Here is a 56,206-nt window from a genome sequence, read left to right on the forward strand (position 1 = left end):
ATGCCGATGCCGGACATCGCGCCGTACAGGGACAACGCGGCGTCGCGCATCTTCCGACTGTCGAACGTCGTCGCGATCAGCGCCAGCGCGTTGGGTGCAACGAGCGCGGCGCCGATCCCCTGAGCCACTCTGGCAGCGATGAGCACGGCCGTGGTCTGGCCCAGACCTCCGGCGAGCGAGGCCAGCACGAACACTGCCAGTCCGAGTTGGAGCGTGCGCCGGCGTCCCCAGAGGTCCCCGATGCGCCCGCCGAGGAGCAGGAGCGAGCCGAACGCGAGGATGTAGCCGTTGATCACCCACGGCAGATGCACCGGATGCACATCGAGTTCGCGCTGGATGCTCGGCAGGGCGATATTCACGATCGAGTCGTCAAGCACCAGCATCAGCTGCGCTGTCGCGATCACCAGCAGGGGCACGAGGCTGGATGCTGCTTTCGTCGACGACATCCGTCACTCTCCTTCTCGGGTGTGAGACGCAGTCTCCACATCGGGGATACCCTCGTGGGGTATATTGTCAAGAGTACCAGATACCCCAGGAGGGTATACCGCTCGACAAGCAGAGGAACAGGATGCACTCCCACAACGACGAAGCCCGCTTCATGGCCGACATCAAAGAAGCAGCTCCGGAGATGGTCTCGGCCTTCTTCGCGTTCGACAAGGCGGTGTTCAGCAAGAACGTCGGCAAGCTCGACCTGGTCACCCGCGAGCTCATCGCTGTGGGCGTCGCGGTGACGACCCAGTGCGCGTTCTGCATCGAAGACCACGCCAAGCGAGCCGTCAAGGCCGGAGCATCCAAGGCCGACGTCGCCGAAGCGGTCATGGTCGCGACTGCACTGCGGGCGGGCGGTGGCGTGACGCACGGCTGGAAGGCGATGAATAGTCTCGCCGAGGACGAGTAGCCTGCGGCGCGGCTCGAGAACTCTGAGTTGACGTCAGGAGAAGAGCTGACGGAGGTCGTCAAGATCGCCGGAGTCGACCACCTTCTGGACGGCATCGACGGTTTCCTGGTCCGTGAACATGCCCTCGAGCGTGTCGTTCCAAATCGCCCGCACTGTGTCCACATCCCGGGCGTCAACCGCCGCACCCGCGGGCTCGACTGCTTGCTCGTACGGAATCTGCTGGAACCCAGCGGGTGCGTCAATGGGACCGTGGTAGCGCGTTTCGTCTCGCCTTCGGCTCGCTCAACGACCGGGCTGATCCGACTCTGCCCCGGTTCGACGCGTTTCGTCTCGCTTCGCTCGCTCAACGACCGGAGGAGGCGATCAGACGTTGAAGCGGAACTCCACCACGTCGCCGTCCTGCATGACGTAGTCCTTGCCCTCCAGGCGCGCCTTGCCGCGGGCGCGGGCCTCGGCCACGGATCCCGCGGCGACCAGGTCGTCGAACGAGATCACCTCGGCCTTGATGAAGCCCTTCTCGAAGTCGGTGTGGATGACACCGGCGGCCTGCGGGGCCTTCCAGCCCTTGCCGATGGTCCACGCGCGGGCCTCCTTCGGCCCCGCCGTGAGGTAGGTCTGGAGGCCGAGGGTGTCGAAGCCGATGCGGGCGAGCTGGTCGAGGCCGGACTCCTCCTGACCGGTGGAGGCGAGCAGCTCGGCGGCATCCTCCGGGTCGAGGTCGATGAGCTCCGACTCGATCTTCGCGTCGAGGAAGATCGCCTTCGCCGGCGCGACCAGCGCCTCCAGTTCGGCCTTGCGAGCGGCATCCGTCAGCACCGACTCGTCGACGTTGAAGACGAAGATCACCGGCTTCGCGGTGAGCAGGCCGAGCTCCTTGATGGGCGCGAGGTCGATCCCGCTGACCGACAGCAGCTGCCCGCGCTCCAGCGCGTCCTGCGCGGCCTTCGCGGTCTCAAGCACGACGGGGTCGGTCTTCTTGCCACGCACCTCTTTCTCGATGCGGACGATCGCCTTCTCGAGGGTCTGCAGGTCGGCGAGCATCAGCTCGGCGTTGATCGTCTCCAGGTCGCCCTGCGGGTTGATCGCGCCTTCGACGTGCACCACGTCGTCGTCGGCGAAGCCACGGACCACCTGCGCGATGGCATCCGCCTCACGGATGTTGGCGAGGAACTGGTTGCCCAGCCCCTCCCCCTCGCTCGCGCCACGCACGATGCCGGCGATGTCGACGAACGACACCGTGGCCGGCAGGATGCGCTCGCTGTGGAAGATATCGGCGAGGGTGTTCAGCCGCGCGTCGGGCAGGTTCACCACGCCCACGTTCGGCTCGATGGTGGCGAACGGGTAGTTCGCCGCGAGCACGTCGTTCTTGGTGAGCGCGTTGAAAAGGGTGGACTTGCCGACGTTGGGCAGGCCGACGATGCCGATAGTGAGAGCCACGGGTCACGAGTCTACCGGCGGGACGTTGCACCCCGCCCCCGCAGATCGATGGGCCTGGCCGACCGACGCCCCCGAGCGCATACTGAAGCCGTGAACGACTGCTGCGCATCGCACACGCCGGGCGGATACGACCGCGAGTTCGGCGATCGGTTCGCCCGACGGCTCGCGCGCGGTTATCGCCGCCGAGGTCTCACGGAGACGGCGCTTCACATCGTGGACTTCGCGTCGCACGCGGGACTCGAAGGGACGTCGGTCCTGGAGATCGGAGGCGGAATCGGGGACATCCAGCTCGAGCTCGTCAAGCGGGGCGCCTCGAAGGCGACCAACCTCGAGCTGTCCACCGGTTACGAGAGCGAGGCGCGGCGACTGCTGGACGAGGCAGGCCTCGGCGAACGCGTCGAGCGGCTGCTCGGCGTCGACCTGGCCGTCTCGCCCGACGCCGTCGAGCCCGCCGATCTCGTCGTGCTCAACCGCGTGGTCTGCTGCTACCCCGACTACGCACGGCTGCTGAGCGCCGCGGCGAGCCGCGCCCGCCACGCGGTCGTTTTCAGCTTCCCGCCCAGAAACTGGTTCACCCGCGCGGGGACCGCCGCCGTCAACCTGTGGTGTCGCCTCCGACGGAGTGAGTACCGCGGATTCGTCCACTCCCCGGATGCCATGGTCGCGGTGCTGGAGCGCCATGGATTCGCGCCGCGCTATCGGCACACCGGTCGCTTTTGGAGCGTCGTCGGCGCCGTTCGCGCGTGACGCGGCAGTCTCACCCGACGCGCACCGCGCGGTAGGCGGCCGTCACGTACGGCATGTCGATCGTGCCCTCGCCGAGGCCCAGCTCGTCGAACAGCCGGTCCATCTCGCGGGCGATCCGCTCCTTCTCGTCCTGCGGCGCCGTGATCACGTAGCTGCGGCTGCCTGCCATGTCGTGCAACTGCGCTCTGGTCATCGGCCGCCGCCACTCCCACCGCCGCTCCTCCGGGATGCCGAACGGCGCGGTCACCACCGGACCGTCCCCTGCCACCATCTCCTCGGCCGGGCTGCCGTGCATGATCGCGGTGAGGCCGCGCACCCAGTCGACGCGTTCGTCGCACACGTTCCAGATCAGCCCCAGCACGCCACCGGGGCGCACCACCCTGCCGATCTCGGACAAGGCGGCGGCCGGGTCCACCCAGTGCCACGCCTGACCCAGCACCACGGCGTCGACCGACGCGTCCGGCAGCGGCAGTCGCTCCGCCGTGCCCTGCAGCGTCCGCACACCCGGCGACGTCGCCGTCAGCCGCTCCAGCATCCCGGCATCCGGGTCGACCGCGACGAGCTCCACGTCGGTGACCTCTGCGACGGCACGGGTGAGCTTGCCGGTGCCCGCGCCCACGTCGGCGACGCTCCGCACCGGAGCCCCCGGCTCCAGCATCCAGCCGACCGCTTCGCGGGGGTAGTCGGGGCGCCCCGACTCGTACCGGTGCCCCTCCGCACCGAATGACGTCGCTCGTTCATCAGCCATATCGCCACCCTACGGCGCGCCTCAGCCCCGCGCCGGGCGACGCCCGCGAGGGTGGTGGCGTGCCCCTGGACTTCACCGCGATCGACTTCGAGACGGCGAACTCCAGCCCCGCATCCGCCTGCTCCGTGGGGCTCGTGCGGGTGCGCGGCGGTGAGATCGTCGCGCAGACCGGGTGGCTGATCCGTCCACCGGCCGGCCACGACGATTTCAACGAGTGGAACGTGAAGATCCACGGCATCCGCCGGCAGGACGTCGCCACCGCGCTCACCTGGGCGCAGCAGATCGACCGGCTGTGCGCGTTCGCCGGGGCGGACGTGCTCGTCGCCCACAACGCCGGCTTCGACCTGAACGTGCTGCGGCGCGCCTGCGAGGCGACCGGCCTGGCCGCTCCCCCGTACCGTTCGCTGTGCTCGCTCGCGGTCGCGCGAAAGACCTACCAGCTGGACTCGTACCGACTCCCGAAGGCGGCCGAGGCAGCCGGTTTCGGGGCGTTCCCGCATCACGACGCACTCGCCGACGCGCGCGCCTGCGCGCACATCGTGATCGACGCCGCCCGCCGTGCCGGTGCGACCGACATCGACGACCTCGCCGAGGCGCTGGGTGTCGCGCTCGGCGGGCCCGCGCTGGCGGACGCGGAACGCGCGGTGGCGTGACACGACCCGCGACGGGGAGAATGGTCCGGTGACCAACGGACTGAGCCTCGAGGTCATCGAGGGCACCTTCGACCTGGCCCGGCAGGGCCGCACCGGACCGCTCGGCGAGATGATCGACGCCGGCGTGCCGATCGACGTGCGCAACCCGCGCGGCGACACGCTGCTGATCGTGGCGACCTACGCCGAGCAGGTCGAGACCGTCGCCGATCTCGTGCGCCGCGGCGCCGACCTGGATGCTGTGAACGCGAACGGCCAGACCGCCGTGGCGTGCGCGGTGTTCCGACGCAACGAGGAACTGCTGCGGCTGCTCCTGGACGCCGGTGCCGATCAGGATGCCGGCGCGCACACCGCCAAGCAGATCGCCGATCAGTTCGGCCTCCGCGCCATGCGTGCCGTGCTCGACTCGTACTGATCCGCCGGCTTCGCGGCGGGCGGATGCCGGAATGTCGGAGGCCCCCGGCAGGATGAGGGCATGACACCCACCACCGCTGTGATCGCGCTCGTCGCCCTGATCGTCGGCGCCCTGATCGGCTGGCTCGCCGCCCGCGCCCGCGACGGCGCCGCGCTGGCCAGGGCGACCGCCGAGGCGGACGCGCTGCGCGAGGACAGGGACCGCCAGTACGACCTGTATCGTGACGCGGTCGAGCACGCCCGCGCCGAGCAGCGCGCTCAGGCCGAGCGTGCCAGCAGCGAGAACTCCGTGCTGACGGCGCTGGCGCCCGTGCGCGAGACGCTGGAGCGGATGCAGCGCACCGTGTCGACGCTGGAGCAGGACCGGCACGCCCAGTACGGGGCGCTCAGCGAGCAGCTGCGCCGCGCCCAGGAGTCCGACGAGGCGCTGCGTGCCATGACGGAGTCGCTGGCCGGTGCCCTGCGCTCGACCGCCACGCGGGGCGTGTGGGGTGAGACGCAGCTGCGGCGTGTGGTGGAGGCCGCCGGGCTCACCCGTCACGTCGACTTCGACCTGCAGACCACGATCACGTCCGACCGCGGTCAGGGCCGGCCCGACATGGTGATCCGGCTCCCCGGTGGAGCGTCCATCGCGGTGGACGCCAAGGTGCCTCTGGACGCGTACCTCGCGGCGAGCGCTCTGGGCGCGAACGCCGACGACGGCCAGCGCAAGCCCCTCATGCAGCAGCATGTCAAGGCGGTGCGCGCGCACGTGGACGCGCTGGCGAAGAAGGCGTACTGGGGCGGGCTCGACGCCGGTCCCGAGTTCGTCATCTGCTTCCTGCCCAGCGAGTCACTGCTGGCGTCGGCGATCGACGAGGACCCCACCCTGCTCGACCACGCGTTCGGCAAGCGCGTCGCCCTCGCGTCGCCGGTGAACCTGTGGGCGGTGCTGAAGACCGTCGCCTACACCTGGACCCAGCAGGAGGTGTCCGCCGAGGCCCGCGAACTGCTGCAGCTCGGCACGCAGTTGTACGAGCGCCTCGGCGTGCTGTCCGGCCATGCCGAGGATCTCCGCCGTGCACTGGAGCGCACCGTCGACAGCTACAACCGCTTCGCGGGCTCGCTGGAGAGCCGCGTGCTGGTGACCGCACGCCGCTTCCCCGGGATCGACGCGTCCACGCTGGACGCCAGTCCTCAGCCGATCACCACGCAGACGCGCCGGTTCACGGCATCCGAACTGCTGCCGCTCGAAGAGGACAGCACGGCACGGGCCGAACTCGCGACCGACGTGTCGGCCGATCTCGGCGAGTTGCGTGAGCGGCTCTCCGAGCGGATGCCGTCGCCGCCGCGCTCCGGGACGCCGCGCGCGGAGGCGCCTGCCAGCTCGACGACGCGGGAGGACTGATCGGCGCTCAGGCGCCGCCGGGCACCCAGGAGAGCAGTGCGATCACCACGGCCGAGGTCGCCAGGAACGCGCCGATCATCCACCACGAGCTGATTTCGTGGCCCTCGTCCCGACGGACGCGGAACAGCACATCGGTGCGGCGTGAGGGGTCGATGATGATCTTGGTCGAACCCGTGGGCGTCTTGGTGGCCTGAGCGGCTGCGGCCGCGGCCTGGGCCTCGGTGACCCGCACGATGCGCCCCGTCTTGGTGGTGACGTGCTGCACACGGCCAGGCTGGCCGGACTGCTCCGAGGGTGACGTCATCGCGGGCTCTCCTGTTTTCTGACGCTGCCGACGCACGTCGGGCGCGCCGGATCGCTCTCATTCTGCCAGGCCGTTCTGGGAAACGCGCCAGCGACGGGCGCGCCCACGCGACCGCCCCGTCAGGACACCCGGCTCGACTCAGCGGGTCAGAGCCACTTGGAGACGAGGTGCTCCGACGCGATACGCCGCAGCGTGCCGGACGCTCCTCGCAGCACCACGCTCTCGGTGTACAGATAGCCGGCCTCGCGGCGCACGCCGGCGACCAGCTGGCCGTCCGTGACCCCCGTCGCGACGAACAGGGTGTTGTTGCCCTTGACCAGGTCGTCCGCCTCGTAGACCTTGTCCATGTCGAGTCCCGCGTCGATGCCGCGCTGCCGCTCCTCGTCGTCACGCGGCCACAGCCGGCCCTGGATGTGCCCGCCGAGCGCCTTGATGGCGCACGCCGTCACGATGCCTTCAGGGCTGCCACCGATGCCGACGCACATGTCGGTGCGCGCACCGTGACGCGCGGCATTGATGCCGCCCGCGACGTCGCCGTCGCTCATCAGACGCGTGCCCGCTCCCGCCTCCCGAATCTCCTGGATCAGCTGTTCGTGCCGGGGCCGGTTCAGCACCGAGACGACGATCTCCTCGACCGGCTTCTCCATCGCCGCGGCCAGTCGGCGGATGTTCTCGCCGATGGGCAGGCGGATGTCCACGACGCCCACGCCGGCGGGGCCCGTGACGAGCTTGTCCATGTAGAACACGCTCGAGGCGTCGAGCATGGTGCCACGGTCGGAGACCGCGATCACCGATAGAGCGTTCTGACGTCCGGCGGCCGTCAACGACGTGCCGTCGATGGGGTCCACCGCGATGTCGCACTCCGGACCACTGCCGGTACCGACCTCCTCGCCGTTGAACAGCATCGGGGCGTTGTCCTTCTCGCCCTCGCCGATCACGACCCGCCCCTGGAACTGCACCGTGCCGAGGAAGGCGCGCATCGCGTCGACGGCCGCGCCGTCCGCCGCCTCCTTGTCACCTCGTCCGATGAACGGAACCGCCCGGATCGCGGCCGCCTCCGTGGCGCGCACGAGTTCGAGTGCGAGGTTGCGGTCGGGACGAAGCGGGCTGAGATCGGCTGTGAGGCTCACCATGGCGTCAGCCTAACGACCCGCCGGTCGGAATTCTCGGTATTTCGGCCAGCGCCGGATGAAGGAATGGCATTTCTTTCGTCATGCGAAGAGGTGCGGCGTCGGCCCGACGAAACGACACCGAGCGGCGCCGCATCCCGCTACTAAAGTGAGCACTGACCCCCGCACCTCTATCGCAGGAGAATCAATGCCCGTCGCCACTCCGGAACAGTACGCCGACATGCTCGACCGCGCGAAGGCCGGCGGCTTCGCGTACCCGGCTTTCAACGTCTCCAGCTCGCAGACCATCAACGCCGTGCTGCAGGGGCTCACCGAGGCCGGCTCCGACGGCATCATCCAGGTCACCACCGGCGGCGCCGACTACTTCGCCGGTCACACCGTCAAGGCGCGCGCCACCGGCGCCCTCGCCTTCGCCCGTTACGTGCACGAGGTGGCCAAGTCCTACCCGATCACCGTCGCGGTGCACACCGACCACTGCCCGAAGGACGCGCTCGAGGGCTTCGTCGAGCCGCTCATCGCAGCCAGCGAGGAAGAGGTCAAGGCGGGCCGCAACCCGATCTTCCAGTCCCACATGTGGGACGGCTCGGCCGTGCCGCTGGACGAGAACATCGAGATCGCGAAGTCACTGCTGCCCCGCATGAAGGCCATCAACGCGATCCTCGAGGTCGAGATCGGCGTCGTCGGCGGCGAGGAGGACGGCGTCAAGCACGAGGGCTCCAATGAGGCGCTGTACACCACGTTCGCGGACGTCGACCAGGCCGTGCAGGCCCTCGGTCTCGGCGAGAACGGCCGCTACATCGCGGCGCTCACCTTCGGCAACGTGCACGGCGTGTACAAGCCGGGCAACGTCAAGCTGCGCCCGGAGCTGCTCGGCGAGATCCAGGAGCAGGTGGCCGCGAAGTACGGCACCGGCCCCAAGCCGCTCGACCTGGTCTTCCACGGCGGCTCCGGCTCCACCGACGAGGAGATCGCCCTCGCGGTCGCCAACGGCGTCATCAAGATGAACATCGACACCGACACGCAGTACGCGTACACGCGTGCCATCGCCGACTACATGTTCAAGAACTACGACGGCGTGCTGAAGGTCGACGGCGAGGTCGGCAACAAGAAGCAGTACGACCCCCGCGCATGGGGCAAGATCGCCGAATCGGCGATGGCCGCCCGCGTGGTCGAGTCGACCCGTCAGCTGGGCTCGTACGGCCAGTCCAAGAGCTGACACCCGCGTAGGCGCCGGGAGCCTGAGCTCGTCGAAGGGTCCCACCGCACCGACAGGATGCCCCGGACCGTCCAGGTCCGGGGCATCCTGTCTTCCGCTCCGTCCGCCGGCGGGGTACGTGGCACACTTACCGCATGCCGCTGCAGCCCACCGATCCCCGCCAGGCGAGACGCCTGTCCGAGACGCTCAACGAGTTCCAGCAGGCGGAGGGGCACCCGCAGTTCCGGGTGGACGTCGAGCGCATCCGCTTCTCTCCCTTCTACTCCCGGCTGTCCGCGGTGACGCAGGTGATCTCGCAGGCCGGTGCAGGGCTGGCCGTGCACAACCGCCTCACCCACTCTGTGAAGGTCGCCGCGGTGGCGCGGGCCATCGCCACCCACCTGTCCACTCGCACCGACGATGCGAACCGGATCGTCACCGAACTCGGCGGCGCCCACCCCGTCGTGGTGCAGGCCGCCGCCGCAGCGCACGATCTCGGGCATCCACCGTTCGGTCACCTCGGTGAGCAGACCCTGGACCGCCTCGCCCGCACACGATTCGGGCTCACCGAGGGGTTCGAGGGCAATGCCCAGACGTACCGCATTCTCACTCGCCTCGACGAGCACGACCGGCCGGGCGTGGGACTGAACCTCACCGCCGCGGTGCGCGCAGCGGTCCTGAAGTATCCGTGGCGCCGCGGCTCCGGCGGACTGCGCCGCGGAGGCGCGAGCAAGTTCAACTTCTACGCGATCGACGAGGGGGACGCTCAGCAGGCGCTGGCGGCCTATCCGCTCATCGAGCCGGGCCAGCAGACCGTCGAGTGCTCCATCATGGACATCGCCGACGACATCGCGTACTCGCTCCACGACCTCGACGACTTCTACCGGGCGGGGCTGCTCAACCCCGCGACGCTGTCGGCCGAGTTCCGCACCTGGCGCCGTGAGCTCGCCCAGCTGCGCGCCGCCGACGAGGAGTTCCTCGCCGCCGACACCCGCTCCCCTGGCCATTCCCTCGAGCTGCTGTGGCGCCGCCTGCGCAGCAAGGACAGCTGGATCGCCGACCCCGACGCGTTCAGCGAAGCCGTCGCGAAGGTGTCGTCCGAAGTGATCGACGGGCTGGTCGCGGAGCCCTTCGACGGCTCGCTCGCCAGTGAACGCGCCCTCGCGCGCTTCACCACGGCGTGGATCGCGCGGCTGCAGTCGTCGATCGAGGTGCACCGGCGTCCCGACATCCGCTCGGGCCATGTCAGCCTCAATCGGCAGGCGTGGCACGAGGTCGCGGTGCTGAAGTTCCTGCACGAGCGGTTCATCCTCGAACGTCCCGACCTCGCGGTGTATCAGCGCGGGCAGGCCAGCGTGCTCGAGCGGCTCGTCGACGGGTTCATCGCCTGGCTGGACGACCCGCGGGACGCCCGGCGGGCACCGCGACGGCTCATCGACCTCGTCGAGCTGGCCACCGACGACTACCACCGACTCCGGAAGGACGCTCCCGAGCTGATCTCGCGCGATGCGCAGGCCGCGGGTGACCGCGGCGAGACGCCCACCGCGGTCGATCCCGACGCGCTCGGTCGCGGGCGCGGGGTCATCGACTACGTCGCCTCACTCACCGACGCGCAGGCGATCTCGCTCGACGCCCTGCTCGCCGGCCGGACCGAGCGGCTGTGGGATGCCGGGCAGGGATTGTGAGGGGAGCAGCGGTGATGCGCCAACAGCCCGCTCTGCGCTGACGGAGCGGATGCCGTTCAGCGCCGCCGCATCCGCGCCGCCCAGATCAAGAGGTCGATGACCGCGTCGATCACCACGAACACGCCGAGGCCGCGTGCCAGCGGCGAGCGTGCACGGCTCAGCGCCAGTCCTGCGGTGAGCTCCGCGGTGCTCACCGCCGCCCCGAGCAGTGGGCGCTCGCGCAGCGCCCGTGCCAGCCGCGGCAAGGGGCGCTCCCGCATCGGCAGCGGCGTGGTCTCGCTGATGCCGCCTACGACGAGGTCGCCGAGCACGCCCGGCCATCCGCGCGGAGAGAAGCGGCGTGTCCCGGCATCCGCCCCTGCGCTCGTTCCCTCCGGCTCCTCCCGCAGCGCCCGTGCGACGAGCGCTTCCGGCACGCCGAAGGCGGCGAGGAACGCGGCGAGCCGCTCGCTCTCGCCGACCACGCCGCCCACGGCCTCCGGCATGCCGGCGCGATGCGCGGCATCCATGTCGACGGCCGCGACAGCGGCGATCTCGCGCAACTCTTCGCGCGCTCCGTCGGCATCCGCGAGCATGCGCCGGTACACGTCGGCGCTGGCGCGGTCGGTGATGCTGTCGAGGTCGAGCACGGGCCGGGTGACCCGTTCCGCGTTGGGCCAGAACATGCCGGTACGTCCACCCGCGGTGACCTCCACCCAGGCGTCACCCTGCTCGGGAAGGTTCAGCTCGATGACGGCGCCGTCGGCGGCCCGGCCCGTCACGACAGCGTGCGGCTCGCTCGTGCGGTACAGGTAGGCCGACCAGGTGCCGTGCTCGACGTACGCCACCTCGGTGCCGAGCAGCTGCGCGGTGATCCGCGCCGCCCACGGCCCGCGGCGGGAGAACTCGATCACCCGCACCGACTGCCCGGGCAGCGGCTCGTCGTCGAAGTCGTCCTCATCGGCGGCATCGCCGAACCCGTCGAGGTCGTCGGTGGGCATGGCCTCGCCGTCGAGTTCCTCGAAGGCCTCACCGAAGGCGTCGTCGAGTTCGGCGTCGATGGCGTCGAGCGGGTCGTCGAAGCTGTGCATGTCCAGGTGCAGACCCTGGGCGGCGAACAGCTCGCGCAGGTGCTCCACCGGCAGGTCGAAGCGCAACCGGTCGCCGTCGCCGAGCGCGACCGCATGGCCGCTCTCTGTGACCGGGATGAGCACCGACGGCTGGTCGCCGACTCGGACGGCCGCGAGCACGCGCTGCTCACGGAGGATGTCGGCGGCGGCCTGCTCCGCGTCACCGCCGGCGGCGGCGTGAACGGCGGCGTACTGGACGTGGAAGGCGATCTCGTGTGCGGGCACGAGTCGAGGCTACCCGGCCGGAGGGTTCACCAGCCCCTGGGTGAACGCCGGGTCACCGAACATGGGCACGGCCACGCACGCCGAGACCAGCAGCATGGTCACCACGAAACCGAGGAGCGGCACCCACCAGCTGGAGCGTCCGCGGTTCAGCCGGCGGAACGCCAACCACACCGTTCCGGCGTACCCGGCCATCAGCGCGACGGCCGCCACGATGCCCCAGACGCGCGCGGCGGCGAAGTTGGTGAACTCGCCGTCCATCCCCAACAGCTCCAGGGTACGGTTCAGCGTGGTGCCCAGGTCGGTGTAGCCGCCGATCGAGGTGAGCACGTTGACGAGCCCGAAACCGAGGAGGGCGAACGTGATCACCCGGTCCACCCGGTTCACCGATCGACGGGCGGGCGCCGCCTGAGCCCGCGGCGCGGCGGGCGGCGGGACGGATGCCGGGGCGGGCTGGTGCCCGAGAGGCGGCAGGCCGGCACGGGCACGCTGCTCCTCGGGGGTGGCGTATTCGCCGTACTGGGGGCGGTCAGCGCTCATCCCGCCATGCTAGCCGCGGCGTCGAGGTGCACCTCGCAGCTTGACACGGCCTCGAGGGCGTGGGCCGCTGCGCCGTCACCGCCCGCTGTCGCGTCGCGGCCGCAGCGGCCTCGCCCTCAGTCGATGGTGCCGATCACGGCGCCCTGCGCGACCTCCGTCTCCTCGGGCACCAGGACCGTCAGCACCCCTGACGCCTCGGCGTGCAGCTCCATGTCCACCTTGTCCATGGCCACCTCGGCGATGAGGTCGTCGGCCTGCACCTGCTCCCCCGTCGTGGCGAACCACGTCACGATGACGCCGGTCGCGTCCACATCGCTCGACATCTCCGGGAAGCGCACCTCGCTCACGAGGCCATCGCCTCTCGTACCGCCGCCTCGATGCGTGCCGGTGTCGGCAGCACGGCGTACTCCAGCTCGCGGGCGTACGGGATCGGGACGTCGGGCACGGCGACCCGCGACACGTGCCGCAGGGCGGACGGGCTGCGCTCGACGACCGACGCGATCACCTCTCCGCTGACGCCGAACGACTGGTAGTCCTCGTCTACGACGACGAGGCGCCCGGTCTTGGACGCCGAGGCGACGATCGCGTCTCGATCCAGCGGGACGAGGCTGCGTAGATCCACCACCTCGACGCTGATCCCCTCGTCGGCGAGCTTCTCGGCGACGTCCAGGCTGTGATGAACGCTGAGCGAGAGCGTCACGATCGTGACGTCCGTGCCCTCTCTCGCGATGCGCGCCTTGCCGATCGGGACCTCGTACGGCTCCTGCGGCACCGCCCCGATCGAGCGCGGGTTCTTCTTCATCCAGCCCAGCCCCATGACGCCCTTGTGGAACAGGTACACGACCGGGTCGTCGGAGCGGATCGCTGCGGTCATCAGACCCTTCGCGTCGTACGGGTTCGACGGGACGACGACCTTCATGCCGGGCAGGTGCGCGAACGTGGCCCACAGGTTCTGCGAGTGCTGGGCGCCGTCGGAGTAGCCGCCGCCGGTGGCGGTCATCAGCACCATCGGGACGCGCACCTTGCCGCCGGACTCGTAATGGATCTTCGCCATGTGGTTGTAGATCTGGTCCATGCAGACGCCGAAGAAGTCGACGAACATCAGCTCGACGACCGGCCGCATCCCCTCCACGGCGGCACCGATCCCAAGGCCGATGAACGCCGTCTCCGAGATCGGGGTGTCCAGCACCCTGCTCGGCCCGAACTGGTCGAGCAACCCGGTCGTGGCCGAGAAGATACCGCCGTAGGCGCCGACGTCCTCCCCCATGACGAACACGCTCTCATCGGCCTGCATCTGCTGCGCGATGGCCTCGGAGATCGCCTTGGCGGTGGACAGCTTGCGTCGTCCGGCATCCGGTTCCACGGCGAGGGCGGATGCCGGTGTCTCGATGGTCGTGCTCATGCTCGTGCTCCTTCGGCGAAGACGAACGCGAGTGCGTCCGCGGGATCGGGTGTGGGTGAGGCCTTGGCGAACGCGATCGCCTCCTCGACGCGGTGGGACGCGTCGATCTCGATCGCGGACACGTCGCCCTCGGTGAGGACGCCGGTCTGCAGCAACCGGTCGCGGTAGGTGGGGATGGGGTCGCGCCCCGGCACCCCCTCGAGGTCGGAGCGGTACCCCTGCGCGTCGCCCTCGAAGTGCCCCCACAACCGCAGCGTGTGCACCTCGATGAGGCTCGGGCCGTCACCAGCCCTCGCTCGGCCGACGGCCTCGCCCACCGCTTCCCAGACGCCCTCGACGGAGTTGTCCTCGACGCGCACGCCCGGCATCCCGTAGCTGGCCGCGCGCTCGGCGTTGGACGCGATCGCGGTGGACGCCGAGCGGGACACCGAGATGCCCCAGTCGTTGTCCTCGACGACGAACACCACCGGGAGCTTCCACAGGGCAGCGAGGTTCAGCGATTCGTGGAAGGCGCCCTGGTTGGCGGCGCCCTCACCGGTGACGGCGACCGCGACTCGGTCGGTGCCGGCCCGCTGGAACGCGAACGCCTGCCCGAGGGCGGGCGGAAGGCCTTCCGCGATGATGCCGGAGCACGAGAAGTGCGTGGCGGGGTCGAACAGGTGCATGTGCCCGCCACGCCCGCGCCCCAGTCCGGTCTCCCGCCCGAAGATCTCGGCGGTCATCGCGTTCAGGTCGATGCCGTGCGCGATCGCGACGTGGTGCGGTCGGTGCGTGGCGGTCAGTGCGTCGTCGGCGGTGAGGTGCGCGCCGATCCCGGCGGCCACCGGCTCCTGCCCTGCGGACAGGTGCATCTCGCCTGGGACGAGCCCGGCACCGATGTCGAAGCCGGGCGACTTGTCGGCGTGGTACTCGCGCAGGATCGCCTCTTCATAGGTGCGGATCAGCACCATCGTGGTGAACAGATCGAGTCTGTCCTGGTTCGTCAGCGTGGGTCGATCGACCATGATCTCCTCCTCGAGCGGGAGCCTCACCGTCGAGGCTCCGGATGGTGATCCCACGGTAGGAAGGGTCGAAGACACCGACGAGAGCAGCTTTTTCACATCCTGAAGCCTGTTCAGATGGTGAAATCGCCGCCGCGAGCCGGGGCGTCGAAGAGGTCAGACCGGGAATTGCCCGAAGCGCTCCGCGCCGAGCTGCAGGGAGAGCCGTCCGGCGACGCCGCGCAGCTTGCGCACCACCTCGGGCACGTCGACGTCGCGGTGCTCGGTGGGGACCGACACCGCCAGGGACGCGGTCACCCCCGGTGCGCTCACCGGCACGGCGATGCAGGTGTGGCCGATCGCGTACTCCTCGCGCTCCAGCATCCAGTCGCCGGCGCGCTCCAGCTGGCCGAGCAGCGCGCGGCGATCGCGGATCGTGTGCGGGGTGAGCTCGCCGAGCGGATGCCGGGACAGGTAGTCCAGCCGCTCCTCGGCCGGAAGCTCTGCGAGGATCTGCTTGCCGAGGGCCGTGGCATGCGCGCTCTCATGCAAGCCGACCCACAACTCCACCCGGGGGCTGCGGCGCCCGTCGACGATGTCGACGAGGTGCACCTCGCCGTCGGAGTAACGGGAGAGGTAGGCGGTGACGCCGGTCTGGTCGGTGACCGTGTTGAGGGCGTCACGAACCCGGGCGAGGAACACCCCGCGACTGCCGCTGGTCGCCGCGAAGCCGGGGAACCGCGGACCGAGCACGACGCCGTCCGGCTCGTGTGCCAGGTACCCCTCGTGCACCAGGGTGCGGACGAGGTTGTACGCGGTCCCCGTCGTCAGGCCGGATGCCGTCGCGAGCGCCTTCACGGGCATGGGCCGGGAGGAATTGGCGACGATGTCGACCAGCGAAAGGGCGCGCTGAACGGAGCCGATCAGGGTCTGCTCGCGCTCGGGGGTCGTCATCGATCACCTCTCGGGCAGGATCTTAGTCCTGCCCGGCGATCGTCGTCAGCGCGAGGCGCGGCCGCCGAGGGCGCGCTCGTCGCGTTGCCCGGTGGCATCCTGGCGCAGCTCCTTCGGCAGGGAGAACATCAGGTCCTCCTCCGCGGTGCGCACCTCTTCGACGTCGCGGTAGCCGGCACCGCTGAGGGCCTCGAGCACCTCGCGCACCAGCACCTCGGGCACCGACGCGCCGCTGGTGACGCCGACGGTGCGGACGCCGTCGAGCCACTCCTGCTGCACCTCGTCGGCGTAGTCCACCCGGTACGCCGCCTTCGCGCCGTACTCCAGCGCCACCTCGACGAGGCGCACGCTGTTGGACGAGTTCGCGGAGCCGACCACGATGACCAGGTCGGCCTGCGCGGCGACCTTCTTGATCGCCACCTGACGGTTCTGGGTGGCATAGCAGATGTCGTCGGACGGCGGGTTGTGCAACTCGGGGAACCGCGTGCGCAGCCGGTTGACCGTCTCCATCGTCTCGTCGACCGACAGCGTGGTCTGCGACAGCCAGACCACCTTCGAGGGGTCGCGCACCTGGACGGTGTCGGCCTCTTCCGGCGAGTTCACGATCGTGACGTGGTCGGGCGCCTCCCCCGCTGTGCCCTCGACCTCCTCATGACCCTCGTGACCGATGAGCAGGATCTCGAAGTCGTCGCGGGCGAAGCGCACCGCCTCGCGGTGCACCTTGGTGACCAGCGGGCAGGTGGCGTCGATGGCGTGCAGGCCGCGGTCGGAGGCGGCGTTCACCACCGCGGGCGAGACGCCGTGCGCACTGAACACGACGTGCGCGCCTTCCGGCACTTCGTCGACCTCGTCGACGAAGATCGCCCCCTTGCCCTCGAGCTCGGTGACGACGTGGATGTTGTGCACGATCTGCTTGCGCACGTACACGGGCGCGCCATAGCGCTCCAGCGCCTTCTCCACGGCGACCACGGCGCGGTCGACGCCGGCGCAGTATCCCCGCGGCGCGGCGAGCAGCACGCGCTTCGCGCCGTCCACCGGCAGATCGCGCAGGGGCTCGGTTCTGCGGGCGCGGGGAAGCCGCGGAACGGGCAGCGAAACGGCGGTCGGAGTCACCCTTCGAGTCTATCGGCGGCCCGATGACAGAGCGCTGGGAGCGGTGAGCCCCATATGCAAGCGCTTCCCGAGTGACATCCGCTCCACATCCGCTCCCAGGCACTAGTCGAGCGACCTTTCTGCAAGCGCTTGCATCGGGTCGGTGACCCTTGCTAACGTGCAGCTGACCCTCCCCCCGCTGTCGGCACGCCGTCGTGCCCGATCCCTGGAGTCGAAGATGACCAAGAGTCCGCTGCTGCGGCGCCTGCTCGCCACCGCCTCACTCGGGGCGCTCGCCGCCACGGCCCTCGTCGCCTCGCCGCTGACCGCGACGCCGGCCGCCGCGGAGACCCGCACTTTCGCCCTCGTCGGCGATCTGCAGTCCGAGCTCGGCTGCCCCGGCGACTGGCAGCCCGACTGCGCGGACACCGATCTGGCCGCCACGGAGACGGCCGGACTGTACGCCGCCGAGTTCACGGTCCCGGCCGGATCCTGGCAGTACAAGGTCGCGGTCGACGACGGCTGGGACGAGTCGTACGGCCTCGACGGCGGCAGGGACAACATCCCGCTCGTTCTGGAGGGCCCGAGCCGGGTGAAGGTCGTGTTCGACGACACCACGCATCGCGTGGGGCTCGAGCTGCTCAGCATCCGCGGCGGATACGACGACGCGACCGACGCCGGCCTCGTCGCCGCACCGGTCAGGCAGCCCGGCGCCGGCAATGTCTTCTACTTCGTGATGACCGACCGGTTCGCGAACGGCGACACCGCCAACGACCGGGGCGGTCTCGAGGGCGACCGCCTCGTCACCGGGTTCGACCCCACCGACAAGGGCTTCTACCAGGGCGGCGACATCCAGGGGCTCCGCGACCGGCTGGACTACATCGCCGGGCTCGGGACGACGGCGATCTGGCTCACGCCCAGCTTCCTGAACCGCCCGGTGCAGGGCACCGGCGACAGCGCCAGCGCGGGATATCACGGCTACTGGGTCACCGACTTCACCCGGATCGACCCGCACCTCGGCACCAACGAAGAGCTCGCGGCGCTCATCGACGAGGCGCACGCCAAGGGCATGAAGGTGTACTTCGACATCATCACCAACCACACCGCCGACGTCGTGGACTACGCCGAGAAGACCTACTCCTACGTGCCGCAGTCCGAGAAGCCGTACCGGGACGCGGACGGCAACACGTTCGACCCGGCCGAGCACGCCGGCACCGACTCGTTCCCCACCCTCGACCCCGCCACGAGCTTCCCCTACACGCCGGTGATCGCCGAGCAGGATGCCGACCTGAAGGTCCCGGCCTGGCTGAACGACCCGACGATGTACCACAACCGCGGCAACTCGACCTGGTCGGGCGAATCCGTCACCTACGGCGACTTCGACGGCCTGGACGACATCATGACCGAGCATCCGCAGGTCGTCGACGGCTTCGCCGACGTCTACCAGGCGTGGGTGGATCTGGGCATCGACGGCTTCCGCATCGACACCGTGAAGCACGTGAACTTCGAGTTCTGGGAGGAGTGGACCGCCCGGCTGAGCACGCACGCCGAGTCGCGCGGCCGCGACGACTTCTTCATGTTCGGCGAGGTGTACGACGCCGACCCTGTGAAGCTGTCCCCGTACGTCCGCCGCACCGACATGGACTCGGTGCTGGACTTCACCTTCCAGGCGCAGGCGACCGGCTTCGCGGCCGGCAACTCGGCCAAGGGCCTGTCGTCGTTGTTCGCCGGCGACGACTACTACACGACGCCCGACTCGTCCGCGAGCGCGCTGCCGACGTTCCTGGGCAACCACGACATGGGCCGCATCGGCTCGTTCCTCGCCTCCACCGACGCTCCCGTCCAGCGTGACGAACTGGCGCACGAGCTGATGTTCCTCACCCGCGGGCAGCCGGTGGTCTACTACGGCGACGAGCAGGGCTTCGCCGGCCTCGGCGGAGACAAGAGCGCCCGCCAGACCCTGTTCGCGAGCCAGGTCGACGAGTACACCTCCCAGCCGCTCGTCGACGGCACCACCGCCGGCAGCGTCGACCGCTACGGCACCGACGCCGCCCTCTATCAGCACATCTCGGCGCTCGCGGAGTTGCGCCGCGCCCACCCCGCCCTCGCGGAGGGTGCACAGATCGAACGTCACGCCGACAGCGGCGCCGGCGTCTACGCGTTCAGCCGCGTCGACCGCGACGAGAAGATCGAGCATCTGGTCGCGGTGAACAACACGGCCGCCGCGAAGACGGTCACGATCCCGACCCTGACCGCCGGCGGACGATTCAGCCCGCTGTACGGCACCGACGCCGCCGTCACGGCGGCCGCAGACGCCTCCGTGTCCCTGACCGTGCCGGCCCTCGGCGCCGTGGTGCTGCGCGCCGACCGCGCCGTCACCGCCCCGGCACAGCCGGAGATCACCGTCTCCGCGCCCGCCGCGGGTGCAGGCGACAACGGGGTGTCGGCGGTCACGGCATCCGTCCCCGACGCCTGGTCGGAGACGACGTTCTCCTGGCGAGTGGCGGGTGGCGAATGGCATCCCCTGGGCACCGCGGAGGACACCACCCCGCGCGTCTTCCACGACACCGCCGGGCTCGCGCCGGGCACGCTCGTCGAGTACCGCGCCGTGAGCGTCGACGCGGCGGGGACCCGCGTCGCGGCATCCGGATATGCCAGCGTCGGAAACGCCGTCAACCTCGTCGAGGAGGAGGAGCCGGAGCAGCCGATCGACCTGGTCACGGTGCCGGGCACCCACAACGCCGAGATGGGCTGTGCGGGAGACTGGACGCCCGGCTGCGAGCAGGCGAAGCTCACCCTCGGCACCGGCGGCGTGTACACCGGCACATTCGACCTGCCGGCCGGCGACTACGAGTACAAGGTGGCGCTGAACGGCTCGTGGACGGTGAACTACGGCGCGGGCGGCGTGCAGGACGGCCCCAACGTGCCGTACCACCATGCCGGCGGACCGATCACCTTCTACTGGGATTCCCGGTCGCACCAGATGACGTCCACGGCCGAGGGGCCCATCGTGACGGTCCCCGGCTCCTTCCAGTCGGAGGCCGGCTGCCCGGGAGACTGGGCGCCGGAGTGCCTGGCGACGCTCATGTTCGACGGCGATCGCGACGGCATGTACGAGTACTCCACCGCGCAGCTCCCGACCGGCGCATACGAGGCGAAGGTGGCGCACGGCCTCGGCTGGAGCGAGAACTACGGCGTCGACGGCGTGCCCGGCGGGGCGAACTACCGGTTCAGCGCCACGGACGGCAAGACGGTCACGTTCCGCTACACCCTGGCCACGCACGTGCTGGAGATCCTCGTCGACGACCCGCCGCTGCCCGGCACGGGCGAACTGCGCGCGCACTGGATCGACGCCACCACCATCGCCTGGCCGCGCGCGCTGCTCGGCACCGACGCCGCCGCCACGCTGACCTGGACGCTGGAGAATTCCGCCGACGCCGGTCTGGAGATCGCCGACGGGAACGTGACCGGTGGGGACGACCCCGTGACGCTGACGCTGTCCCCCGACGGGCTCACCGAGGCGCAGCTCACCCGCTTCCCCGCGCTCGGCGGCGACCGCTACCTCGCCCTCACCCTCGGCGAGAAGGACAGGAGCGCACTGGGCAGGTTGCTCACCGGGCAGTTGGCCGTGGCGCAGCGGGATGCCGGCGGCGAGCTCACCGCGTATACCGGGGTGCAGGTCCCAGGCGTGCTCGACGACCTGTACGCGGCCGCGGCCGCGGATGCCGACCTGGGCGTGACCTGGGCGGGCAAGCGCCCCACGTTCGCACTGTGGGCGCCGACCGCTCAGACCGCGGCTCTGCAGGTGTTCGCCGGCGACGGCGACCCGGTCGTGCTCCCGGCATCCGTCGACCCGGCGTCGGGTGTCTGGACCGTCGCCAAGCCGAAGATCGGCGACGCCCCGGTGACGCAGGGCGCCGAGTACCGCTGGCTGGTCGACGTGTACGCGCCCACCACCGGGCGGATCGAGAGCAACTCGGTCACCGACCCCTACTCCGTCGCGCTCACCGTGAACTCCGAGCGCTCCGTCGCGATCGACCTCGATGATCGGAAGTGGCAGCCACGCATCTGGCGCGACACCGACGCGCCGGTGATCGCGCGGGACGTCGACCGGGCTATCTACGAGCTGCACGTACGCGACTTCTCGATCGGTGACGCCACCGTCGCCGCCGAGGAGCGCGGCACCTACCGCGCGTTCACGCGCGACTCCGCGGGCACTGCGCAGCTGCGTGAGCTGGCCGACGCCGGCATCAACACCGTGCACCTGCTGCCGACGTTCGACATCGCCACGATCGAGGAGCGCCGCGACCAGCAGGCGGTGCCCGACTGCGACCTGGCGTCGTTCGCCGGGGATTCCGCCGAGCAGCAGGAGTGCGTCGCGGCGACGGCCTCCGCGGACGGGTTCAACTGGGGCTACGACCCGTACCACTACCAGGCGCCGGAGGGCTCGTACGCCGTCGACCCGGACGGCGGCGCGCGCGTGCGCGAGTTCCGCGAGATGGTCGGCGCGCTGCACGCCACCGGCCTGCAGGTGGTGCTCGACCAGGTGTACAACCACACCGCCGAGTCTGGTCAGGGCGAGCGCAGCGTGCTGGACCGACTCGTGCCCGGCTACTACCACCGGCTCAGCCCGACCGGCACGGTGGAGACCTCCACCTGCTGCCAGAACGTCGCGACCGAGCACGCCATGGCCGAGAAGCTGATGGTCGACTCCGTCGTGCTGTGGGCGTCCCAGTACCACGTCGACGGGTTCCGGTTCGACCTGATGGGGCACCACTCGAAGCAGAACATGCTGGCCGTCCGTGCTGCGCTCGACGAGCTCACCCTGAAGAAGCACGGCGTGGACGGCAGGGCGATCCACCTGTACGGCGAGGGCTGGAACTTCGGCGAGGTGGCCGGCAACGCGCTGTTCGAGCAGGCCGCACAGGGTCAGCTCGGCGGCACCGGCATCGGGACGTTCAGCGACCGGCTGCGCGACGCCGTGCACGGCGGCAGTCCGGTGAACGCCTCCTCCACGTTCGTGCAGGGCTTCGGCACGGGCCTCGGCACCGACCCGAACGGGCGGGAGGGCACGGCGTCGCAGGAGGAGCAGCTGCGCGACCTTGCGCACCAGACCGACCTGGTCAAGCTGGGTCTGGCCGGGAACCTGCGTCACTACGAGCTGGAGACCGCCGACGGCACCGTCGCGCGCGGCGACGAGATCGACTACCGGGGTGCACCGGCCGGCTACGCCGATGAGCCCGAGGAGATCATCACCTACGTCGACGCGCACGACAACCAGACGCTGTACGACCTGGCCGTGATGAAACTGCCGCAGGACACCCCGATGGACGACCGGGTCCGGATGAACACGCTGCAGCTCGCCACCGTCGCGTTCAGCCAGACGCCCGCGTTCTGGCACGCCGGCACCGAGCTGCTGCGCTCGAAGTCGCTCGACCGCAACAGCTACGACTCCGGCGACTGGTTCAACCGGATCGACTGGACCGGGAAGGAGTCGACCTTCGGGTCGGGTCTGCCGCCGGCGGCCGACAACGAGGCCAAGTGGCCGGTGATGGCGCCGCTGCTGGCCGACCCGGCGCTGAAGCCCGGACCGGACGACATCGCCGCCGCGGAGGGCGCCGCGCTCGACCTGTTGCGGGCGCGGTCCGGCATCCGGCTGCTGCGCCTGGGTGACGCCGCGGCGATCACACAGAAGGTCTCCTTCCCGGGCAGCGGTCCCGGCGCCACCCCCGGCCTGATCACCATGCTGATCGACGACACGAAGGGCGCCGAGGCGGACGCCATGCTGGACGCGGCGCTGGTGGTGTTCAACGCCTCCCCCGAGGCCGTCAGCCAGCAGGTCGAGGGTCTCGCGGGGCGCGCGTTCACGCTCAACGAGGTGCAGGCGGACGGTGCGGATGCCGTCGCCGCGACCGCCACGTGGGATGCCGCGTCCGGCACGGTGACGATCCCCGCGCGCACCGCCGTGGTGTTCGTGCAGCAGCAGGGCGCGGGCGTGCCGTAGGCCCCGGTCGCGTCCGCCCCGCGCGTTATCCTGTAGCCGCCCCCTTCCCGACCGAAGGGGGCGGCGCCGCGTCCGCGCCACCCGACCGACAGGATCCGATGACCGTCTTCGAAGCCGCCGCCGTTCCCGGCGAGCCGCCGCCCGCGGACTCGGTCGCCCCTCGGGACTCCCGGCCGGACGCGCCGACCTCGATCGCCCGCCTGAACGCGACGATCCGCGACTTCATCACGCAGTGGGGCACCGTGTGGGTCGAGGGCGAGATCACGTCCTGGAACCTGCGGGCGGGGAACGTGTTCGCGCGGCTGAAGGACACCCGCTCCGATGCGCAGATCTCGATCCGGGTGTGGTCGAGCGTACGGCCGCGGATCCCCGCCGACCTCGCGGTCGGCGATCACGTGGTCGCGGCGGTGAAGGCGGACTACTTCGTCAAGGGCGGCGACTTCAGCTTCATCGTCTCGGCGATGAAGCACGTCGGGCTCGGCGACCAGCTGGAGCGTCTGGAGCGCCTGCGCGCGCAGCTGCGCCAGGAGGGCCTGTTCGATCCGCGCCGCAAGAAGGCGCTGCCGTTCCTGCCGCACTGCATCGGGCTGATCACCGGGGAGCGGTCGGACGCCGAGAAGGACGTGCACCGCAACGCCGAGTTGCGCTGGCCGCAGGTGCGCTTCCGCACCGAGTACGCCGCCGTGCAGGGCGACCGGTGCGTGCCCGAGACGCTCGCCGCCCTCAAGCGGCTGGATGCCGACCCCGAGGTCGACGTGATCATCATCGCCCGTGGCGGCGGCGACCCGCAGACCCTGCTGGGCTTCAGCGACGAGCGGCTGGTGCGCGCCGTGGCGGCCGCCTCCACTCCGGTGGTCAGCGCCATCGGGCACGAGAACGACCACCCGCTCCTCGACGACGTGGCCGACCTGCGTGCGTCGACTCCGACCGATGCCGCCAAGCGCGTCGTGCCGGATGTCGGCGAGCAGCGCGCGCTCATCGCGCAGTTGCGCTCGCGCGCCACCACCAGAGTGCGCCAGCGCGTTGCGCACGACATCGCCCAGCTGGAGCAGCTGCGCTCGCGGCCCGTGTTGCGCTCCCCCGACCCGATCATCGAGGGGCGGGCGCAGGAGGTGTGGCTGCTCGCGTCGCGCGGCCGGGAGACGGTGACCAGGCGCGTGGACGCCGCCCAGCGCACGACCGCCGAACTGCGCGCCTCGCTGCGGGCGCTGTCCCCGGCCGCCACGCTGGCCCGCGGGTACGCGATCGCGCATCTGGACGGCGGCGTGATCCTCCGCGACGCCGCCGACGCCCCGACCGGCGCGGCACTGACCATCACGGTCGACCGGGGCTCGCTGCGCGCCCGATCCGAGGGCGAGATCCCCGAAGACGCCTGACCCCGCCTCCCCGCGTCCCGGCATCCTTCCCCCATCCTTCCCGGCATCCATCCCCCTTTCCCGGCTTTGGGGCGGATTCTCGCGTTTGGGGCGGGTTTCTCCCGCCCCAAACGCGGAATCCCGCCCCAAACGGCTCGGTGAGGGCGCCGATCCGGCGGGCGATAGGATGGAGGGCGTGACCGCGCCCAACGACACCCCCGTCGAAACGCTGTCGTTCGAGGCGGCGCGCGATGAGCTGGTCCGCGTGGTCGCCGAGCTCGAACAGGGCGCCCCGACCCTCGAGCAGTCCCTCGCCCTCTGGGAACGCGGCGAGGCGCTCGCCGCCCGCTGCGAGGAATGGCTGCTCGGCGCGAAGCGCCGACTGGATGCCGCCCGCGATGCGGCATCCGCTCCTGGCGAGGACGACCGATGAGCAAGGCGCCGCGGATCGTCGCCGAACTGGGCCGTCCGGAGACCCCGGCGGAGGCCGCCGCCCGCAAGGCCGAGTCGAGCCGGATCTATCGTTCCAGCCAGACCTTCCGCAACCTGATCGCGGCGCTCATCGTGACCGTCGCCGTCGTCGCGGTGATCGTGTTCGCGGTCCCGCGTGGTGAGCCCGCTCCCCGCCCGGCGATCGATGTGGCCGCGGTCGCCGCAGACGTGTCGTCCACCGTGCAGCGGCCGGTCATCGTGCCGGATGTCCGGGACGGCTGGCGCGTGAACGCCGCCGAGTTGGAGAGTTCCGCCCCTGCAGTGTGGAACGTGACCCTGGCTCCCACCGGCGAGCGCGAGCGCGGCTTCATCCGCATCGCGCAAGCGTTCGGCGCCGACGTGTCGTGGGCACCGCAGCGCCTCAGCGGCATGGCGCCCACCGGCTCCACGGAGATCGCGGGCCGTGACTGGGACGTCTACGACCTCGGCGCCCGGGGCACCGCGAACGTGAGCTACGCGCTGGGCATCCAGGCCGGCCCCGACTATGTGCTGCTGTACGGCTCCCTCTCGGCCGACTCCACCGCGGAGTTCGCCGAGTCCCTGTCCCCCCAGATCACCGACCTCGAGGAGGCCGAATGACCGCGACGCTCACCCCCGCCCAGGCCTGGCAGGAGATGCTCGACGGCAACCGCCGGTTCGTCGCCGGGGAGCCGCTGCATCCCCATCAGGACGTGCAGAAGCGGCACGAGCTCGCGGCAGGGCAGGCCCCGATGGCGACGCTGCTCGGCTGCGCGGACTCGCGTCTGGCCGCTGAGATCATCTTCGACAAGGGGCTCGGCGACCTGTTCGTGGTCCGCAATGCCGGCCAGGTCGTCGCACCCGACGTGATCGGCAGCCTCGAGTACGCGGTTGAGGTCTTGAAGGTGCCGCTGATCGTGGTGCTGGCGCACGACGCGTGCGGCGCCGTGCGCGCGGCGATCGACGGCACCGCCATCGATGCGGCGCCCCTGCCCCCGAACATCTGGCGGCTCATCGCCCCGATCGTGCCCGCGGCACGCAAGGTCCTGGCCGAGAACGGCGGCACCTCGCCGGCGGACATCGACCCCGAGGTGGTCGGTCGTGAGCACCTGCGCAACACCGTGGCCGACCTCCTGCAGTCGTCCGAGCTGATCAGCGACGCGGTCGCCGAAGGCCGGCTGGGCATCGTCGGCGCGAACTACCGTCTGGCCGAGGGTACGGCCGTGCCCGTCATCACTGTTGGAATCGACACCGAGGGGCTGGGCCCCGCAGCGCAGGAGGAATCGGAATGACCGACACCGAGTACCGCATCGAGCACGACACCATGGGCGAGGTGCGCGTTCCCGTGAACGCGCTCTACAGCGCGCAGACCCAGCGCGCCGTGGAGAACTTCCCCATCTCGGGCAAGGGCCTGGAATCGACGCAGATCGCCGCGCTCGCCCGCATCAAGAAGGCCGCGGCCCTCGCGAACAAGGAGCTGGGCACGCTCGACGGCCGGATCGCCGACGCCATCGCCCAGGCCGCCGATGAAGTGGCATCCGGCAAGCACGACGGCGAGTTCCCGGTCGACACGTACCAGACCGGCTCCGGCACGTCGTCGAACATGAACATGAACGAGGTGCTCGCGACCCTGGCGTCGCGCATCCTCGGTGACAAGGTGCACCCGAACGACCACGTCAACGCGTCGCAGTCATCGAACGACGTGTTCCCCACCTCGGTGCACATCGCCGTCACCCAGGCGCTGATCGACACGCTCATCCCGTCGCTCGACCATCTCGCGGTGGCGCTGGAGGCGAAGGCCGAGCTGTGGAAGGACGCCGTCAAGTCCGGCCGTACCCACCTGATGGATGCCACCCCGGTGACTCTCGGGCAGGAGTTCGGCGGATACGCCCGCCAGATCCGCCTCGGCATCGAGCGCGTGCAGTCCGCGCTCCCCCGCGTCGCCGAGGTGCCGCTGGGCGGCACCGCCGTCGGCACCGGCATCAACACGCCGCTCGGGTTCCCGCAGAAGGTCATCGAGCTGCTCGCGGCTGAGACCGAGCTGCCGATCACCGAGGCGAAGGACCACTTCGAAGCGCAGGCGAACCGCGACGGCCTCGTGGAGACCTCGGGCGCCCTCCGCACCATCGCCGTGTCGCTGACCAAGATCAACAACGACCTGCGCTGGATGGGCTCCGGCCCGAACACCGGCCTCGGCGAGCTGCACATCCCCGACCTGCAGCCGGGCTCGTCGATCATGCCGGGCAAGGTCAACCCGGTCGTGCCCGAGGCCGTGCTGATGGTCTGCGCACGCGTGATCGGCAACGACGCGACGGTGGCGTGGGCCGGCGCATCCGGCTCGTTCGAGCTGAACGTCGCGATCCCGGTGATGGGCACGGCCCTGCTGGAGTCGATCCGCCTGCTCTCCAACGCCGTGCGCGTGCTGGCGGACAAGACCATCGACGGACTGGAGGCGAACCTGCAGCGCGCTGCCGCCTTCGCGGGTATGAGCCCCTCGATCGTCACCCCGCTGAACAAGCTCATCGGCTACGAGGCCGCCGCGAAGATCGCCAAGCACTCGGTCGCCAAGGGCATCACCGTGCGCGACGCCGTGATCGACCTCGGCTATGTGGATCGCGGCGAGCTCACCATGGAGCAGCTGGACGAGAAGCTCGACCTGTTGTCGATGACCCACCCGGGCTGAGCCCGGCTCAACGCTTCGGGGGTCGGCACGCCAGATCGCGGACCGGATGACCCCATCCGTCCGACATCCGGTATGTCGACCCCCGCGTGCGTCAGTTCTGCACATCTTGCGCCCGCAGCGCAGTCCCGCTCCGCTTCGATCGCGCGCAGATCGTCCACGCCTGGACCGTGCTTCGCGAATCGGGACAGGCCCCAGAGTCAGACCGTGACGCGCTGCCTTGCTCCCCGCAGCAGACCCAGCAGCCGCGGCACCACGATCGCCGCAACGGCCAGTGCGAGAACGCCGACCGCGATCGGGCTCTCGAAGACCACTCCGAGGTTGCCCTTTCCGATCGCGCTGGTCTGCACGAGCGCCTTTTCGAACAGAGGCCCCAGCACGAGGCCGAGCACGAAGGGCGCCATCGGCAGGTCGACCTCCTTCATGACGTATCCGATCAGGCCGAACACCAGAACCAGCCAGACGCTGAACATGTTGTTGCTCACCGAGTACGCGCCGACGAGGGAGGTCAGCAGGATGATCGGATACAGGTAGCCGTACGGGATCCGCAGCATCTGCGCGAAGGCCGGCGCGAGCGGCAGGTTGAGCACGAGCAGCAGCACGTTGCCGATGAAGAACGAGACCAACAGGCCCCACACCAGTTCCGGCTGGGTCTCGAACAGCAGCGGGCCGGGTTGCAGGCCGAAGATCGTGAATGCGCCGAGCAGCACGGCGGTCGTCGCACCACCAGGAATGCCGAGCGCCAGCGTGGGCACGAAGTTCGCGTTCGCGGCGGCGTTGTTCGCGCTTTCCGGGCTCGCGACACCCTCGATGGCACCCTTGCCGAAGTTGTCGCGGTTACGGCTCACCTTCCGCTCGATCCCGTATGCCATGAAGGATGCCAGCGTTGAACCCGCACCGGGAAGGATGCCCAGCCCGAAACCGATGCCGGACCCGCGGAGGATCGCAGGCACGGAATCCTTCACGTCCTTGCGCGTGATCACCATGTCCTTGAATCGAGCCCGGATGGGGGCGGCGGCACCGATCCGGATCTGGTGCAGGACCTCACCGAGCGCGAAGAGACCGATCATGACTTCGACGAACGGGATGCCGGACAGGAGGTTGACATTCCCGAACGTGAAGCGCGCCTCGCTGGTTCCCTGCGCGATGCCGACGGTAGCGGTGAGCAGACCTGCGACGGCCATCAGCGCACCACGCATCAGATCCTTGCCCTGGAAAGTGACGACGACCACGAGCGCCAGGATCATGATCGCGAACATCTCGACCGGCCCGAACTCGAGGGCGATGTCGGCGAGCGGTGGCGCGAGAGCCATCAGCAGCGCGAGCGAGATGATCGCGGCGACGAACGATCCGATGGCACTGATCGCCAGCGCGGCACCCGCGCGGCCTTTCTTGGCCATCTGGTACCCGTCGAGCGTGGTGACCACGCTCGCGGCCTCCCCCGGTGTCGAGATGAGCACCGAGGTGATCGTGCCACCGTATTGCGCACCGTAGTAGATTCCCGCGAGCATGATCAAGGCGGTGACGGGTTCCAGCGTGAACGTGATGGGCAGCAGCACGGCGACACCGGTGGTGGATCCGAGGCCGGGGAGCAGCCCGATCACCGTGCCCAGCAGCACGCCGACGAAGCACCACAGCAGGTTCTCCAGCGTGAGCGCGGTCTGGAATCCGAGGAGCAGGTTCTCGAGCATCAGATGAATCCGATCAGGCCGGTCGGCATCGGCACCTTGAGCAGGACGGCGAAGACGACGTGGACGACGGCGACGGCGATCACGCCGACGAGCAGTGCGACGGCGATGTGCCGGCGTTCGACGAGGGCGGCGATGCCCACCACGAGCAGGCCGAGAGCGACCAGGAGCCCGGTGACCGGCACCAGCAGAAGGGCCACCACCAGCATGCCGATGACCATCGCCAGCATCCGGTTCCGCTGATGCTGCGAACGGCCCAGCACGTCGATGTCGCTGTCGTCGGCGTCGACGGCCCGTGCCGCCACCGGCCGACGCAGCGTGGCGAGCACGTCCAGGACGGCGAGGACCGTCATGACGACACCGAGCACGACGGGCATGAAACCCGCGCCCACCTGGCCGTCCTCCTTGGTGAAGCCGTAGCCCGCACCCATGAGTGCGGCTACGACTCCCAGGACGGCCAGGGCCGCGCTCGCGGCGACCCTGGCGGTCCGGGCTGTCATGATCACTTTCCGACTACCGCCTCGAGCTCGGCCGAGTTACCGGCGAGGTACTCGGCGAACTCGTCGCCGTAGAGCGGCTTGGGCTGCATCAGGTTCTCCTCGATGTACGCGGTGTACGCGTCCGACTTCGCGAACTCCTTCGCGGCCTCGACCCAGTACTCGCGCGCTTCATCGCTGATGCCCCCGGGGGCGATGAAACCGCGGAACTGCGCGAAGGCGACGTCGATCCCCTGCTCCTTGGCGGTGGGGATGTCGGCCAGCGCCTCGTACTCGTAGCGCTCCTCGGAAAGGGCGCACAGCGCCCTGAGGTCACCGGACTCGAGCTGCCCGAGCACCTCGCTGGGGTTGAGTGATGCGACCTCGACTGTGCCACCGAGCAGCCCGGCGAGCACCTCGCTGCCACCTTCGAAGGGCACGCGGTCGAAGGTGACGTCCTGGTCCTGCTCGATCAGCGAGAAGACCACCTCGTCGAGGCTCACCGCACCGGAGACCGCCGCGACCACACCGTCGGCCTTCGCCGCGTCGACGACATCGGTGCACGTCTTGAACTTGCTGTCACCCGGGACGACGACGAGCGTGTAGTCGTCGCCGAGCTTCATGATGGGCGTGAACGACTCATGCGTGAAGCCCACGTCAGTCGTGAGCGGCAGCGCGAGCAGTGCGGTCTCGGACGCGAGCAGGTAGTTGCCGTTGCCCTCCTGTGCGAGGAAGTGCGAGTAACCCACTGCGCCGGACCCGCCCTCGCGGTTCTCGACGGTGATGGTGGCGCCGGTCGCATCCTCCAGACCGCTGGCGATCGCGCGGCCGGAGACGTCCGAGCCTCCACCAGCCGCGAACGGGACGATCATCCTGACGTCCTGGGGCTCGAAGGCGGTGCCGCCCTCGTCGGCGCCCGCAGGCTGCTCGCCTCCGGAAGAACAAGCCGTGAGTGCCAGGGCCGATGCGGCGCTGATGGCGAGTAGTGCGAATCGTGACTTCATTGTCTTTCCTTATCTGTCGGGTCGGGTATGTCGGGTCAGGAGGCAGTGCGTGCTGCCCGGGCCTGGGCGCCGACGCCTACCGCGGTGCGGAAGGCGTGCTCGTAGGCGCCAGTCGATGCGGTACGGGTGCCGACCACATCGAATGCGGTGCCGTGCGCGGGGGTGCACACCGGCACACTGAGACCGCCGGCCATGGTGACGCCGCGATCGAAGCCCAGCAGCTTCACCGCGATCTGGCCCTGGTCGTGGTACATCGTGAGGACTCCGTCGAAGCCGCCGTCACGCGCCTTGAGGAAGATGGTGTCGCTCGGGAACGGCCCCGTCGCATCCACGCCGCGCTTCTGCAACTCCTCCACCGCCGGCGCGATCACGTCGATCTCGTGGCGGCCGAACTTGCCGGATTCGCCGGCGTGCGGATTCAGCGCGCACACGCCGATCCGGGGCTTCTCGATGCCGCGCGCCTGCAGCACCCGCTCGAGCAGTTCCGCGCGCTCGACGATGAGGTCGAAGGTGATCAGGTCAGCGACCTCCGCGATCGAGCAGTGGCTCGTGACCCGACCGGTGACCAGCTCAGGCAGGATGTTGAGTTCCGTCGCGGAAGTTCCGTCGTCGAGCACTGTCTCGAACCACGACATCTCGTCGTTCTCCGTCATCCCCGCGAGGTGCAGCGAGGACTTGTTCAGCGGTGCGAAGACGATGGCGTCAACCTCACCCTGCTTCGACAGTTCGAGAGCTCTGCGCAGGCTCGCCATGGCCCACAGCCCGCCCTCGCGGGTCGGCTGCTTACGAACGAAGCCGCCGGCGGGCCGCTCGCCGCCGTTCTCGATGAGCTGCGGGATGCCGGTGCCGGCTTCCCGCGTCCAGGCGAACTCGACGCCCGCGTCGGCCATCGCGGCGATCAGCTCCTGCTCGTCACCGATCAGAAGGATGTCGGCCGCCTCGGCGGATGCCGGATCCGCGAGTTGACGCGCCACGAGTTCCGGTCCGATGCCAGCGGGGTCACCGAAGGTCAGGGCGATGCGGGGGCGAGCGGTCATGATGATCCTTTTGTTGCGACGGGTCAGGAAATGGTCAGTGCGGCAGAAGCCGGGGTGGCGGCGCGTTCGGCCGCAGCGAGAACGTCGCGGATGTAGCGCTGGTTGGTGGCGCACACGCCGAGGCTGTCCCCGCCGTACTGCTCGCACAGGATGATCCCGTCGTAGCCCACGCCGACGGCGTCCTGCAGTACCTGCCGGTAGTTGATGACGCCCGCCTCCATCGTGGCCGGTGCGCTCGTGGCCCACGATCCGTCCGGAGCCTCGTCACGGGTGTAGTTCTTGACGTGCCAGTAATTCGCGTACGGAAGCGTCTTCGCATACACATCCCGCCAGTCCTCCACGGGACGGTGCAGCCGGACCAGGTTGCCGACGTCTGGATTCAGGCCGACGTTGTCGAGTGCGATCTCCTCGACGAGTCGTACAGCGGAGTCGGCAGTGCCGAGGTAGGTGTCCTCATACATCTCGAGGGATACCCGAAGCCCCACCTGCGCCGCATGCCGCCCGAGATCGCGCAGACGGGCGACGGCGAGTTCCCACGTCGCCTGGTCGCCCACCGGGTCCTTCGCGCCGTCGACAGTCCAGAACCAGAGCGCACGGCGTTGAGCCCGCGTGAGCGGCTGGTGCAGGCCGGTGGAGAACACGCTCATCCCCATCTCGGCGGCGGCGTCGATGGTCCGGTGCGCGTATTCGAGGTTGCGTTCGCCACGCCCGGGCTCCACGACGCTCTGCCGCTGGACGTGCACGGATGGGAGCGTCACGCCGCGCCCGGCCGCGATCGACACGAGTTCGGCACGCTGCGAGGACGTGAGGTCGGCGGGGCGGATGTGCGAGTCGGAGAGTTCGGCCAACGCGAAGCCCACCGAGGAGACCTGCGCGAACGCCGCATCCCATGCGTCCGGCCCGGCCTCGTGCAGGCTGCGGCCGTCGGCGAGGACGCTCGGGATGCCGTGCAGGCAGGTGGCGACCGGCCATTCGGCGGCGGGGAACGCGGGCATCTCACTCCATCGTGGTCTGGGCTCTGCTCATCTCGGCGGAACCGTCTTTGAGAATCCTATAGGAAATAGTCTATAGAAATGCAACCCGCGTGCGCATCTTCGTTTCCGACCCCGCACAGGGGCAGGGAGGCTCGTCGAGGGCGGCGCGGAGCATGCCACACTGCCCAATGCCCGGCGCAGGCAGGCCTCGTTCAGCCGCAGATGGGCGCGGCTGCGGGAGAGCGGAACTGTCAGCGGTCGGCGTCCGCCTCACGCAATGAACGATCACGCACGCCCTCGATATGCGCACGCATGGCCTCCCGCGGAGCGTCCGGCTCGCCCGACTCGAAGGCGGCGAGGATCGCCTCGTGCTCGGCGTGCGCCTCTTCGACATCGTTCGCGCCGCGGATCACAGCCTGCCGCAATCGATGGGTGAGCGCGCCGAGATCGCTGTGCATGCCCATGATGTACCGGTTTCCCGCGGCCCTGAGAATGACCCGATGGAACTCGGCGTCAGCGGCGAAGTAATCCTGGGTCTCGCGCACAGTCGCCGTCCCCGCGCGCATGGCGTCCGCGATCCGCGCCGTCCACTCCTCATGCCGTGCGTGAGCGGCCCGGAGATCAGGGAGCAGCTCGCCCGCGTGCGGCGTCGCCAGTCGTGTCGCCTCCACCTCCAGCATCAACCGCGCCGCGAACAGCTCGTCGAGCTGGTCGGGGGCGAGCGGCGGCGCCACCCGATATCCCTTCAGCGCCTCGCGCGTCACCAGCCCGGTGCGCTCGAGCTGCACCATCGCCTCGCGCACCGGGGTCGGGGAGACGTCCAGCTCGCGAGCGAGTGTGTCGATCGAGAGGCGCGAACCTGGCTCGACGCCGCCGTCGAGCAGCAGTTCCAGGATTCGGTCGTACACCTGGTCACGCAGGCCGCGCCGCTCCACCTCCGTCACGCGCCGCGGGACCACTGCATTCATCGCGTCTCCTCAATCTCGAAAGCCTCGTCGAGAATTCTGCCGAATGCGGCGGGGTTGTGCGCGAACCGGCCCAGGAACATGCCGTCCACGACGTCGGCAATCCGCGCGAGCAGCCCAGGGCCGGCGCTGCCACCGTAGATCACCCTGGCCCTGAACGGCCCGTCGGCGAGCTGCTCCTGCAGCGCCGATGCGACCGCGCGGATGTGGTGATCCTCCGCAGGCTCAGGCGCGCCGATTGCCCAGACCGGTTCGTAGGCGACGACCAGTTCGCCGGTCGTGCCGTCTCGCGTCGCCCGGGCGAGCGATGCTTCCAGTTGGGCGATACAGGCTGCGGCAGCGGCGCGGTGCCCACTCCGCTCACTCTCGCCGATGCAGAGCAGTGGGGTCATGCCGTGTTGCAGGGTCGCCGCGACCTTCTTGGCGACAGTCTCATCGGTCTCGCCGAAGAGCGTCCGGCGCTCGGCGTGTCCGATTTCCACCAGAGACACGCCGTGCTCGACGAGTTCCGCGGCCGACACCTCGCCGGTGTAGGCGCCGGCGTCTTCCCAGTGCACGTCCTGCGCGCCGACTCGCATCCCGGCCGGCCCGGCGATCGCGACGACCTCCGGAATCGACGGGAAGCTGGGGATGACGAACGGCTCGACCAGCCCACTGCGCACGGCGGGATGGGTGGCGCAGACCTGCGCCACGGCCGCCGTCCACTCCCGCGTGCGTTCGCGCCCGAAGTACATCTTCAGACTCGAGCCGATCAGCATCCGCTCAGCCCTCGTAGGCGCAGATGTCGTCGACGTTTGCCTGCGAATGGCTCGACGGGTCGAACGTGTAGGTCAGCCACTCCGCCGCGAGGCGGCGCGCGAGCTCTACGCCGACCACGCGCTGTCCCATGCACAGCACCTGCGCGTCGTTCGAGAGGATCGAGCGCTCCACCGAGAACGAGTCGTGCGCCGTGACGGCACGGATGCCGGACACCTTGTTCGCCGCGATGGCGACACCGAGCCCGGTGCCGCAGATGAGGACCGCGCGGTCAGCCTCGCCGCGCGCAATGCGCTCGGCGGCTTCGATGGCAACCTTCGGATAAGAGGTGGTCCCTGCCGCGTCGTCGACTCCGACGTCGACGACTGATTCGACGAGCCGGTTCGCTTCGAGGTCGCGTTTGATGATCTCCTTGTAGTCGTAGCCGGCTTTGTCGCTTCCGACGATCAGGCGGAATGCCATGTGATCAGTTCTCCTTCTGTGGGGTGAGTGTGGGCTGAGCGGCGAGGATGCCGTGCACCGTGCGGCACACGAGGGCGAACGAGATCGCCCCGGGGTCCGGCGTACCGATGGACCTGTCACCGTGTGATCGAGCGCGGCCCATCGTCGCGGCGAGCGCCGCAGTCGCCTGCGCCGCTCGATCCGCGGCCACCGCGGCGTCGCCCCACGCGTCCCGCAGGCGTCCGCCGTCTGAGATCCGGGTCGCGAGTTGCTCGGCGAAGGGGACGATGGCGTCGACCATGGTCTTGTCGCCGACCTTCGCCTTGCCGAAGGACATCACGGCGTCCTTGGCCGCCGTGACCCCTTCGGCGACCACCCGAGCGGTCACCGGCTGATCGTCGCCGAGGTGTCGGCCGAGCGTGCGGAGCATCTCAGCCCAGATCGCGCCGCTCGTCCCACCGGCGCGGTCGCTCCACGCCTCTGCCGCGCGTTCGAGGGTCGTCCCGGCTCCCGCATCGCGGTCCGCCGCGGCACGGGCCGCCCCGGCGCCCGCCCGTGAGCCGCGTTGCATCCCGATGCCGTGGTCACCGTCGCCGGCCACCTGATCGATGCGTCCCAGCTCATCAGCAGCAGCGTCGATGGCCTCCGCGACCGCCTCGAGCGCGTTGGCCGCCAGCTGCGCGGCGGAGCGGGACGCGGGGCTGGACTCGGGGACGACGCTCGCATCCGCCGCTTCCCGGAGAACGGGTACCACGCGGCGACGCGCCTCTGTGGATCCCTTCCGGTATCCGGGTGTGTCCGCGAGAGCACTCCACAGCCTCTCCAGCTCGTCATCGAGCCACAGCAGCGTCAGTGAGAGTCCCGCCATATCGAAGCTCGTGCACAGTTCGCCGACCTCGGGCTCGACGACGGTGAGACCGCGCTTCTCGAGCAGCCTGTGCACGCGGCGGTACACGACGAACAACTCCTCGTACTTCACCGAGCCCAGCCCGTTGAGCAGTGGCACCACGCGTGCGCCCGACGGGTCGACAGCATCCGGGACCTCGTCGAGGAGCGCGTCGACCAGCAGCGCCGCCAAGCCGTCTGCCGTCGGCACGTCCACCTCGTCGATGCCGGGCTCGCCGTGGATTCCGAGGCCGACGGCCATGCGGCCTTCGGGCACCGTGAACAGCGGTTGTGCGGCGCCGGGAAGTGTGCAGCCGGTGAAGGCCACCCCGAACGAACGGGTCCGCGCATTCGCGTGGCGCGCGACGCGCTCGACACCGTCCAGGTCGTATCCGGCCTCGCATGCAGCACCCGCGGCCTTGAAGACGGCGAGGTCGCCGGCGATACCGCGACGCTTGTGGATCTCGTGCTTGGGCGCGCTCCAGATGTCGTCTGTCACGGTGACAGTGCGCACGTCCACGCCCTCGGCGCGAAGTCGCTCCTGCGCCTGGTCGAAATGGAGCACGTCGCCGGCGTAGTTGCCGTAGCTCAGCAGCACGCCGCGCCCGCGGTCCGCGGCCTTCGCGATCTGGTACACCTGATGCGCCGACGGCGAAGCGAAGAGATTGCCCATCGCGGCGCCGTGTGCGAGCCCCGTGCCCACGAGACCACCGAAGGCGGGATAATGCCCCGACCCTCCGCCGATGACCAGGGCGACGGTGGGTTCCTCTGCCTCTGTCGTCCTGATGACGCCCCCGGGAACCTGCTGCACCCAGCGCGAAGCGGCGAGGGCGAAGCCCTCGATCATCTCGTCGGCGAAGTCGTTCGGGTCGTTGAACAGACGCGTCATCGCGTTCCTCCTCGGATCGGGCGCAGAGCCGGAGCTCGCTGACTCAATATCCTATAGGAAATTTAATCAGTCCGAAGAATGGCGGTTCAGAGAAGGTTGACCGCCCGCAGACACGTGATGCGCGACCGGACGATGGGTCCGATCGCGCATCCGTTCAGGAGTTCTGCGTCTCGCGCCCGGGGCGCATCCGCAATGGCGTCAGCTGAGCTCCCCGCCCTCCAACAGTTCTGTGACCAGCGCCGCGATCGCAGAGCGCTCCGACCGCTGCAGCGTCACGTGACCGAACAGGGCGTGCCCCTTCAGCGTCTCGATCACGCTTGCGATGCCGTCGTGGCGGCCGACGCGCAGGTTGTCGCGCTGCCCGACGTCGTGGGTGAGCACCACCCGCGAGTTCTGGCCCATCCGGCTCAGCACGGTGAGCAGCACGTTGCGCTCCAGCGACTGCGCCTCGTCGACGATGACGAACGCGTCGTGCAGCGAACGGCCTCGGATGTGCGTGAGGGGCAGCACCTCCAGCATCCCGCGAGCGACGACCTCTTCGAGCACGTTGCCGGATACGACAGAGCCGAGCGTGTCGAACACTGCCTGGCCCCACGGGTTCATCTTCTCGCCCTGGTCGCCGGGCAGGTAGCCGAGCTCCTGCCCGCCCACGGCGAACAGCGGTCGGAAGACGATGATCTTCTTCTGCTGCTGCCGCTCCAGCACCGCCTCGAGCCCGGCGCACAGGGCGAGCGCCGACTTGCCGGTGCCCGCCCGGCCGCCCAGCGAGACGATCCCGACCTCCGGGTCGAGCAGCAGGTCGATCGCGATGCGCTGCTCTGCGGAACGGCCGTGCAGACCGAACACCTCGCGGTCTCCGCGCACCAGCCGGTACTCGCCGTCTCCCGTGACCCGCCCGAGCGCGGATCCGCGCTCGGAGTGGATGATCAGTCCGGTGTTCACCGGCACGCCGCGCACGGCGTCGCTGAGGCCGATCTCGGTCTCGTACAGGTCGCTCATCTCGTCACCTGACAGATCGAGCGACCCGATGCCCGTCCAGCCGGAGTCCACCGCCTGCTCGGCGAGGTATTCCTCCGCCCGCAGGCCCAGCGCGGCGGCCTTGACCCGCATCGGCAGGTCCTTGGAGACGATCGTGACGTCCTGCCCGTCCTGCGCGAGGTTGGCGGCGGTGGCCAGGATGCGGCTGTCGTTGTCGCTGAGACGGATGCCGGCCGGCAGCACCGACATGTCGGCGTTGCCGAGCTCGACCCGCAGGGTGCCGCCCTGCCCGACCTCCACGGGGAAGTCCAGCCGGCCGTGCTCGATGCGCAGCTCGTCGAGGTGACGCAGCGCCCGGCGTGCGAAGTAGCCCAGTTCGGGATCGTGCCGCTTGCCCTCCAGTTCGGTGATGACGACGACGGGCAGGACGACGGAGTGCTCCGCGAAGCGGAACAGCGCCTGCGGATCGCTCAGGAGCACCGAGGTGTCGAGCACATAGGTGCGAAGACCGGTGTCCTCGCTCGCCGCGGGCCGCGAGGCTGCGGCCTGGAGGTCGGACGACTGGTGCGCTGTACGTGTGGTCACGATCCACTCCCGACCCGGGATGATCCCGGTTCTGCTGCGAGTCGACCTGGGCCACGAGTCGCGAACCTTCTGGCCGACTCGACCGGGCACGGTGCCCGATGCCTTGACCGTACGACCGCCCCGTCGAAGGCGACCGCTCCGACACGCCGCGGGCCGGATTAACCGATCGTGAACGTCTCGTTGCGGAATGCCGCGATCGCGTCGTCCAGCATCCGCAGCGTCTCGTCGTCGGTGCCGGCGTGCGCGGACACCCGCACCGCATGCCCGCGGGCCGTCACGGCGACACCGGCGTTCACGAGTTCGGCGGCGAGGTGGCCGGGTTCGACGGGCAGCAGCGAGACGATTCCGGCGCGCCACGCGCTGCCACGCGGGGACGCCACCCGGATGCCGTGCCGGTCGGCGATCCGGATGATCTCACCCACCCGGTCGGCGATGCGCTCCTGGATCGCCGCGACGCCGGCATCCTGAACCTCCCGCACGGCGACCTCCAGACGGCCCGCGGCGATCGGGTCCGGCGCACTCACGGTGAACGCCCTGGCATCGGAGGCGGGCGCGGGGCGTTCGTCGGCGTACACGCCGTCCGCCGCCGTGCCCGTGATGCCGCTGAGCACGGGCACGATCCGCTCACGGGCACGGTCGGAGAACCGCGCGAAGCCGGTGCCGCGCCCGGCGCGCAACCACTTGTACCCGTGCCCGACGACCACGTCCGCTGCGGCGTAGTCGTCGTCCACGACGCCGAACGACTGCACGGCGTCGACGATGAGCAGCCGGTCGGGGCCGAGCACGTCACGCAGTGCACCCAGGTCGGCGCGGTACCCGGTGCGGAAGTCGACGTGGCTCACGGCGAGGGCGGTCACGTCGTCATCGAGCGCGGCGACGACGGCATCCGGGGTGACCTGCCCCTCGTCGGGGGTGACCCAGCGAGCCACCAGCGCTCCGCGCGACGCGTGCGCCGCGCGGTCCAAGGTCAGGCTGATGCTGGGGAACTCGCCGGTCGCCGCGATGACCGTACCGGAAAGCCCGAACAGCGCCTGCATGAGCCCGTGCGTGGACGAGGGCTGCAGGGTGACCTCGTCGGTGCGCGCGCCGAGCAGGTCCGCGACCGCCTCCCGGGCCTGCACGCCCCGCTCCCCCACGAGAGCGTGCGCCGAGGGCCGCATCCCGCCGAGAAGGTCGGCGTCGAGCGCCGTCTCCGCCCGGACGGCCGGCGACAACGGACCGAACGCCGCCCAGTTCAGGTAGCCGGGTTCGTCGCCGAAGGAGGCGACGTAGTCGTCGAAGGCGCTCATCCCGTCAGTCTGTCACCGCGCGGGCGGGCGCGGTACGCGAACCGAGCGCGGCGCGAGCCTGCCGGTCAGCGCCCGAAGCGGCGGTCCCGGTCGGCGTAGTCGCGGATGGCGCGCAGGAAGTCCACCCGGCGCAGGTCGGGACCGAGCGCCTCGACGAAGTAGAACTCGCTGTGCGCGCTCTGCCACAGCAGGAAGTCGCTGAGCCGCTGTTCGCCGCTGGTGCGGATGACGAGGTCGGGGTCGGGCTGCCCGCCGGTGTAGAGGTGCTCACCGATCATCTCGGGGGTGAGGTGCGCGGCGAGGTCGTCGAGGGTGCCGCCGGAGGCGTTGTGCTCGGCGATGATGCTGCGCACCGCATCGACGATCTCGTTGCGTCCGCCGTAACCGACAGCGAGGTTCACGTGCAGGCCGGTGTGGCCCTGGGTGCGCGTCTGCGCCTCGTCGAGGACGCGGGACAGTTCGGCGGGGAGGATGTCGGACCGGCCGACGTGCTGCACTCGCCAGCGTCCATGCTGCGAGAGGGTGTCGGCGAGTTCGGCGATGATCTCGATGAGATCGCCGATCTCCTTCGAGTCGCGCTTGCGCAGGTTGTCGCTGGACAGCAGATACAGCGACACGACACGCACGCCGAGCTCGTCGCACCAGCCGAGGAACTCGCGCATCTTCGCGGCCCCGGCGCGGTGACCCTCGGCCGCCGAGGAGTAGCCGAGTTGGCGGGCCCAGCGCCGGTTGCCGTCGATCATCATCGCGACGTGGTGCGGTACGGATGCCGGATCGATCCGCCTGCGCAGACGATTCCCGTAGAGCCGATAGAGGGGTCCTCGCCCCGAGCTCTCGCGTGCACTCACGTGGCTACGCTACCGCCCTCGGCTGAGCATCGCCGGGAGGCACAGGATATGTACGGCCGAGGGCATGCGCCGCGTCCTAGAGTGAGCGTGTGAGCTCCCCCTCCGCAGACGGCGCCGACGTTCCCCAGCTCCCGCTGATGGATGCCGCGGCGAAGGACGCCGCCGTCGACATCAAGCCCACCTGGCGCGGCTGGATCCACGCCGGGACGTTCCCCGTGGCCGTCATCGCAGGCATCGTCCTGATCGCCCTGGCGCAGGGCGGCGCCGCCAAGACCGCCGCGGCGGTGTTCATGGTGACCTCGATGCTGCTGTTCGGCAACTCGGCCGTTTACCACCGGTTCGACTGGGAGCCGAAGATCAGGCTGCTCCTGAAGCGCGTCGATCACGCGAACATCCTGCTGCTGATCGCCGGCACCTACACCCCGATCGCCACGCTCGCCCTGGCGCCCGAGAAGGGTCTGCTGCTGCTGTGCCTGGTGTGGGCGGGGGCCGTGGTCGGCATCCTGTTCCGGGTGTTCTGGATCAACGCGCCGCGCTGGCTGTACGTCGCGCTCTACCTCGCCCTGGGGTGGGCGGCCGTCATGTACATGGGCGACCTGTTCGTCGCGAACGTCGCGATGATGGTGCTGGTGTGCGTGGGCGGACTGCTATACACCGCCGGGGCCGTGGTGTACGCCATGAAGCGCCCCAACCCGTGGCCAGGGCACTTCGGCTTCCACGAGATCTTCCACGTGTGCACGGTGCTGGCGTTCCTGTGCCACTGGACCGCCTGCCTGCTCATCTCCCTCGACCCGCACACCCCGTCGCTCGGGATGCCGGGCTGAGAACCCGTCGACGAACAAGGAGACACATCATGGCCGACGTCGAGAGCTTCACGCTCGACCACACCGCCGTCAAGGCGCCGTACGTGCGTCTGATCGGCGTCGAACACGGGCCGAAGGGCGACGCCATCTCGAACTTCGACGTGCGCTTCGTGCAGCCGAACGAGGGCGAGATCCCCACCGCCGGGCTGCACACCATCGAGCATGTGCTGGCCAGCGCCCTGCGCGACCGCATCGACGGCGTGATCGACATCTCGCCGTTCGGATGCCGCACCGGTTTCCACCTGATCATGTGGGGCGAACCCGCGGTGGCGGACGTCGTCGCCGCGGTGCGGGGCGGGCTGGAGTTCATCGCCGGGCCTGCGCAGTGGGACGACGTGCCGGGCGTCTCGGCGGTGGAATGCGGCAACTATCGCGACCACAGCCTGCACAGCGCAAAGGAATGGGCCAAGCGCATCCTCGAGCAGGGGATCAGCCAGGACGCCTTCGAACGCGTCGGGGTCTGACGGGTCAGTCCCGCCGGGTGTCGGACGTCCCGGCATCCGGGTCGCCGCCGGTGTCGCGCGGGCGCGCGCCGTCCTCCGCCGCGGCGTTCGCGGCGGCCTCCTCCGCGTCCAGCTCCTCACGGACCTCGGCCCGGTAGCGGACCCGGCGGATGCGGCGATTCATGTCCCAGATCAGCAGCACCACCGCGACCAGCAGCAGGACGATGATCGCGAAACCGGCGAAGCCCGGCGTCACGGACTCCGGATCGACCGTCATCGACGGTGTCGGCATCGGGGTCGCATCGCCGAACGGGAGCATGGGTCCGCCTTTCCTGCACAGGTCGCATAACCTGGAACTCCAGCCTATCCGCCGCTCGAGACGCAGGAGACCCGTGACCACCGCCCGTGAGCTCGAGGAACGCTACGGCCGCACCGGCCGCCGCCGGATGCCGTGGATCGTGGCCGGCGTCGTGGCCGCAGCGGTCGTGATCGGGTTCGGATGGATGACGGTGACGTCGTCGATGAGCGCCGTGGACGCCGACGAGCTGGGGTTCGACGTGGTCGACGAGCACAGCGTCACCCTGCGTTTCCAGGTCACTGCTCCGGGGGGCTCCGACGTGATCTGCGCGGTCGAGGCGCAGGACGAGGAGTTCGGCGTGGTGGGCTGGAAGATCGTCGAGATCCCGGGCGGCGAGAGCCACGCGCAGGCGCTCAGCGTCAGCATCCCGACCGTCGCACTGGCGACCACCGGTTTGGTGAACACCTGCTGGGTCGCCTAGAATCGAGCGCAAGATGACCGACGCCCCGGCCCACGCCGGGGCGTCTTGGCATATCCCCGGGCCCGCATGCCGGACCCGGAATCCTCACAAGCCCCCTCGGGGGCCCGCACGAAGGAGCACGCTGTGTCCACCGACGCTCAGGTACCTTTCCTCACCCAGGAGGCCTACGACCGGCTCGTCGAAGAGCTCGAGTACCTCTCCACCACCGGCCGTGACGAGATCGCGCAGCGCATCGAGGCCGCCCGCGAAGAGGGCGACCTCAAGGAGAACGGCGGCTACCACGCCGCCAAGGACGAGCAGGGCAAGCAGGAGGCGCGCATCCGCACCCTCCAGCAGCTGCTGAAGACCGCGAAGGTCGGCGAGGCGCCCACCAGCCGTGGCGTCGTCGAGCCGGGCACCGTGGTCACCGCGATCGTCGCCGGTGACGAGGAGACCTTCCTGCTCGGCAGCCGCGAGATCGCGGCGGGCAGTGACCTCGACGTGTACAGCGAGGCCAGCCCGCTCGGCCAGGCGATCCTCGGCCTGAAGATCGGGGAGAAGTCGTCGTACGAGGCGCCCAACGGTCGTCAGATCTCGGTCGAGATCACCGGTGTGGAGACCTACACCGGCTGACCCTCTGCCCTACATTCACCGTCCGTTTGGGGCGGATTCTCGACGTTGGGGCGGCTGTGTGCCGCCCCAAACGCGAGAATCCGCCCCAAGCCCGTCTTGAGGGGTTTCGCCATACGGGTGACCCGTCTCGGGGTCAGTCGGGGACGATGACGGGCTCGAAGCCCGCCTGGCGCAGCGTGTCGAGCGTGAGCTGGGTGTGCTCGGTGCCGCGGGTCTCGATGCTCATCTGCAGGATGACCTCGCTGATCTGCAGCCCCTGCCCATGCCGGGTGTGCAGCACCTCCATGACGTTCGCTCCCACCTGCGCGAGCAGGTCGGACACGCGGGCGAGCTGCCCGGGCCGGTCGGGCAGCGGGATCCGCAGCGTCACGTAGCGGCCAGCGGCGGCCAGACCGTGCGCGACGACGCGCTGCAGCAGCAGCGGGTCGATGTTGCCGCCGGACAGGATCGACACGGTCTTGCCGCTCTCGCGCACCTTCCCGGCGAGGATCGCCGCTACTCCCACGGCTCCCGCGGGTTCCACGACGACCTTCGCCTGCTCCAGCAGCACGAGCAGCGCGCGGGCGATGTCGTCGTCGCTGACGGTCACGACGTCGTCCACCTGATCCCGGATGATCTCGAACGGCACCGCACCGGGCTGGGCGACCAGGATGCCGTCCGCGATCGTCGGCTGGGTGCGGATCTCGACCGGATGCCCGGCCGCGAGCGACGGCGGCATCGCCGCGGCGTTCTCGGCCTGCACGCCGATCACCCGCACGGTGCGGCCGGCCCGCGCGGCCGCGGCCTTGACGGCCGCCGCGACGCCGGCGATGAGTCCGCCGCCGCCGATGCCCATCACGACGGTGTCCACGTCCGGCACGTCCTCGAACACCTCGAGCCCGAGGGTTCCCTGCCCGATCACGACGTCACGGTGGTCGAAGGGGTGGATGAGCACCGCACCGGTGCGCTCCGCGAACGCCGCCGCGAGCTTGAGCGACGTGGCGACCGTCTCCCCCTCCAGGACCACCTCGGCACCGTAGCCGCGCGTGGCGAGCAGCTTCGGCACCGGGACGCCGAGCGGCATGAAGATCGTGGCGGGGATGCCGAGTGCCTGCGCCGCGAGTGCCACGCCCTGCGCATGGTTGCCGGCCGACGCGGCGACCACGCCGCGGGAGCGCTCCTCCGGCGTCAGCTGGGCCAGCCGGTAGGTCGCACCGCGGATCTTGAACGAACCGGTGCGCTGCAGGTTCTCCATCTTCAGCACGACCGGCGAGCCGAGCACCTCACTGAGCGCGCGGGAGGACAGTGCCGGCGTGTGCGAGATCACGCCCGCCAAGCTCTCGGCCGCGGCGGTGAACTCCTCCAGGGTCGGAGTGGTCGTCATCGGGTCCTCCTCTGCCGCTCGCGCGGCACCGTGCTCCAGATCAGTTCTGCGTTCGGCCGTTCACCGGTGCGCCACGACCCCGTGCTGATCGTGACCGCGGCGACGTTGATGAACGCGGCCAGCGGCACCGCGAACAGCGCGCCGGGGATGCCGGCGATCATGGCGCCACCGGCGACCACGAGTACGACCGCGAGGGGGTGGACCTTCACTGCGGAGCCCATCAGGATCGGCTGCAGGATGTGTCCCTCCACCTGCTGCACGAGCAGCACCACACCCAGCATCGCCAGCGCGATCAGCGGGCCGTTGTAGACGAGCGCCAGGAACACGGCGATGGCGCCGGTGAGCACCGCACCCACGATCGGGACGAACGAGCCGAGGAAGACCAGCACGGCGACCGGGATGGCCAGCGGCACACCCAACAGCGCCGCGCCGATGCCGATACCGATCGCGTCGATCGCGGCGACGAGGGCCTGCGTGCGGGCGTAGTTCACGATCGTCGCCCAGCCGTTTCGCGCAGCGGCGTCGGCGGCGGGGCGCGCCTTGCGCGGGAACAGCTGCAGCGTCCAGCGCCAGATGCCCGCGCCGTCCGCGAGCAGGCAGATCAGGATGAACAGCGACAGCAGCGCGCCGGTGACGACGTGGGCCGCGGTGCCGGTGACGGCGACGCCCGCGTTGACCAGCCAGGACGCCTGCTCGTTGAGCAGCGCGAAGCCCTGCTGGATGTACTCGTCGATCTGCTGCGACGTGAGATGCAGCGGCCCGTCCAGCAGGAACTGCCGGAACTGTTCGATGGCGTTCGCGGTCTTGGCCTGCACATCGGGCAGCTGCTCGCGGATCTGCCAGACCACGAGCCACAGCAGCCCGGTCACGATGCCGAGTGTGCCGATCAGCGCCAGTGTGATCGCGAGCCAGCGCGGGAATTTGGCGCGCAGCATGAGCTCGAACGCCGGCCACAGCAGGGCGGTGACCAGGATGCCGACCAGCAGCGGGATGACCAGCAGCTTCAGGAGCATCACCAGCCAGATGAACACGCCGATGACGGCGGCGATCACCAGCATCCGCCAGCCGTAGCCGGCGGTGACGCGCAGCCCGAACGGGATCGCTTCGTCGGCGGCCGTGGTCACGGTGCGGTCGGTGGCGGGGGGTGTGTAGCGGAACGGGTTTCGGAATCTCGGCCTGCGCTCGTCGCTCATTGTGCAATTCTACGGTCCGCCCGCGATGTCCCCCCTCGCCGATACGCTGACCGGGTGACGGGCAGCCAGAAGAGCCGCAGGGCTCAGACGCTCAGCGCCGCGGAGGCGCGCAGAATGACACTCGCCGCGCAGGGGTTCTCCCGCCGGCCGCCCGGGGCGGTGGCCGCACGGCACCTGCATCGCACGATGGATCGGCTCGGCGTGCTGCAGATCGACTCGGTGAACGTGTTCGCGCGATCGCACTACCTGCCGATGTTCTCCCGACTGGGCTCCTACGACCCGGCCGTTCTGGACCGCACCTTCATCGCGCGCGCAAGTCACTACGTCGAGTATCTCGCCCACGAGGCGGCGTTCATGCCGGTGGCGGACTGGGCGCTGTGGCGCTTCCGGATGGAGGACTGGCGGCGGAGAGCCGCCGACCCGTCGAGCTGGATGCACGCCCACACCCGCACGCTGGACTGGGTGCGCGACGAGCTGCGCGCCCGCGGGCCGCTGCGTCCCGCGGACCTGCGCGACGACGCGCCGCGCGAGCGCGGGACGTGGTGGGACTGGGATGAGGCGAAGCTCGCCCTCGAGCACCTGTGGCGCTGCGGGGAAGTGGCGATCGCGGGGCGGTCCGGCTTCGAACGGCGATACGGGCTGGCCGAGCAGGTGATCCCCTCCGAGGTGCTGAGTCGCGAGGTCGGCAGGACGGATGCCGTCCGCGAGCTGGTCCGTCGTGCCGCGCGTTCCTACGGGGTGGCGACCGAGGCCGACCTCTCCGACTACTACCGCCTGCGCGACCGGGCCGCGGTCCGTGCGGCGGTGGCCGATCTCGTCGACGCCGGTGAACTCGAGCCGGTCGCTGCGCGGGGGTGGGAGCGCGGAGGCAGGCCGCTGGGCGCGTGGAGGCATCGGGATGCCGTGCTGCCGCGCCGCATCGAACGCGCCGCCCTGCTCACCCCGTTCGACCCCGTCGTGTGGTTCCGCGAGCGAGCGCTGCGGGTGTTCGGCCTGGACTACCGCATCGAGATCTACGTGCCCGCCGAGAAGCGGCGATTCGGCTACTACTCCTTGCCGGTGCTGGTCGGCGACCGCATCGTCGCGCGGGTGGATCTGAAGGCCGACCGGCCGGCATCCGTGCTGCGCGTGCAGTCGGCCTGGTGGGAGCCGCACGCCCGGTCGGCGGATGCCGTGGCTGTGGCCGGCGAACTGGTCCGGGCCGCGGAGTGGCAGGGGCTCGAGCACCTCAGCGTGTCGGGATGGGGGGATGCCGCGGAGCCGATCGCGCGGGCGCTGCACGGCCATGACGTGGTGGTGCAGCGACACCGGCATCCGCGCGAGGATGCCGGCGTGTTGGCGGGGTGACAGGCGGGCGCGGATTTGAGAACTCTGTCGAGGGAGTCCGGTGCGCCTGCGGCGCACGGGCCTAAAGGTTTCGACTCGCTTCGCTCGCTCAACCTTGACACGCAGAAGGCTCAACGCGCCTTCGGCGCATTGAGCCCTCATGAACGAGGTTTCGACTCGCTTCGCTCGCTCAACCTTGACACGCAGAGGGCTCAACGCGCCTTCGGCGCATTGAGCCTTCTCGTGTCAAAACTGCACGCGCGGGGGTTCGGAGATCGCGCCGTTGTCGGCGACTTCGAAGAACTCGCGCTCCGTGAATCCCAGCCCCCGGGCGAACATGTTGTTCGGGAAGACCTTGATCTTGGTGTTCAGCTCACGCACGCCACCGTTGTAGAACCGGCGAGAGGCCTGGATCTTGTCCTCCGTGTCGACCAGCGAGTGCTGCAGTTGCAGGTAGTTCTGGCTGGCCTGCAGCTGGGGGTACGCTTCGGCGACCGCGAAAAGGCTGCGCAGCGCCTGCTGCAGGTGCCCTTCGGCGACGCCGGCCTCGGCGGGTCCGGTGGCGGACAGCGTCTCGGCGCGGGCGCGGGTGACGCCTTCGAAGACCGCCTTCTCGTGCGCCGCATAGCCGCGCACGGTCTCGATCAGATTCGGGATGAGGTCGGCCCGGCGCTTCAGCTGGACGGTGATGCCGCTCCAGGCCTCATCGACGCGCACGTTCAGCTGCACGAGCGAGTTGTACGTCGACCAGAGGTAGATGCCGACGAGCACCAGCACGCCGACGATGATCAGTACCGGCCAGAGCCATTCCATTCCGAAGCCCCCTCTATGGATCCTCCCCATCCTATGCCGACTCGTCTGCGCGTCGGCTGGACGGTGCGGCCCCCGGGAACGGCCGTTCAGCGGCCGAGGATGCGCTCCAGACGCCGGTTGCCGAACAGCCGTGACGGGTCGAGGCGATCACGCGGCGCGACGAAATCGTGGAAGCGCGGATTGCGCGCCCGCAACTGGTCGGCCGCCGGCCCGTGCAGCTTGCCCCAGTGCGGTCGCCCGGCGTGCTCGAGCATGATCTGCTCGACCGCATCGAAGTACGGCTGCGGGTCGGCGCGCCAGTAGCGGTGCACGGCGATGTAGGCCGTGTCGCGGCCCGAAGCGGTCGACATCCAGAGGTCGTCGGATGCCGCGAAGCGGACCTCCACCGGGAACTCGATGCGCCAGCCGCGGTCGGTGTACTCCCGATCGCCGGTCAGGCGCACGGCGAGTCGATTGAACGGCGGTGTGATGACGGGAAGCACACGCCCGGTCGCGCAGGCCACGCGATAGACGCCGTTCGAGAGCAGCGTCTCCTCCATCCATCGCCCGATCCGTGGCAACGGCCTGTGCGCGGCCGATCCCGGCATCCGGGTCTGGCGTTTGGTGAGGGCGACGTCGGTGTGCGGGAACCGGTAGAACTCGTAGTGGCCGAATGCCGCGACCCGCTCCTGCCGCGAGTTGGTCGTGTCACAGGAACGCCTTCCCTTCGCCGCGGTAGGTGGGCAGTTCATCGATCACCACGCCGTCGGCGGCGAGGTGGAACCGGTCGACGCGTTCGGCGGTCTCGCCGCTCTTCGCATGACGGAACCACACCCGGTCGCCCACCCGCAGCCGGCGGGCGGCCTCGCCCTGCAGGGGCGTCTGGACTTCCCCGGCTCCCTCCCTGCTCATCATCCGCAATCCTGACGGCCATGCTGTCAGCGGCTGACGGGTGGCCGCTGGTGGGCCGGACGCCACCCAGCCGCCGCCGAGGACGGTGACGATGTCGGATGCCGGTCTGCGCACCACGTCGAGGGCGAAGGCGCTGGCCGGCGCGGGCGTGAACGAGGGGAATCCGTCGAAGAGGTGACCTGCCAGCAGCCCGCTCCCGGCGGTGACCTCGGTGATGGACTGATCCGACGCGGTGAACTCCAGCGAGCCGGTGCCTCCTCCGTTCACGAACTCCAGGGGTGCGACGGCGGACACCGCCTCCGCGATCCGCGCGCGCCGCACCAGCAGCTCCTCACGGGAGCGGGCCTGCACCATGCGGATGAGCGGCGCGTCGGCCCGGCCGGCATCCCCCTGCCCGGCGATCTGCGCCTCGTACATCTGCAGGCCCACGAGCCGGAACCCGGGGCGCCGCACGATCGTCTGCGCGAGGTTCGCCGCATCCGCCGGCGTGAACAGCGGCGAGCGGCGCACCCCGAGGTGGCCGAGTCCGCGCATCCGCAGGGACGCGTCGACGTCGATCGCCACTCTGAACTCGGGACGCGCGGATGCCGGGACGACGGAGTCGACCACGTCGAGCTGAGCCACGTCGTCCACCATCAGGGTGATGCGGGAGGCCAGTCGGTCGTCCTGTGCGAGGCGCTCGATGCCCGCCCGGTCGGCTGTGGGGTAGCCGAGCACGACGTCGTCGTGCGTGTCGGCGAGCCAGAGCGCCTCGGCGAGCGTGAACGAGAGGATGCCGTGGAAGCCCGGGAGCGCGAGGACGGCGTCGAGCACGGCGCGCACCCGCACCGACTTGGAGGCGACGCGGATCGGGACACCACCGGATCGGACCAGCAGGTCCATGGCGTTGTGGCGCAACGCGTCGCGTTCGATCACCGCGACCGGCGTGGACAGGTGCGCGGTGGCCTCGGTGAGCGACCGCCAGTAGCGCGCCGGGTCGAGCCAGCCGGCGGATCCCGGGCTCGGTGCGGCGGTGAGGTCGAGCACTCCCCCACCCTACGACCTGACGCGACCGGCCGCCGGGTGCGCGGGTCGATAGGCTGGCGGTGCGCCCCCGTAGCCCAACGGCAGAGGCAGGCGACTTAAACTCGCTTCAGTCTGGGTTCGAATCCCAGCGGGGGCACGGGAGAAGCGGCCGCCCTCGGGCGGGTGCTTCTCCCGTTCTCGTATCCGGGTGAGACCCAGGCTCCGGGGTCCCCGCCGGCCGAGGCTCCGCGCGCCGCGCAGCGGCGTGTGGAGTGCCGGTGGGGCGGGTTCGAATCCCAGCGGGGGCACGCGCCCGTCAGCGCTCGGCCACGACGACCGACGGCCCGCCTGCCCCGGTTGCGGGTTCTTCCGGTTCCCACCGCAGCAGATCCCCGGGCTGACACTCCAGTGCTTCGCACAGCGCGTCCAGCGTGGAGAACCGCACGCCCTTGGCCCGGCCGTTCTTCAGCGCGGCGAGGTTCGCGGGCGTGATCCCGATGCGCTCGGCGAGCACGCCGACCGGCATCTTGCGGCGGGCGAGCATGACATCGATGTCGACGACAATCGGCATGTCAGACCATCTCATCCAATTCGGAGCGCAGCGCCTTGACCTGGTTCTCACGCTCGATGGCCTGGGTCAGCAACCGCCGCATCACCACGACGAGCAGCACCATCCCGGCGAGCACGAGCGATGCTCCGCAGATCAGCCCGACGATCCCCGGCGCCATGCCGCCCGGCGCCAGCAGCACCGCGAGCAGGAAGGCGAGAGCGGATGCCGTGGCGATCGCGCCGATGATCACGTCGACGTACCGGAACGCGGCATGCGAGAACACCGCTCCCCGCCGCACGAGCGTGAGCAGCCGCCAGATGCATACGGCGAACACCTGCATGGTGAGCACCGCGCCGGCGAAGATCGAGATGAAGGCGACCTGTTCCCAGGTTTCCGCGCCGGCCTCCCCCAGATCGATCCAGATCAGCGGCAGCAGGAGCGCCTGGACCACGAGCGAGCCGGCGAGCGACAGGGCGATCACCACCCGCAGTGCCACGATCGTCAGATTCCCCATCCCCACCACATCCTCACGTTGAACGATTGATATCTATCGTACGGCGATAGATATCGAAAAGGAAGGGACAAAGCGAAGACCCCGCCGCATCCAGACGGATGCGGCGGGGTCTGCACAGGGTCAGTGCGTCAGGAACGCGCCTTCTCGGCGGTCTTGGCCGGCGCCTTGCGGGCGGGCGACTTCTTCACCGGCTTCGCCTCGGCGGCGACCGACTTGGGAGCGTCCGCCTTCACGGCATCCGCCTTGGGCGCATCCGGCTTGGCGGAGTCGGTCTTCGCAGCATCCGCAGCCGCTGCCGGCGCCTCGGCGGGGATGGCCGGTGCGGCCGGCTCGGCGGGAGCGGCAGCCGCCGGACGCGGACGCGCGGCGAACTCCTCGAACGCCTCGCGGGGGTTCTGCACCGCCTGCAGGTTCGCGAAGTCGCGGCCCAGCCACACGTTGTGCCACCAGCCCCACAGCACACGCCACTTGCGCTCCCACGACGGCATGGCCAGGCCGTGGTAGCCGCGGTGGGCGATCCAGGCGATGAATCCCTTGAGGGCGAGGTTGCCCGACTGGAACACGCCGTTGTACAGACCCAGGCCCGCCACGGCGCCGAGGTTCTTGTGGAAGTAGTCCTTGGGCTCCTCGCCGCGCAGCACGGCGACGATGTTCTTCGCCATCAGCTTGGCCTGACGCACCGCGTGCTGAGCGTTGGGCACGCAGTAGCCGCCGACGCCGCCGCCCGACAGGTCCGGCACGGCCGAGACGTCGCCGGCCGCCCAGGCACCCTCGACGATCTCCTCGTCGGTGCCCACGCGCAGGTCGGCGCGGGTGCGGATGCGGCCGCGCTCCTCGACCGGCAGGTCGCCGCCCCTGACGACGGTCGGGTTCGCCATGACGCCGGCGGTCCAGATGATCAGGTCGGCCGGGATGACCTCGCCGGTGGACAGCTCGACGTCGCCGTTCACCGCGCTGGTGACCTGCGTGTCCAGGTGGATGTACGCCCCGCGCTTGCCGAGGTCCTTCATGACCCACTTGCTGGTCTCCAGCGAGACCTCGGGCATGATGCGGCCCATCGCCTCGATGAGGTGGAAGTGGGTGTCCTCGAACGACAGCTGCGGGTAGCTCGGCAGCAGCGAGGAGGCGAGCGAGCGCAGCTCGGCGAACGTCTCGATGCCGGCGAATCCGCCGCCCACGACGACCACGGTCAGCAGCCGGTCGCGCTCGGGACCGGCGGGCAGTGCGGCCGCCTTGTCGAAGTTGGTGAGCAGCCGGTCGCGGACGGCGACGGCCTCCTCGATCGTCTTCATGCCGATCGCGTTGTCGGCGATGCCGGGGATCGGGAAGGTGCGGGAGACGGCGCCCGCAGTGACCACGATCTGGTCGTACGCGAACTCGTACGCATCGCCCACCGGCGGGGTGATCGTGGCGACCTTGTTCGCGTGGTCGATGCCGGTCACCTTCGCGGTGATGACGTTCGTGCGCTTCAGGTGGCGGCGGTGTGTGACGACGGCGTGGCGCGGCTCGATCGAACCGGCGGCGACCTCGGGGAGGAAGGGCTGGTACGTCATGTACGGCAGCGGATCCACCATCGTCACATCGGCCTCGCCCTTGCGGAGATGCTTCTCCAGCTTCCAGGCGGTGTAGAAACCTGCGTAGCCTCCACCGACGATCAGAATGCGGGGCACAGTGCTGTTCTGAGGCACAGGGGGACAACTCCTCGTCGTCAGGGGGTTATGCGCGTCGACCGCGCTCCGTTCGGATGCGCCGGGCAGCTGCGGTGACGCCAAGCCCGATCAGAATACCAGGGACTGTGACCGCAAGAAGTGGGAGGGTACCGTATCGCAGCGTTTCCGCACTCGGCAGCAGCGGCGAGCCGGGCTCCGACGGGGCGTCAGCGGCGGGCAGCGGAGGCACCGCGATCGGCGTCGCGGTGGGCTCCGGCTGGGGAGACGACTCGGCCCTGCGGTACACCCGGATCCACTCCGCGAGATCCCCCATCGGGTTCTCGGCGACCGCCGGAACGGGCGCCGTCACCGCGGCGTTCGCATCCAGCAAGCCGTAGCCGTACAGCGGATCGCGAGTGCCCTTCTTGGCGCCGGCGACCGGGACGGCGGTCTTGACGATCCGGTTGATCACGTTCGCGGCATCCAGGTCGGGGTGCGCCGAGCGCACCAGCGCCGCCACCCCCGCGACGATCGGCGAGGCACCGCTGGTGCCGTCCCAGGTGACGAGCTTGCCGTCGGCCGAGATGCCGAGCAGGTTCTCGCTCGGCGCCGAGACGCCGATGGTGATGCCCTGCGTCGAGGCGCCCTCGCTCGCCACGCCGTTCTGGTCGACGCCGCCCACGGTCAGCACGCCGGGGATGGTGGCCGGCGCCCCCACGATCGAGGTGCCGCTCCCCCGGTTCCCCGCGGCGACCACCACGACGACGTCGTGCTCGAACGCGTACAGGAACGCGTCGTCCCAGCTCTCGTCCCAGTCGAGCGTGTTCGTCGTGAACGACAGGTTGATGATGTCCGCTCCGTGGTCGACCGCCCAGCGCATCGCCTTCGCGACCTGCTCGGTGAACGGCACGGCCGCCGACGCCCCGAACCCGAGCGAGATCGACAGCAGCTTCGCTTCCGGGGCGACGCCGATCATGCCGGTCCCGTCCGGCTTGCCGCGTGCGGCCGCGAGGGACGCGACCCACGTGCCGTGGTTGCCGTCCACCGCCCCGACGGGCGTGCGGCCGTCCGCCGAGCCGCTGCCGGACATGTCGGTGCCGCCGGCGATGGCGCCGTCGAACGCGAGCGGCGGCTTTCCGATGCCGGTGTCGATGATCGCGATCGTGGTGCCCTTGCCCCGCGTGACCTGCCACGCCTGGCGGACACCCGTGCTGTCGAGCCAGTACTCGGCGGCCCGCGCCGGATCGGTGCGATCGTCGGGAATCGGCGCGGTCGGGGTGGGGGTGGGAGCGGGCGTGCTGGCCGCGGGCACCGCGCTCGACGCCGGTTGGGTGGCGGCGGCCGGGGACGCGCCGACGAGGATCACGGATGCCGCCACCGCCGCGAACACGGCGGTGCTGCGCAGCATCCGGCGGGCGGTCATCCCGCCGCGTCCCCTCGGGCGGCACCGGGGTCGGCGCACGCGCAGCGCTCGGGCGACCAGCCGGACCGCGCCAACGCGGCGTCGCCGATGGGGTTCACGCCGGGCCCGGCCGCGAGCGCGTGACCGGCCAGCGCGTGCAGGCACTTCACGCGTGTCGGCATCCCTCCGGCCGAGATCCCGTCGATCTCGGGGACGGCGCCGAACCGCGCACGGTCTGCGAGATAGGCCTCGTGGGCGGCCCGGTACTGCGCCGCGACCTCGGGATCCTCGTCGAGCAGGGCCGCGAGCTCGGGCATGACCTGCTCGGCCTCGAGCGTCGACATCGCCGCGGTCGCCGCCGGGTGAGTGAGGTAGTAGAACGTGGGGAACGGAGTCCCGTCCGCGAGACGGGGTGCCGTGGCCACCACCGTCGGGTTGCCGCACGCGCAGCGCGCGGCGATGCCGACGACGCCGCGCGCGGTCCTGCCGAGCTGGCGGGAGACCACGTCGATCTCGGCGTCGGTAGGCGTCTCGTAGGGCGGTCTGGTCACACTTCCAGGGTACGGGAGCGCGCCTGTGTGAGGCCTCAGCCGGCCGGCGCCTCGACCGCGGTCCTGGCGAGCCCGGCGGACGTGAGGCTGCGCAGCAGTTGCGGCATCCAGTCGGCCGGCCGCTCCTCGATCTCGTCGCTGACCTCCTGCTGCTCGGGCGGCAGCGCGGCCGGGTCCAGGTCGTCGTCGATGAGGTAGATCACCTCGCCGGGCTTGACGTAGTACAGCCGCTCGCGGGCCTGCGTCGTGATGTACGCCGGGTCCTCCCAGCGCTCCCGCTGCAGTTCGAGCTCGGCGATCTGCTCCTTCGTCACCTGCACCGACTCCTGGACCGAGGCGATCCGCTGACGCTGCTCCAGGTAGGTGCCGAGCGTCGGCACCAGCACCCAGGTGCCGAGCACCACCAGCGACAGCATGATCGCGGCGAACCCGGAGAGCCGGATGCCGCTCGCCCATTCCCGCACGTCCACGCTGCGGCTCGTCGTGCCGCCCTTCGCCGACGGCTTCGCAGTCCTCGGGGCGCGGGTGCCGGCTCGTGTCGTGGTCTTTTCGTCTGCGGCGCGGGCGGATGCCGGACGCGGGGACGACGAAGGGGGAGCCGGACGTCTCGCCATGGCTCCCCCTTCGCTTCTCGCCCGTCAGGGGCTGTGGTTCGTGCTGCGCGTCTCCCGGTCAGGCGGTGAAACGCGGGAAGGCGGAGCGGCCGGCGAACACGGCGGCATCGCCCAGCTCCTCCTCGATGCGCAGAAGCTGATTGTACTTCGCGACGCGTTCGCTGCGTGCGGGCGCACCGGTCTTGATCTGACCCGAGTTCGTCGCGACGACGAGGTCGGCGATGGTGGTGTCCTCGGTCTCGCCGGAACGGTGCGACAGCATCGCGGTGTAACCGGAGCGGTGCGCCAGGCTGACGGCGTCGAAGGTCTCGGTGAGCGTCCCGATCTGGTTCACCTTCACGAGCAGCGAGTTGCCGACGCCGCGCTGGATGCCATCAGCGAGGCGCGCCGGGTTGGTGACGAACAGGTCATCGCCGACGAGCTGCACCTTGCTGCCGAGGGCGTCGGTGAGGGTCTTCCAGTTGTCCCAGTCGTCTTCGGCGAGGGCGTCCTCGATGGTGACGATCGGGTAGTCGCGGACCAGGCCCTCGTAGTACTCGATGAGTTCGGCGGCCGACCAGTCCTTGTTCTCCAGGCGGTACACGCCGTCCTTGAAGAACTCGGTCGCGGCGACGTCCAGCCCGAGGGCGATGTCGGTGCCGGGGGTGAAGCCGGCCTTCTCGATGGCGCGGATGAGGAAGTCCAGGCCCTCGCGGTTGCTGGGCAGATCGGGGGCGAAGCCGCCCTCGTCGCCGAGGCCGGTGGCGTAGCCGGCGGCCTTCAGCTCGGCCTTCAGCACGTGGTACGTCTCCACGCCCCAACGCAGCGACTCGGAGTAGGTCTCGGCGCCGATCGGCGCGAGGAAGAACTCCTGCATGTCGATGCCGTTGTCGGCGTGCTCGCCGCCGTTGATGACGTTGAACAGCGGGACGGGCAGCAGGTGCGCGTTCGGTCCCCCCAGGTAGCGGAACAGCGGCAGGTCGGCCGAGTCGGCCGCGGCCTTGGCGACCGCGAGGCTGACGCCGAGGATGGCGTTCGCGCCGACGCGCTTCTTGTTCTCGGTGCCGTCGACCTCGACGAGGATCTCGTCGACGACGCGCTGCTCGCTCGCCTCGACGCCCTCGATGGCCGGGCCGAGCTCGTCGATGACCGCCTCGACCGCCTTCAGCACGCCCTTTCCGCCGTAGCGGCTCTTGTCGCCGTCGCGCAGCTCGTACGCCTCGAACGCGCCGGTGGACGCACCGGAGGGAACGGCGGCGCGCTGCACGACACCGTCATCGAGGAGCACCTCCACCTCGACGGTCGGGTTTCCACGCGAGTCCAGAATCTCGCGGGCGCCTACAGCCTCGATCAGTGCCACGTTGTGCTCCTTGTTCAAGAGGGAAGGGAAGGTGGAGCGGCATCGGTCCGTGGCACAGTCTAGCGATGCGTCCCGGCCCGCTCGGGGTCGCGTGACGCCCG

General features: G+C 70.0%; 54 protein-coding genes, 1 tRNA gene and 1 pseudogene (1 of these 56 only partly in view). 19 read left to right on the top strand and 37 right to left on the bottom strand.

The window, feature by feature from the left end; genetic code table 11:
- Window positions 1–446: the beginning of an MFS transporter gene (locus RIF65_RS00290; RefSeq protein ID WP_309066563.1), read on the bottom strand. Its footprint begins 976 nt before the window's first position; the window shows 446 of its 1,422 coding nt (coding positions 1–446); its start codon is at window positions 444–446; its stop codon lies off the left edge, out of view.
- 122 nt (window positions 447–568) lie between these two features.
- Between RIF65_RS00290 and RIF65_RS00295 the strand changes: the two genes are divergently transcribed.
- The gene (locus tag RIF65_RS00295; RefSeq protein ID WP_309066562.1) at window positions 569–898 is read left to right on the top strand and encodes a carboxymuconolactone decarboxylase family protein; all 330 of its coding nucleotides are present in this window, start codon (window positions 569–571) and stop codon (window positions 896–898) included.
- 363 nt (window positions 899–1,261) lie between these two features.
- Here RIF65_RS00295 and ychF read toward each other — a convergent pair whose 3' ends face one another.
- Entirely contained in the window at window positions 1,262–2,335 is a 1,074-nt protein-coding gene (ychF, locus tag RIF65_RS00300; protein ID WP_309066560.1) for a redox-regulated ATPase YchF, read from the bottom strand.
- 90 nt (window positions 2,336–2,425) lie between these two features.
- Between ychF and RIF65_RS00305 the strand changes: the two genes are divergently transcribed.
- Window positions 2,426–3,082 (top strand): methyltransferase domain-containing protein, encoded by a 657-nt coding sequence (locus RIF65_RS00305; RefSeq protein ID WP_309066559.1) that lies wholly within the window; start codon window positions 2,426–2,428, stop codon window positions 3,080–3,082.
- Between the two features lie 10 nt (window positions 3,083–3,092).
- Here RIF65_RS00305 and RIF65_RS00310 read toward each other — a convergent pair whose 3' ends face one another.
- A complete protein-coding gene (locus RIF65_RS00310; RefSeq protein ID WP_309066558.1) occupies window positions 3,093–3,830 on the bottom strand; it encodes a class I SAM-dependent methyltransferase in 738 nt (245 codons plus the stop codon).
- Window positions 3,831–3,889: 59 nt separating this feature from the next.
- Here RIF65_RS00310 and RIF65_RS00315 point away from each other — a divergent pair, with 59 nt between their 5' ends.
- The 3 genes from RIF65_RS00315 to RIF65_RS00325 are packed head-to-tail and all read left to right on the top strand — an operon-like array spanning window position 3,890 to window position 6,281.
- On the top strand, window positions 3,890–4,483 hold the full coding sequence (locus RIF65_RS00315) for a 3'-5' exonuclease (RefSeq protein ID WP_309066557.1): 594 nt from the start codon (window positions 3,890–3,892) through the stop codon (window positions 4,481–4,483).
- 28 nt (window positions 4,484–4,511) lie between these two features.
- A complete protein-coding gene (locus RIF65_RS00320) occupies window positions 4,512–4,895 on the top strand; it encodes an ankyrin repeat domain-containing protein (RefSeq protein ID WP_309066556.1) in 384 nt (127 codons plus the stop codon).
- Window positions 4,896–4,955: 60 nt separating this feature from the next.
- Window positions 4,956–6,281 (top strand): DNA recombination protein RmuC, encoded by a 1,326-nt coding sequence (locus RIF65_RS00325; RefSeq protein ID WP_309066555.1) that lies wholly within the window; start codon window positions 4,956–4,958, stop codon window positions 6,279–6,281.
- 7 nt (window positions 6,282–6,288) lie between these two features.
- Here the strand turns inward: RIF65_RS00325 and RIF65_RS00330 are convergent, their stop codons facing one another.
- Together RIF65_RS00330 and glpX are read right to left on the bottom strand one after the other, a co-directional pair.
- The gene (locus tag RIF65_RS00330) at window positions 6,289–6,585 is read right to left on the bottom strand and encodes a hypothetical protein (RefSeq protein ID WP_309066554.1); all 297 of its coding nucleotides are present in this window, start codon (window positions 6,583–6,585) and stop codon (window positions 6,289–6,291) included.
- 146 nt (window positions 6,586–6,731) lie between these two features.
- Window positions 6,732–7,718 carry a class II fructose-bisphosphatase gene (gene glpX, locus RIF65_RS00335; RefSeq protein WP_309066553.1) on the bottom strand — a complete coding sequence of 329 codons (987 nt, stop codon included), beginning with the start codon at window positions 7,716–7,718 and terminating at the stop codon, window positions 6,732–6,734.
- A 184-nt stretch (window positions 7,719–7,902) separates the two neighbouring features.
- On the opposite strand from glpX, the gene fbaA reads away from it, so the two are divergent.
- Complete coding sequence (gene fbaA / locus RIF65_RS00340) at window positions 7,903–8,931, top strand: class II fructose-bisphosphate aldolase (protein WP_309066552.1); 1,029 nt, start codon at window positions 7,903–7,905, stop codon at window positions 8,929–8,931.
- 134 nt (window positions 8,932–9,065) lie between these two features.
- Window positions 9,066–10,595, top strand: a complete 1,530-nt coding sequence (locus RIF65_RS00345) for a deoxyguanosinetriphosphate triphosphohydrolase family protein (protein ID WP_309066551.1) — start codon at window positions 9,066–9,068, stop codon at window positions 10,593–10,595.
- A 56-nt stretch (window positions 10,596–10,651) separates the two neighbouring features.
- Here RIF65_RS00345 and RIF65_RS00350 read toward each other — a convergent pair whose 3' ends face one another.
- The 7 genes from RIF65_RS00350 to RIF65_RS00380 form a co-directional block, all read right to left on the bottom strand.
- Window positions 10,652–11,929 (bottom strand): hypothetical protein, encoded by a 1,278-nt coding sequence (locus RIF65_RS00350; protein ID WP_309066550.1) that lies wholly within the window; start codon window positions 11,927–11,929, stop codon window positions 10,652–10,654.
- A 9-nt stretch (window positions 11,930–11,938) separates the two neighbouring features.
- The gene (locus RIF65_RS00355) at window positions 11,939–12,466 is read right to left on the bottom strand and encodes a DUF6264 family protein (RefSeq protein WP_309066549.1); all 528 of its coding nucleotides are present in this window, start codon (window positions 12,464–12,466) and stop codon (window positions 11,939–11,941) included.
- A gap of 116 nt (window positions 12,467–12,582) precedes the next feature.
- Window positions 12,583–12,813 (bottom strand): lipoyl domain-containing protein, encoded by a 231-nt coding sequence (locus RIF65_RS00360; protein ID WP_309066548.1) that lies wholly within the window; start codon window positions 12,811–12,813, stop codon window positions 12,583–12,585.
- A complete protein-coding gene (locus tag RIF65_RS00365; RefSeq protein WP_309066547.1) occupies window positions 12,810–13,868 on the bottom strand; it encodes an alpha-ketoacid dehydrogenase subunit beta in 1,059 nt (352 codons plus the stop codon). The genes RIF65_RS00360 and RIF65_RS00365 overlap by 4 nt, the downstream gene beginning before the upstream one ends.
- Window positions 13,865–14,872: a thiamine pyrophosphate-dependent dehydrogenase E1 component subunit alpha gene (locus RIF65_RS00370; protein WP_309066546.1), complete on the bottom strand. Its 1,008-nt coding sequence runs from the start codon at window positions 14,870–14,872 to the stop codon at window positions 13,865–13,867. Before RIF65_RS00370 ends, RIF65_RS00365 begins: the two co-directional genes overlap by 4 nt.
- Window positions 14,873–15,025: 153 nt before the next feature.
- Window positions 15,026–15,802, bottom strand: a complete 777-nt coding sequence (locus tag RIF65_RS00375; RefSeq protein ID WP_309066545.1) for an IclR family transcriptional regulator — start codon at window positions 15,800–15,802, stop codon at window positions 15,026–15,028.
- Between the two features lie 45 nt (window positions 15,803–15,847).
- On the bottom strand, window positions 15,848–16,852 hold the full coding sequence (locus tag RIF65_RS00380) for a 4-hydroxy-3-methylbut-2-enyl diphosphate reductase (RefSeq protein WP_375142112.1): 1,005 nt from the start codon (window positions 16,850–16,852) through the stop codon (window positions 15,848–15,850).
- 280 nt (window positions 16,853–17,132) lie between these two features.
- Here RIF65_RS00380 and pulA point away from each other — a divergent pair, with 280 nt between their 5' ends.
- From pulA to RIF65_RS00410, 6 genes are all read left to right on the top strand, one after another.
- The gene (gene pulA, locus RIF65_RS00385) at window positions 17,133–22,898 is read left to right on the top strand and encodes a pullulanase-type alpha-1,6-glucosidase (protein WP_375142113.1); all 5,766 of its coding nucleotides are present in this window, start codon (window positions 17,133–17,135) and stop codon (window positions 22,896–22,898) included.
- Between the two features lie 98 nt (window positions 22,899–22,996).
- Window positions 22,997–24,274, top strand: a complete 1,278-nt coding sequence (gene xseA / locus RIF65_RS00390; protein WP_309066542.1) for an exodeoxyribonuclease VII large subunit — start codon at window positions 22,997–22,999, stop codon at window positions 24,272–24,274.
- Window positions 24,275–24,440: 166 nt separating this feature from the next.
- Window positions 24,441–24,686: an exodeoxyribonuclease VII small subunit gene (locus tag RIF65_RS00395; RefSeq protein ID WP_375142102.1), complete on the top strand. Its 246-nt coding sequence runs from the start codon at window positions 24,441–24,443 to the stop codon at window positions 24,684–24,686.
- Window positions 24,683–25,324, top strand: coding sequence for a DUF4245 family protein (locus RIF65_RS00400; protein WP_309066540.1), 642 nt, complete (start codon window positions 24,683–24,685; stop codon window positions 25,322–25,324). The genes RIF65_RS00395 and RIF65_RS00400 overlap by 4 nt, the downstream gene beginning before the upstream one ends.
- Window positions 25,321–25,995 (top strand): carbonic anhydrase, encoded by a 675-nt coding sequence (locus tag RIF65_RS00405; RefSeq protein ID WP_309066539.1) that lies wholly within the window; start codon window positions 25,321–25,323, stop codon window positions 25,993–25,995. The genes RIF65_RS00400 and RIF65_RS00405 overlap by 4 nt, the downstream gene beginning before the upstream one ends.
- Window positions 25,992–27,386, top strand: a complete 1,395-nt coding sequence (locus RIF65_RS00410) for a class II fumarate hydratase (RefSeq protein ID WP_309066538.1) — start codon at window positions 25,992–25,994, stop codon at window positions 27,384–27,386. Before RIF65_RS00405 ends, RIF65_RS00410 begins: the two co-directional genes overlap by 4 nt.
- Window positions 27,387–27,583: 197 nt before the next feature.
- Here the strand turns inward: RIF65_RS00410 and RIF65_RS00415 are convergent, their stop codons facing one another.
- The 12 genes from RIF65_RS00415 to RIF65_RS00470 form a co-directional block, all read right to left on the bottom strand.
- Complete coding sequence (locus RIF65_RS00415; protein ID WP_309066537.1) at window positions 27,584–29,074, bottom strand: tripartite tricarboxylate transporter permease; 1,491 nt, start codon at window positions 29,072–29,074, stop codon at window positions 27,584–27,586.
- Window positions 29,074–29,571, bottom strand: coding sequence for a tripartite tricarboxylate transporter TctB family protein (locus RIF65_RS00420; protein WP_309066536.1), 498 nt, complete (start codon window positions 29,569–29,571; stop codon window positions 29,074–29,076). The genes RIF65_RS00415 and RIF65_RS00420 overlap by 1 nt, the downstream gene beginning before the upstream one ends.
- 2 nt (window positions 29,572–29,573) lie before the next feature.
- Window positions 29,574–30,551, bottom strand: coding sequence for a tripartite tricarboxylate transporter substrate binding protein (locus tag RIF65_RS00425; protein ID WP_309066535.1), 978 nt, complete (start codon window positions 30,549–30,551; stop codon window positions 29,574–29,576).
- A 35-nt stretch (window positions 30,552–30,586) separates the two neighbouring features.
- The gene (locus RIF65_RS00430; RefSeq protein WP_309066534.1) at window positions 30,587–31,588 is read right to left on the bottom strand and encodes a 4-hydroxythreonine-4-phosphate dehydrogenase PdxA; all 1,002 of its coding nucleotides are present in this window, start codon (window positions 31,586–31,588) and stop codon (window positions 30,587–30,589) included.
- Window positions 31,589–31,611: 23 nt separating this feature from the next.
- Window positions 31,612–32,583: a sugar phosphate isomerase/epimerase family protein gene (locus RIF65_RS00435; protein WP_309066533.1), complete on the bottom strand. Its 972-nt coding sequence runs from the start codon at window positions 32,581–32,583 to the stop codon at window positions 31,612–31,614.
- A gap of 230 nt (window positions 32,584–32,813) precedes the next feature.
- Entirely contained in the window at window positions 32,814–33,530 is a 717-nt protein-coding gene (locus tag RIF65_RS00440; protein WP_309066532.1) for a GntR family transcriptional regulator, read from the bottom strand.
- Entirely contained in the window at window positions 33,527–34,285 is a 759-nt protein-coding gene (locus RIF65_RS00445) for a triose-phosphate isomerase family protein (protein WP_309066531.1), read from the bottom strand. The genes RIF65_RS00440 and RIF65_RS00445 overlap by 4 nt, the downstream gene beginning before the upstream one ends.
- Before the next feature lie 4 nt (window positions 34,286–34,289).
- Window positions 34,290–34,745 (bottom strand): ribose-5-phosphate isomerase, encoded by a 456-nt coding sequence (locus RIF65_RS00450; RefSeq protein ID WP_309066530.1) that lies wholly within the window; start codon window positions 34,743–34,745, stop codon window positions 34,290–34,292.
- 4 nt (window positions 34,746–34,749) lie between these two features.
- Entirely contained in the window at window positions 34,750–36,498 is a 1,749-nt protein-coding gene (locus RIF65_RS00455) for a dihydroxyacetone kinase family protein (protein ID WP_309066529.1), read from the bottom strand.
- A 198-nt stretch (window positions 36,499–36,696) separates the two neighbouring features.
- Window positions 36,697–37,971, bottom strand: a complete 1,275-nt coding sequence (locus RIF65_RS00460) for a PhoH family protein (RefSeq protein ID WP_309066614.1) — start codon at window positions 37,969–37,971, stop codon at window positions 36,697–36,699.
- 248 nt (window positions 37,972–38,219) lie between these two features.
- On the bottom strand, window positions 38,220–39,350 hold the full coding sequence (locus RIF65_RS00465) for an aminotransferase class V-fold PLP-dependent enzyme (RefSeq protein WP_309066528.1): 1,131 nt from the start codon (window positions 39,348–39,350) through the stop codon (window positions 38,220–38,222).
- Between the two features lie 65 nt (window positions 39,351–39,415).
- A complete protein-coding gene (locus tag RIF65_RS00470) occupies window positions 39,416–40,198 on the bottom strand; it encodes an isoprenyl transferase (protein ID WP_309066527.1) in 783 nt (260 codons plus the stop codon).
- 137 nt (window positions 40,199–40,335) lie between these two features.
- On the opposite strand from RIF65_RS00470, the gene trhA reads away from it, so the two are divergent.
- Window positions 40,336–41,022, top strand: coding sequence for a PAQR family membrane homeostasis protein TrhA (gene trhA / locus RIF65_RS00475; protein ID WP_309066613.1), 687 nt, complete (start codon window positions 40,336–40,338; stop codon window positions 41,020–41,022).
- Window positions 41,023–41,051: 29 nt separating this feature from the next.
- Window positions 41,052–41,525, top strand: a complete 474-nt coding sequence (locus tag RIF65_RS00480) for an S-ribosylhomocysteine lyase (protein WP_309066526.1) — start codon at window positions 41,052–41,054, stop codon at window positions 41,523–41,525.
- 4 nt (window positions 41,526–41,529) lie between these two features.
- On the opposite strand, the gene RIF65_RS00485 is transcribed toward RIF65_RS00480, so the two are convergent.
- Window positions 41,530–41,823, bottom strand: coding sequence for a hypothetical protein (locus tag RIF65_RS00485; RefSeq protein ID WP_309066525.1), 294 nt, complete (start codon window positions 41,821–41,823; stop codon window positions 41,530–41,532).
- A gap of 73 nt (window positions 41,824–41,896) precedes the next feature.
- On the opposite strand from RIF65_RS00485, the gene RIF65_RS00490 reads away from it, so the two are divergent.
- Together RIF65_RS00490 and greA are read left to right on the top strand one after the other, a co-directional pair.
- A complete protein-coding gene (locus RIF65_RS00490; RefSeq protein WP_309066524.1) occupies window positions 41,897–42,283 on the top strand; it encodes a DUF4307 domain-containing protein in 387 nt (128 codons plus the stop codon).
- A 123-nt stretch (window positions 42,284–42,406) separates the two neighbouring features.
- The gene (gene greA, locus RIF65_RS00495; RefSeq protein WP_309066523.1) at window positions 42,407–42,895 is read left to right on the top strand and encodes a transcription elongation factor GreA; all 489 of its coding nucleotides are present in this window, start codon (window positions 42,407–42,409) and stop codon (window positions 42,893–42,895) included.
- Between the two features lie 133 nt (window positions 42,896–43,028).
- On the opposite strand, the gene ilvA is transcribed toward greA, so the two are convergent.
- A complete protein-coding gene (gene ilvA, locus RIF65_RS00500; protein ID WP_309066522.1) occupies window positions 43,029–44,258 on the bottom strand; it encodes a threonine ammonia-lyase in 1,230 nt (409 codons plus the stop codon).
- The gene (locus tag RIF65_RS00505) at window positions 44,255–45,451 is read right to left on the bottom strand and encodes an AI-2E family transporter (RefSeq protein ID WP_309066521.1); all 1,197 of its coding nucleotides are present in this window, start codon (window positions 45,449–45,451) and stop codon (window positions 44,255–44,257) included. Before RIF65_RS00505 ends, ilvA begins: the two co-directional genes overlap by 4 nt.
- Before the next feature lie 114 nt (window positions 45,452–45,565).
- Between RIF65_RS00505 and RIF65_RS00510 the strand changes: the two genes are divergently transcribed.
- Window positions 45,566–46,798, top strand: a complete 1,233-nt coding sequence (locus RIF65_RS00510) for a winged helix-turn-helix domain-containing protein (RefSeq protein WP_375142114.1) — start codon at window positions 45,566–45,568, stop codon at window positions 46,796–46,798.
- 225 nt (window positions 46,799–47,023) lie between these two features.
- On the opposite strand, the gene RIF65_RS00515 is transcribed toward RIF65_RS00510, so the two are convergent.
- The 3 genes and pseudogenes from RIF65_RS00515 to RIF65_RS00525 all read right to left on the bottom strand — a co-directional run bounded on the left by RIF65_RS00515 (window position 47,024) and on the right by RIF65_RS00525 (window position 49,507).
- The gene (locus RIF65_RS00515; RefSeq protein WP_309066519.1) at window positions 47,024–47,590 is read right to left on the bottom strand and encodes a LemA family protein; all 567 of its coding nucleotides are present in this window, start codon (window positions 47,588–47,590) and stop codon (window positions 47,024–47,026) included.
- Window positions 47,591–47,676: 86 nt separating this feature from the next.
- Window positions 47,677–48,258 (bottom strand): annotated as a pseudogene (locus tag RIF65_RS00520) (D-arabinono-1,4-lactone oxidase); the annotation flags it as partial.
- 19 nt (window positions 48,259–48,277) lie between these two features.
- Entirely contained in the window at window positions 48,278–49,507 is a 1,230-nt protein-coding gene (locus RIF65_RS00525; protein ID WP_309066517.1) for an alanine racemase, read from the bottom strand.
- 63 nt (window positions 49,508–49,570) lie between these two features.
- On the opposite strand from RIF65_RS00525, the gene RIF65_RS00530 reads away from it, so the two are divergent.
- A tRNA-Leu gene (locus tag RIF65_RS00530) sits at window positions 49,571–49,643 on the top strand.
- A 159-nt stretch (window positions 49,644–49,802) separates the two neighbouring features.
- On the opposite strand, the gene RIF65_RS00535 is transcribed toward RIF65_RS00530, so the two are convergent.
- The 7 genes from RIF65_RS00535 to eno form a co-directional block, all read right to left on the bottom strand.
- Window positions 49,803–50,057 carry a helix-turn-helix domain-containing protein gene (locus RIF65_RS00535; RefSeq protein WP_309066516.1) on the bottom strand — a complete coding sequence of 85 codons (255 nt, stop codon included), beginning with the start codon at window positions 50,055–50,057 and terminating at the stop codon, window positions 49,803–49,805.
- A gap of 1 nt (window position 50,058) precedes the next feature.
- Window positions 50,059–50,550 (bottom strand): DUF2975 domain-containing protein, encoded by a 492-nt coding sequence (locus RIF65_RS00540; RefSeq protein WP_309066515.1) that lies wholly within the window; start codon window positions 50,548–50,550, stop codon window positions 50,059–50,061.
- A gap of 128 nt (window positions 50,551–50,678) precedes the next feature.
- A complete protein-coding gene (locus RIF65_RS00545) occupies window positions 50,679–52,220 on the bottom strand; it encodes an NAD(P)/FAD-dependent oxidoreductase (RefSeq protein WP_309066514.1) in 1,542 nt (513 codons plus the stop codon).
- Between the two features lie 46 nt (window positions 52,221–52,266).
- Window positions 52,267–53,622, bottom strand: coding sequence for a S8 family serine peptidase (locus tag RIF65_RS00550; protein ID WP_309066513.1), 1,356 nt, complete (start codon window positions 53,620–53,622; stop codon window positions 52,267–52,269).
- Window positions 53,619–54,152: a DUF501 domain-containing protein gene (locus tag RIF65_RS00555; protein ID WP_309066512.1), complete on the bottom strand. Its 534-nt coding sequence runs from the start codon at window positions 54,150–54,152 to the stop codon at window positions 53,619–53,621. Before RIF65_RS00555 ends, RIF65_RS00550 begins: the two co-directional genes overlap by 4 nt.
- A 35-nt stretch (window positions 54,153–54,187) precedes the next feature.
- The gene (locus RIF65_RS00560; protein ID WP_309066511.1) at window positions 54,188–54,766 is read right to left on the bottom strand and encodes an FtsB family cell division protein; all 579 of its coding nucleotides are present in this window, start codon (window positions 54,764–54,766) and stop codon (window positions 54,188–54,190) included.
- A 58-nt stretch (window positions 54,767–54,824) separates the two neighbouring features.
- Window positions 54,825–56,105, bottom strand: coding sequence for a phosphopyruvate hydratase (gene eno / locus RIF65_RS00565; protein WP_309066510.1), 1,281 nt, complete (start codon window positions 56,103–56,105; stop codon window positions 54,825–54,827).
- Window positions 56,106–56,206: the final 101 nt, after the last annotated feature.

The organism is Microbacterium sp. (genome assembly GCF_031180975.1).
Classification (GTDB): domain Bacteria; phylum Actinomycetota; class Actinomycetes; order Actinomycetales; family Microbacteriaceae; genus Microbacterium.

Excerpts from the sequence above, each read along its gene's own strand:
- RIF65_RS00295 (WP_309066562.1), top strand. The coding sequence starts at position 569 with ATGCACTCCCACAACGACGAAGCCCGCTTCATGGCCGACATCAAAGAA.
- RIF65_RS00310 (WP_309066558.1), bottom strand. The coding sequence starts at position 3,830 with ATGGCTGATGAACGAGCGACGTCATTCGGTGCGGAGGGGCACCGGTAC.
- RIF65_RS00325 (WP_309066555.1), top strand. The coding sequence starts at position 4,956 with ATGACACCCACCACCGCTGTGATCGCGCTCGTCGCCCTGATCGTCGGC.
- RIF65_RS00330 (WP_309066554.1), bottom strand. The coding sequence starts at position 6,585 with ATGACGTCACCCTCGGAGCAGTCCGGCCAGCCTGGCCGTGTGCAGCAC.
- glpX (WP_309066553.1), bottom strand. The coding sequence starts at position 7,718 with ATGGTGAGCCTCACAGCCGATCTCAGCCCGCTTCGTCCCGACCGCAAC.
- fbaA (WP_309066552.1), top strand. The coding sequence starts at position 7,903 with ATGCCCGTCGCCACTCCGGAACAGTACGCCGACATGCTCGACCGCGCG.
- RIF65_RS00345 (WP_309066551.1), top strand. The coding sequence starts at position 9,066 with ATGCCGCTGCAGCCCACCGATCCCCGCCAGGCGAGACGCCTGTCCGAG.
- RIF65_RS00355 (WP_309066549.1), bottom strand. The coding sequence starts at position 12,466 with ATGAGCGCTGACCGCCCCCAGTACGGCGAATACGCCACCCCCGAGGAG.
- RIF65_RS00365 (WP_309066547.1), bottom strand. The coding sequence starts at position 13,868 with ATGAGCACGACCATCGAGACACCGGCATCCGCCCTCGCCGTGGAACCG.
- RIF65_RS00370 (WP_309066546.1), bottom strand. The coding sequence starts at position 14,872 with ATGGTCGATCGACCCACGCTGACGAACCAGGACAGACTCGATCTGTTC.
- RIF65_RS00375 (WP_309066545.1), bottom strand. The coding sequence starts at position 15,802 with ATGACGACCCCCGAGCGCGAGCAGACCCTGATCGGCTCCGTTCAGCGC.
- pulA (WP_375142113.1), top strand. The coding sequence starts at position 17,133 with ATGACCAAGAGTCCGCTGCTGCGGCGCCTGCTCGCCACCGCCTCACTC.
- xseA (WP_309066542.1), top strand. The coding sequence starts at position 22,997 with ATGACCGTCTTCGAAGCCGCCGCCGTTCCCGGCGAGCCGCCGCCCGCG.
- RIF65_RS00395 (WP_375142102.1), top strand. The coding sequence starts at position 24,441 with ATGGAGGGCGTGACCGCGCCCAACGACACCCCCGTCGAAACGCTGTCG.
- RIF65_RS00400 (WP_309066540.1), top strand. The coding sequence starts at position 24,683 with ATGAGCAAGGCGCCGCGGATCGTCGCCGAACTGGGCCGTCCGGAGACC.
- RIF65_RS00405 (WP_309066539.1), top strand. The coding sequence starts at position 25,321 with ATGACCGCGACGCTCACCCCCGCCCAGGCCTGGCAGGAGATGCTCGAC.
- RIF65_RS00410 (WP_309066538.1), top strand. The coding sequence starts at position 25,992 with ATGACCGACACCGAGTACCGCATCGAGCACGACACCATGGGCGAGGTG.
- RIF65_RS00415 (WP_309066537.1), bottom strand. The coding sequence starts at position 29,074 with ATGCTCGAGAACCTGCTCCTCGGATTCCAGACCGCGCTCACGCTGGAG.
- RIF65_RS00420 (WP_309066536.1), bottom strand. The coding sequence starts at position 29,571 with ATGACAGCCCGGACCGCCAGGGTCGCCGCGAGCGCGGCCCTGGCCGTC.
- RIF65_RS00425 (WP_309066535.1), bottom strand. The coding sequence starts at position 30,551 with ATGAAGTCACGATTCGCACTACTCGCCATCAGCGCCGCATCGGCCCTG.
- RIF65_RS00430 (WP_309066534.1), bottom strand. The coding sequence starts at position 31,588 with ATGACCGCTCGCCCCCGCATCGCCCTGACCTTCGGTGACCCCGCTGGC.
- RIF65_RS00435 (WP_309066533.1), bottom strand. The coding sequence starts at position 32,583 with ATGCCCGCGTTCCCCGCCGCCGAATGGCCGGTCGCCACCTGCCTGCAC.
- RIF65_RS00440 (WP_309066532.1), bottom strand. The coding sequence starts at position 33,530 with ATGAATGCAGTGGTCCCGCGGCGCGTGACGGAGGTGGAGCGGCGCGGC.
- RIF65_RS00445 (WP_309066531.1), bottom strand. The coding sequence starts at position 34,285 with ATGCTGATCGGCTCGAGTCTGAAGATGTACTTCGGGCGCGAACGCACG.
- RIF65_RS00450 (WP_309066530.1), bottom strand. The coding sequence starts at position 34,745 with ATGGCATTCCGCCTGATCGTCGGAAGCGACAAAGCCGGCTACGACTAC.
- RIF65_RS00455 (WP_309066529.1), bottom strand. The coding sequence starts at position 36,498 with ATGACGCGTCTGTTCAACGACCCGAACGACTTCGCCGACGAGATGATC.
- RIF65_RS00465 (WP_309066528.1), bottom strand. The coding sequence starts at position 39,350 with ATGAGCGCCTTCGACGACTACGTCGCCTCCTTCGGCGACGAACCCGGC.
- trhA (WP_309066613.1), top strand. The coding sequence starts at position 40,336 with ATGGATGCCGCGGCGAAGGACGCCGCCGTCGACATCAAGCCCACCTGG.
- RIF65_RS00480 (WP_309066526.1), top strand. The coding sequence starts at position 41,052 with ATGGCCGACGTCGAGAGCTTCACGCTCGACCACACCGCCGTCAAGGCG.
- RIF65_RS00485 (WP_309066525.1), bottom strand. The coding sequence starts at position 41,823 with ATGCTCCCGTTCGGCGATGCGACCCCGATGCCGACACCGTCGATGACG.
- ilvA (WP_309066522.1), bottom strand. The coding sequence starts at position 44,258 with ATGACGACCACTCCGACCCTGGAGGAGTTCACCGCCGCGGCCGAGAGC.
- RIF65_RS00505 (WP_309066521.1), bottom strand. The coding sequence starts at position 45,451 with ATGAGCGACGAGCGCAGGCCGAGATTCCGAAACCCGTTCCGCTACACA.
- RIF65_RS00510 (WP_375142114.1), top strand. The coding sequence starts at position 45,566 with ATGACACTCGCCGCGCAGGGGTTCTCCCGCCGGCCGCCCGGGGCGGTG.
- RIF65_RS00515 (WP_309066519.1), bottom strand. The coding sequence starts at position 47,590 with ATGGAATGGCTCTGGCCGGTACTGATCATCGTCGGCGTGCTGGTGCTC.
- RIF65_RS00535 (WP_309066516.1), bottom strand. The coding sequence starts at position 50,057 with ATGCCGATTGTCGTCGACATCGATGTCATGCTCGCCCGCCGCAAGATG.
- RIF65_RS00540 (WP_309066515.1), bottom strand. The coding sequence starts at position 50,550 with ATGGGGAATCTGACGATCGTGGCACTGCGGGTGGTGATCGCCCTGTCG.
- RIF65_RS00550 (WP_309066513.1), bottom strand. The coding sequence starts at position 53,622 with ATGACCGCCCGCCGGATGCTGCGCAGCACCGCCGTGTTCGCGGCGGTG.
- RIF65_RS00560 (WP_309066511.1), bottom strand. The coding sequence starts at position 54,766 with ATGGCGAGACGTCCGGCTCCCCCTTCGTCGTCCCCGCGTCCGGCATCC.